Source organism: Vibrio sp. 2304 (assembly GCF_033339475.1).
Classification (GTDB): Bacteria; Pseudomonadota; Gammaproteobacteria; order Enterobacterales; family Vibrionaceae; genus Vibrio; species Vibrio alginolyticus.
Map to the genome: position 1 here is coordinate 1 of NZ_JAWOUQ010000020.1, position 51,774 is coordinate 51,774.

General features: G+C 45.0%; 47 protein-coding genes and 1 pseudogene. 12 read left to right on the forward strand and 36 right to left on the reverse strand.

Going from position 1 to position 51,774, the window contains the following annotated elements:
* Nucleotides 1–665: 665 nt before the first annotated feature.
* The 7 genes from R7P64_RS22630 to dusA all read right to left on the reverse strand — a co-directional run bounded on the left by R7P64_RS22630 (nt 666) and on the right by dusA (nt 7,669).
* Entirely contained in the window at nt 666–1,445 is a 780-nt protein-coding gene (locus tag R7P64_RS22630) for a phosphoadenylyl-sulfate reductase (protein WP_005382748.1), read from the reverse strand.
* Complete coding sequence (gene cysI / locus R7P64_RS22635) at nt 1,438–3,174, reverse strand: assimilatory sulfite reductase (NADPH) hemoprotein subunit (protein WP_017821724.1); 1,737 nt, start codon at nt 3,172–3,174, stop codon at nt 1,438–1,440. Before cysI ends, R7P64_RS22630 begins: the two co-directional genes overlap by 8 nt.
* Nucleotides 3,174–5,045 carry an assimilatory sulfite reductase (NADPH) flavoprotein subunit gene (locus R7P64_RS22640; RefSeq protein WP_005381262.1) on the reverse strand — a complete coding sequence of 624 codons (1,872 nt, stop codon included), beginning with the start codon at nt 5,043–5,045 and terminating at the stop codon, nt 3,174–3,176. Before R7P64_RS22640 ends, cysI begins: the two co-directional genes overlap by 1 nt.
* A 117-nt stretch (nt 5,046–5,162) precedes the next feature.
* Nucleotides 5,163–5,393, reverse strand: a complete 231-nt coding sequence (locus R7P64_RS22645) for a hypothetical protein (RefSeq protein WP_005381264.1) — start codon at nt 5,391–5,393, stop codon at nt 5,163–5,165.
* A 157-nt stretch (nt 5,394–5,550) separates the two neighbouring features.
* Nucleotides 5,551–6,210 (reverse strand): TIGR04219 family outer membrane beta-barrel protein, encoded by a 660-nt coding sequence (locus R7P64_RS22650; RefSeq protein WP_005381265.1) that lies wholly within the window; start codon nt 6,208–6,210, stop codon nt 5,551–5,553.
* 98 nt (nt 6,211–6,308) lie between these two features.
* Nucleotides 6,309–6,524: an envelope stress response protein PspG gene (gene pspG / locus R7P64_RS22655; protein ID WP_005381266.1), complete on the reverse strand. Its 216-nt coding sequence runs from the start codon at nt 6,522–6,524 to the stop codon at nt 6,309–6,311.
* A 164-nt stretch (nt 6,525–6,688) separates the two neighbouring features.
* Nucleotides 6,689–7,669: a tRNA dihydrouridine(20/20a) synthase DusA gene (gene dusA, locus R7P64_RS22660; RefSeq protein WP_017821727.1), complete on the reverse strand. Its 981-nt coding sequence runs from the start codon at nt 7,667–7,669 to the stop codon at nt 6,689–6,691.
* Nucleotides 7,670–7,990: 321 nt separating this feature from the next.
* On the opposite strand from dusA, the gene zur reads away from it, so the two are divergent.
* Complete coding sequence (zur, locus tag R7P64_RS22665) at nt 7,991–8,455, forward strand: zinc uptake transcriptional repressor Zur (protein ID WP_005381268.1); 465 nt, start codon at nt 7,991–7,993, stop codon at nt 8,453–8,455.
* A gap of 9 nt (nt 8,456–8,464) precedes the next feature.
* On the forward strand, nt 8,465–8,926 hold the full coding sequence (locus R7P64_RS22670; RefSeq protein WP_005381269.1) for a chemotaxis protein CheX: 462 nt from the start codon (nt 8,465–8,467) through the stop codon (nt 8,924–8,926).
* 99 nt (nt 8,927–9,025) lie between these two features.
* On the opposite strand, the gene pgi is transcribed toward R7P64_RS22670, so the two are convergent.
* Nucleotides 9,026–10,678: a glucose-6-phosphate isomerase gene (gene pgi / locus R7P64_RS22675; protein ID WP_138939163.1), complete on the reverse strand. Its 1,653-nt coding sequence runs from the start codon at nt 10,676–10,678 to the stop codon at nt 9,026–9,028.
* Nucleotides 10,679–10,983: 305 nt separating this feature from the next.
* Here pgi and R7P64_RS22680 point away from each other — a divergent pair, with 305 nt between their 5' ends.
* A complete protein-coding gene (locus R7P64_RS22680; protein ID WP_005381271.1) occupies nt 10,984–11,403 on the forward strand; it encodes a secondary thiamine-phosphate synthase enzyme YjbQ in 420 nt (139 codons plus the stop codon).
* A 38-nt stretch (nt 11,404–11,441) separates the two neighbouring features.
* Here R7P64_RS22680 and alr read toward each other — a convergent pair whose 3' ends face one another.
* Nucleotides 11,442–12,518 (reverse strand): alanine racemase, encoded by a 1,077-nt coding sequence (gene alr, locus R7P64_RS22685; RefSeq protein ID WP_031777284.1) that lies wholly within the window; start codon nt 12,516–12,518, stop codon nt 11,442–11,444.
* Nucleotides 12,519–12,531: 13 nt separating this feature from the next.
* Nucleotides 12,532–13,932 carry a replicative DNA helicase gene (locus R7P64_RS22690; RefSeq protein WP_005382759.1) on the reverse strand — a complete coding sequence of 467 codons (1,401 nt, stop codon included), beginning with the start codon at nt 13,930–13,932 and terminating at the stop codon, nt 12,532–12,534.
* Nucleotides 13,933–14,153: 221 nt separating this feature from the next.
* On the opposite strand from R7P64_RS22690, the gene R7P64_RS22695 reads away from it, so the two are divergent.
* Entirely contained in the window at nt 14,154–14,918 is a 765-nt protein-coding gene (locus R7P64_RS22695; protein WP_005381276.1) for a DUF481 domain-containing protein, read from the forward strand.
* A 77-nt stretch (nt 14,919–14,995) separates the two neighbouring features.
* Here the strand turns inward: R7P64_RS22695 and rplI are convergent, their stop codons facing one another.
* The 14 genes from rplI to pilM form a co-directional block, all read right to left on the reverse strand.
* Nucleotides 14,996–15,448, reverse strand: coding sequence for a 50S ribosomal protein L9 (gene rplI, locus R7P64_RS22700; RefSeq protein WP_005382760.1), 453 nt, complete (start codon nt 15,446–15,448; stop codon nt 14,996–14,998).
* A gap of 33 nt (nt 15,449–15,481) precedes the next feature.
* Nucleotides 15,482–15,709 carry a 30S ribosomal protein S18 gene (gene rpsR / locus R7P64_RS22705; RefSeq protein WP_000090472.1) on the reverse strand — a complete coding sequence of 76 codons (228 nt, stop codon included), beginning with the start codon at nt 15,707–15,709 and terminating at the stop codon, nt 15,482–15,484.
* A 16-nt stretch (nt 15,710–15,725) separates the two neighbouring features.
* Complete coding sequence (gene priB / locus R7P64_RS22710) at nt 15,726–16,028, reverse strand: primosomal replication protein N (RefSeq protein ID WP_005381298.1); 303 nt, start codon at nt 16,026–16,028, stop codon at nt 15,726–15,728.
* An 8-nt stretch (nt 16,029–16,036) separates the two neighbouring features.
* Nucleotides 16,037–16,426 carry a 30S ribosomal protein S6 gene (gene rpsF, locus R7P64_RS22715; RefSeq protein ID WP_005381299.1) on the reverse strand — a complete coding sequence of 130 codons (390 nt, stop codon included), beginning with the start codon at nt 16,424–16,426 and terminating at the stop codon, nt 16,037–16,039.
* 244 nt (nt 16,427–16,670) lie between these two features.
* The gene (gene rpe / locus R7P64_RS22720) at nt 16,671–17,342 is read right to left on the reverse strand and encodes a ribulose-phosphate 3-epimerase (RefSeq protein WP_005381300.1); all 672 of its coding nucleotides are present in this window, start codon (nt 17,340–17,342) and stop codon (nt 16,671–16,673) included.
* A 92-nt stretch (nt 17,343–17,434) separates the two neighbouring features.
* Nucleotides 17,435–18,274, reverse strand: a complete 840-nt coding sequence (locus R7P64_RS22725; RefSeq protein WP_005382762.1) for a Dam family site-specific DNA-(adenine-N6)-methyltransferase — start codon at nt 18,272–18,274, stop codon at nt 17,435–17,437.
* Nucleotides 18,275–18,343: 69 nt separating this feature from the next.
* The gene (locus tag R7P64_RS22730) at nt 18,344–19,855 is read right to left on the reverse strand and encodes an SPOR domain-containing protein (RefSeq protein WP_318119253.1); all 1,512 of its coding nucleotides are present in this window, start codon (nt 19,853–19,855) and stop codon (nt 18,344–18,346) included.
* Nucleotides 19,856–19,907: 52 nt separating this feature from the next.
* Nucleotides 19,908–21,008, reverse strand: a complete 1,101-nt coding sequence (gene aroB / locus R7P64_RS22735) for a 3-dehydroquinate synthase (RefSeq protein ID WP_225474181.1) — start codon at nt 21,006–21,008, stop codon at nt 19,908–19,910.
* A gap of 32 nt (nt 21,009–21,040) precedes the next feature.
* Entirely contained in the window at nt 21,041–21,559 is a 519-nt protein-coding gene (gene aroK, locus R7P64_RS22740) for a shikimate kinase AroK (RefSeq protein ID WP_005381319.1), read from the reverse strand.
* 187 nt (nt 21,560–21,746) lie between these two features.
* The gene (locus tag R7P64_RS22745; protein WP_005382765.1) at nt 21,747–23,492 is read right to left on the reverse strand and encodes a type IV pilus secretin PilQ; all 1,746 of its coding nucleotides are present in this window, start codon (nt 23,490–23,492) and stop codon (nt 21,747–21,749) included.
* Nucleotides 23,493–23,517: 25 nt separating this feature from the next.
* Entirely contained in the window at nt 23,518–24,033 is a 516-nt protein-coding gene (locus R7P64_RS22750) for a pilus assembly protein PilP (RefSeq protein ID WP_005382766.1), read from the reverse strand.
* Entirely contained in the window at nt 24,023–24,616 is a 594-nt protein-coding gene (locus R7P64_RS22755; protein WP_005381322.1) for a type 4a pilus biogenesis protein PilO, read from the reverse strand. Before R7P64_RS22755 ends, R7P64_RS22750 begins: the two co-directional genes overlap by 11 nt.
* Complete coding sequence (locus R7P64_RS22760) at nt 24,609–25,184, reverse strand: PilN domain-containing protein (RefSeq protein WP_318119254.1); 576 nt, start codon at nt 25,182–25,184, stop codon at nt 24,609–24,611. Before R7P64_RS22760 ends, R7P64_RS22755 begins: the two co-directional genes overlap by 8 nt.
* Entirely contained in the window at nt 25,168–26,184 is a 1,017-nt protein-coding gene (gene pilM, locus R7P64_RS22765) for a type IV pilus assembly protein PilM (protein WP_318119255.1), read from the reverse strand. The genes R7P64_RS22760 and pilM overlap by 17 nt, the downstream gene beginning before the upstream one ends.
* Before the next feature lie 144 nt (nt 26,185–26,328).
* On the opposite strand from pilM, the gene R7P64_RS22770 reads away from it, so the two are divergent.
* A complete protein-coding gene (locus tag R7P64_RS22770; protein WP_005381325.1) occupies nt 26,329–28,890 on the forward strand; it encodes a penicillin-binding protein 1A in 2,562 nt (853 codons plus the stop codon).
* Nucleotides 28,891–28,943: 53 nt separating this feature from the next.
* Here R7P64_RS22770 and oxyR read toward each other — a convergent pair whose 3' ends face one another.
* Nucleotides 28,944–29,855 (reverse strand): DNA-binding transcriptional regulator OxyR, encoded by a 912-nt coding sequence (gene oxyR, locus R7P64_RS22775; RefSeq protein WP_005381326.1) that lies wholly within the window; start codon nt 29,853–29,855, stop codon nt 28,944–28,946.
* Between the two features lie 169 nt (nt 29,856–30,024).
* On the opposite strand from oxyR, the gene R7P64_RS22780 reads away from it, so the two are divergent.
* The 3 genes from R7P64_RS22780 to R7P64_RS22790 all read left to right on the forward strand — a co-directional run bounded on the left by R7P64_RS22780 (nt 30,025) and on the right by R7P64_RS22790 (nt 33,071).
* Entirely contained in the window at nt 30,025–30,753 is a 729-nt protein-coding gene (locus R7P64_RS22780) for a redoxin family protein (protein ID WP_053350732.1), read from the forward strand.
* 191 nt (nt 30,754–30,944) lie between these two features.
* Nucleotides 30,945–32,417 carry a dihydrolipoyl dehydrogenase gene (locus R7P64_RS22785; RefSeq protein WP_154204991.1) on the forward strand — a complete coding sequence of 491 codons (1,473 nt, stop codon included), beginning with the start codon at nt 30,945–30,947 and terminating at the stop codon, nt 32,415–32,417.
* Nucleotides 32,418–32,789: 372 nt separating this feature from the next.
* Nucleotides 32,790–33,071 carry a DUF3624 domain-containing protein gene (locus tag R7P64_RS22790; protein ID WP_137282406.1) on the forward strand — a complete coding sequence of 94 codons (282 nt, stop codon included), beginning with the start codon at nt 32,790–32,792 and terminating at the stop codon, nt 33,069–33,071.
* Between the two features lie 194 nt (nt 33,072–33,265).
* Here R7P64_RS22790 and argH read toward each other — a convergent pair whose 3' ends face one another.
* The 4 genes from argH to argC form a co-directional block, all read right to left on the reverse strand.
* A complete protein-coding gene (argH, locus tag R7P64_RS22795) occupies nt 33,266–35,140 on the reverse strand; it encodes an argininosuccinate lyase (protein WP_005381331.1) in 1,875 nt (624 codons plus the stop codon).
* Between the two features lie 242 nt (nt 35,141–35,382).
* Nucleotides 35,383–36,597: an argininosuccinate synthase gene (locus R7P64_RS22800; protein WP_318124003.1), complete on the reverse strand. Its 1,215-nt coding sequence runs from the start codon at nt 36,595–36,597 to the stop codon at nt 35,383–35,385.
* Between the two features lie 84 nt (nt 36,598–36,681).
* The gene (gene argB / locus R7P64_RS22805; RefSeq protein ID WP_137282407.1) at nt 36,682–37,473 is read right to left on the reverse strand and encodes an acetylglutamate kinase; all 792 of its coding nucleotides are present in this window, start codon (nt 37,471–37,473) and stop codon (nt 36,682–36,684) included.
* A gap of 21 nt (nt 37,474–37,494) precedes the next feature.
* Nucleotides 37,495–38,499: an N-acetyl-gamma-glutamyl-phosphate reductase gene (gene argC, locus R7P64_RS22810; RefSeq protein ID WP_213894360.1), complete on the reverse strand. Its 1,005-nt coding sequence runs from the start codon at nt 38,497–38,499 to the stop codon at nt 37,495–37,497.
* Nucleotides 38,500–38,643: 144 nt separating this feature from the next.
* On the opposite strand from argC, the gene argE reads away from it, so the two are divergent.
* The 3 genes from argE to R7P64_RS22825 all read left to right on the forward strand — a co-directional run bounded on the left by argE (nt 38,644) and on the right by R7P64_RS22825 (nt 43,651).
* Entirely contained in the window at nt 38,644–39,780 is a 1,137-nt protein-coding gene (gene argE / locus R7P64_RS22815) for an acetylornithine deacetylase (protein ID WP_005381335.1), read from the forward strand.
* A gap of 272 nt (nt 39,781–40,052) precedes the next feature.
* Nucleotides 40,053–42,686, forward strand: coding sequence for a phosphoenolpyruvate carboxylase (gene ppc / locus R7P64_RS22820; RefSeq protein WP_005381336.1), 2,634 nt, complete (start codon nt 40,053–40,055; stop codon nt 42,684–42,686).
* Between the two features lie 425 nt (nt 42,687–43,111).
* Entirely contained in the window at nt 43,112–43,651 is a 540-nt protein-coding gene (locus R7P64_RS22825) for a PadR family transcriptional regulator (protein ID WP_005382791.1), read from the forward strand.
* Between the two features lie 70 nt (nt 43,652–43,721).
* Here R7P64_RS22825 and metF read toward each other — a convergent pair whose 3' ends face one another.
* The 3 genes from metF to R7P64_RS22840 form a co-directional block, all read right to left on the reverse strand.
* On the reverse strand, nt 43,722–44,624 hold the full coding sequence (gene metF, locus R7P64_RS22830) for a methylenetetrahydrofolate reductase (RefSeq protein ID WP_005381345.1): 903 nt from the start codon (nt 44,622–44,624) through the stop codon (nt 43,722–43,724).
* Nucleotides 44,625–44,886: 262 nt separating this feature from the next.
* Complete coding sequence (locus tag R7P64_RS22835; RefSeq protein WP_318124005.1) at nt 44,887–47,295, reverse strand: bifunctional aspartate kinase/homoserine dehydrogenase II; 2,409 nt, start codon at nt 47,293–47,295, stop codon at nt 44,887–44,889.
* 15 nt (nt 47,296–47,310) lie between these two features.
* Nucleotides 47,311–48,471 (reverse strand): O-succinylhomoserine (thiol)-lyase, encoded by a 1,161-nt coding sequence (locus R7P64_RS22840; protein WP_005381350.1) that lies wholly within the window; start codon nt 48,469–48,471, stop codon nt 47,311–47,313.
* Nucleotides 48,472–48,696: 225 nt separating this feature from the next.
* Between R7P64_RS22840 and metJ the strand changes: the two genes are divergently transcribed.
* The gene (metJ, locus tag R7P64_RS22845) at nt 48,697–49,017 is read left to right on the forward strand and encodes a met regulon transcriptional regulator MetJ (RefSeq protein WP_005381353.1); all 321 of its coding nucleotides are present in this window, start codon (nt 48,697–48,699) and stop codon (nt 49,015–49,017) included.
* 112 nt (nt 49,018–49,129) lie between these two features.
* Here metJ and R7P64_RS22850 read toward each other — a convergent pair whose 3' ends face one another.
* The 4 genes and pseudogenes from R7P64_RS22850 to R7P64_RS22865 form a co-directional block, all read right to left on the reverse strand.
* Nucleotides 49,130–50,407 carry a malic enzyme-like NAD(P)-binding protein gene (locus R7P64_RS22850; protein ID WP_005381358.1) on the reverse strand — a complete coding sequence of 426 codons (1,278 nt, stop codon included), beginning with the start codon at nt 50,405–50,407 and terminating at the stop codon, nt 49,130–49,132.
* Between the two features lie 206 nt (nt 50,408–50,613).
* Nucleotides 50,614–51,090: a bacterioferritin gene (gene bfr, locus R7P64_RS22855; RefSeq protein ID WP_005381359.1), complete on the reverse strand. Its 477-nt coding sequence runs from the start codon at nt 51,088–51,090 to the stop codon at nt 50,614–50,616.
* A 93-nt stretch (nt 51,091–51,183) separates the two neighbouring features.
* On the reverse strand, nt 51,184–51,372 hold the full coding sequence (locus R7P64_RS22860) for a (2Fe-2S)-binding protein (RefSeq protein ID WP_005381360.1): 189 nt from the start codon (nt 51,370–51,372) through the stop codon (nt 51,184–51,186).
* A gap of 331 nt (nt 51,373–51,703) precedes the next feature.
* A pseudogene (locus R7P64_RS22865) lies at nt 51,704–51,774 on the reverse strand (elongation factor Tu); the annotation flags it as partial.

The window sequence follows — 51,774 nt, forward strand, 5'->3', positions numbered from 1 at the left end:
AGCGTTCAATCTGAGCCATGATCAAACTCTTCAATTTAAGATTTTGTTCGGCTCAATGAATACTGAACATTACATAAGTAATGTTTGAATTGACTGTGCTCTTATTGGTTTTTACTTTTGAAAAAGTAAAACAAAACAGCTCAAGGCTGCTTCCCAATTCGAATGGTCACTTCGTTTCATTGAAACCTAATTTGATACCGAGGTATCGAATTGGATTATCATCAACGAGTGCCCACACAGATTGATAGGTCTATATTGTTAAAGAGCAACTCTTCTTTGTGATTGACATCACTTCGGAAGAGGCGGCCATTCTAGCGAGATAATTTATTGTGTCAAACACTTTCTTCAAATTATTTCGTTTTTCTTTTCAGCCTTATCAACTTCGCTTAACCCCTTGTGAGGCCTTGCCCTGTCGACGAGGAGGCATTATAGAGATCGCGCTCACATTGGCAAGTGTTATTTTTCAAAAATTGCAAAAATAATGGTTAAACGATGAGTTTTCGATCAAACCTTTATTTATTCAACTTTACCCCAAACTCTCACACAACTTATCCACAGAATTGTTCTTTGAGGCGTGTTTTTCAAGTACCATAAATAAAGAAAGCTGCTTTATTGCAGCTATCTTTATTAAACTTAACCTAAACTCTATTTAAAGAGCATTATGGCTATATGCCAGACCCATCTTGTTCAGAGCCATCATCTTCGTGTAGGCCACATTCTCGCTTTAAGCCAAAGAATCGAGTTTCTTCCTCTGACATTCCCGGCTCCCATTTACGAGTAGTATGTGTATCACCAACTGAAAGGTAACCTTCATCCCACAATGGGTGGTATTTAAGGCCGTGTTGTTCTAAGTAGTAATGAACGTCTTTATTAGTCCAATCAATTACTGGTAGAAATTTAAACACACCGTTCTGAATTGATAGAATCGGTAAACCTGCACGAGATTTACTTTGCTCTCGACGCAATCCAGAGAACCACGTTCCAACATTAAGCTCTTTTAACGCTCGACGCATCGGCTCAACTTTATTGAGCTTGTTGTATTTTTCAATTCCCTCTACGCCCTGCTCCCATAATTTTCCATATCGAGCTTCTTGCCAATTCGCACTTTCTTTGGCTCGATAAACTTTTAAATTTAGGTTGAGAGCATCTGTCAGCTCATCGATAAATCGGTACGTCTCAGCAAACAGGTAACCAGTATCGGTTAGAATGACGGGGATGTCCGCTTTGGCGCGAGTAACTAAATGAAGCATAACCGCGGCTTGAATACCAAAACTAGAAGAAACCGCGAACTCGCCTTCTAGATTATCTAAAGCCCACGCTACTCTCTCTTGTGCTGAAAGCTTTTCGAGCTCGACATTAATTTGAGCAAGACGGAGGATTTGCTCCGTCTTTGTTAATGTCAGTAACTCTGTGAGCTCCAGCTTGGATGCTACAGAATCAAGCATGAAAGTCCCTCTTTGATACGAGCACTTCTTGGATAATGCCAGCACGAATAGTGAAATCGCCAAAGGCTTCGCCTTCTTCACGCTCTTTCGACCATCGAGCCACCAGCAGATCAATCTCTTCTAAGATTTGCTTATCCGTGATGTTCTCTTTATACATTTTAGGTACTCGAGTACCAGCACGGTTACCACCTAGGTGCAAGTTGTAACGACCCGGCGCTTTGCCAACTAGACCAATTTCAGCCAACATTGCGCGACCACAACCATTTGGACACCCAGTTACACGCAAAATGATGTTGTCATTTTCTGGTAGGTTGTGCTTCTCCAGAATCCCCTCCACATCAGTAACAAACTGAGGAAGGAAACGTTCAGCTTCTGCCATCGCTAGCGGACAAGTTGGAAAAGCAACACACGCCATTGAGTTCTTACGCTGTTCACTTACGCCGTCGTCCATTAAGCCATGTTCACGAGCGATCTTTTCAATTTTCGCTTTTTCGTTTTTAGGTACACCCGCAACAATTAGGTTTTGGTTCGCTGTCATGCGGAAATCGCCTTTGTGGATTTTGGCAATTTCAGCAACACCCGTCTTAAGTGGTTTACCTGGAAAGTCTAATAAGCGACCGTTTTCGATGAAAAGCGCTAAATGATATTTACCATCAATTCCTTCTACCCAGCCAATACGGTCACCACGTTCTGTGAATTCATATGGACGGCTTTGCTCAAACTTAACACCAGCACGTTTCTCGACTTCCGCTTTAAAGACATCGCTACCTACACGATCCAATGTGTATTTGGTTTTTGCGTTCTTACGGTTTGAACGGTTACCCCAGTCGCGCTGAGTTGTTACTACAGCTGCGGCAACATCAAGTGTCTTGTCCAGCGGAATAAAGCCAAAGTCGTCAGCGCGGCGCGGATAAGTTGATGTATCGCCATGCGTCATCGCTAAGCCGCCGCCGACCAGGACGTTAAAACCAACCAGCTTGCCGTTATCTGCAATCGCTACGAAGTTGAGATCGTTAGCGTGTACATCTACGTCATTTTGCGGTGGGATAACCACTGTGGTTTTAAACTTACGTGGTAAGTAGTTCTTGCCTAGAATCGGTTCGTCTTCTTCCGTGCTTTCTACTTTTTCACCGTCTAGCCAAATCTCTGCATAAGCGCGTGTTTTCGGAAGCAGGTGTTCACTGATTCTCTTCGCCCATTCGTAAGCTTCTTGGTGTAACTCTGACTCCACTGGATTAGTGGTACACAACACGTTACGGTTTACATCACCCGCGGTTGCAATCGAATCAATGCCAATACTGTTGAGCGTTTGATGCATCAACTTAATATTCGGTTTTAATACCCCATGAAACTGGAACGTTTGGCGAGTCGTCAGACGAATACTTCCATATAAAGAGTGCTCCGTTGCGAACTTGTCGATCGCTAACCATTGCGTTGGCGTGATGATGCCTCCAGGCATACGAGCACGAAGCATCACATTATGTAATGGTTCCAGTTTTTGCTTTGTGCGTTCATTACGGATATCACGATCGTCTTGTTGATACATACCGTGGAAACGAATTAACTGGAAGTTGTCGGCAGTAAAGCCACCTGTAATACGGTCCTGTAAATCTTGCTCAATAGTGCCACGTAATAAGTTGCTTTCTCGCTTCAGGCGCTCGTTATCAGATAGCGGCCCTAACTCTTCACCTAATACAACCTGCTTATTATTGTCCGTAGAAAAAGTCATTAGTAAACATCCCTCTGATAACGTTTCGCTTTACGTAGGTCATTAATAAATTGTTCTGCATCGTCACGCGGCATCTTGCCTTCTTGTTCAGCAACGATAACCAATGCGTCGTGCACATCTTTTGCCATACGCGTTGCATCACCGCAGACATAGATATAAGCGCCTTCTTGGATCCACTGCCACACTTGAGCTGCGTTTTCTAAGATGCGATGTTGTACGTAAACCTTTTCTACTTGGTCACGACTAAAGGCAACATCCAATCGGCTTAGTACTCCTGACTTGAGATACTTTTGCCATTCCACTTGGTACAAGAAGTCTTGAGTGAACGTGCGATCACCAAAGAACAACCAGTTTTTGCCTTCAGCATCGCGGTTTTCACGTTCCTGAATAAAGCTACGGAATGGTGCGATCCCTGTGCCAGGACCAACCATGATAATTGGAGTACTATCATCTTCCGGCAGTTTAAAGTTGTTGTTATGCTCAACAAATACTTTAACTTCATCTCCCTCTTCGAGACGCTGAGCTAAGAAACTAGACGCACCACCATATCGTTTTTCGTCGTTTTGTTCGTACTCAACCAAAGCAACCGTTAGGTGTACTTCTTCATCGACCTCTTCTTGGCTTGATGCAATAGAGTAAAGGCGTGGAGTAAGACGACGAAGCAAACCAATCAACTCATCTGCGGTTAACTTGGTTTTCTTTTCTGCCAGTACATCAACGATTTGAGTATTTGCAGAGTACTCGCGAAGCTTATCTTTATCTTCAACTAACTTTTGTAGCTTCTTGCTACCGGATAACTCGGCAAACTTTGTGATGAGCTGCGGGTTAGATGTTGTGATTTCATATTTACTCACGAGAGCACTGTGGATTGACAAGCTTTCACCATCAACGTCAACAGTCTCAACCCCAGACAAACCGACCTTACCAAGAATGGCATTTGCAAGTTCCGAGCTATTTTCAAACCACACACCTAGTGCATCACCTGGCTGATACGTTAAGCCCGAGCCTTCTAAGTCGATTTCTATATGACGAACGTCTTTTCCAGAGTCACGGCCCGTGATTTTTTGACTGGTCAGTAACGTCGCAGTGTACGGATTTTGTTTATTGTAAGGAGAGTGCGCAGTCGCAGCTTGACCCACAGGAAGTTGAACCACATCCGCTTCAGAGCCAGAAGAAAGTGTATCTTTTACCTTGTCTAACGCATTCTTACGCCATTCAGTTGCGGGGGCTTCATAATCCACATCGCAATCAAGACGCTCGATAAATGGAGTCGCGCCTAGCTTTGATAGGTAAGTGTCGAAGTCTTTACCGGTCTGACAGAAGAACTCGTAGCTAGAATCTCCCAATGCAATAACACCATATTGCAGGTTTGGCAGCTTAGGAGCCTTCTTCGATTGCAAAAACTCATGTAGCTCAATAGCATTGTCTGGCGCTTCGCCTTCGCCGTTAGTCGATGCCACAATAATGACATGCGTTTCTTTGGCTAAGTTTTTACCTTTGTAATCGCTTGCATCAAAAAGTTCGACTGCAATTCCTTCTGCTTTTGCTTCCTGTTCCAGAGCTTCAGCAACACCTTTAGCATTGCCCGTTTGGGAAGCAAAAATAATACTCAACTTACCTGCTGGCTTCGCTGATACGGCTGCCGTTGCTTGTGCAATTGGCGTTACCGCTGTGTTTGGTTGATTTTGAGCTAATCCCCAAAAATACCCACTGACCCAAGCAAGTTGCTGTGAAGACAACTCAGAGACAGTTTGTTGGAGTGAGCTAATTTGTTGGTCATTCAGAGGGCTTGCGATTGGAGGATTTCCTCCTTGCCCATTATTATCTTCAGACACATTCTTGTGAGAATACTCATTCTTTTGAAAAGACATTATCACGACATCCCTATTCATTGCGTGACGATAGAGTACCCACTCTCCTTAATAACAAGAAAGAATAGAAGTGAATGTTTTATAACTTTTTGGAAGTAAGAACGGCTTACTTTTTGCTCATCGATCTTCAATGCGGACTTGTTGAAAGCCTACTGCCATTGCCGATTTTGACGCAGTATCCAAATCTTCATAAAGACATTCTTCGCCGTGACTGTCCGTTAGAAAAACAAAACCACCGCGCGCATGTCTGAACTCTACAACCCAACCACCCTCTTGGATTGCAGGCTCAATAATCGCTTCGATAAGCTGATTTTCACGGAATAGATGTCTTAGTTCATTTATTGTCATCGCTATCCCTGCTTTAACTTTCACATTGCTCCTAGGTAAGCATGGTCTAAGTCAGCCAAATAGGGAGAAATTTCGATTAGATATAATGAAGTGATATAAAAAAACGCCGCTTATAAAGCGACGTTTTAAGTAAATCGAATATCTAACATGGCTGAATTTAGAACGCGTATTCCGCACTCACAAAGAAGCCGTTAGCAAAAATAAACTCTTTCCCTAGATCCGACATGAATTTATCGGACTCTAAATCAATCACACGGTAACCTCCACGAAAAGCCAGTCGAGCTTTTTCGAGCGGTACATTGTATTGAACACCTGCCATGAAATCGGTGCTTTTGATACCTTTGTTGTCACCAAAGTTTATCTCACCAATCACATCAAAGTTTGTATCCGGAACTTGAATTTCTGCGTAACCATACCAAGCCCAAATCAGCTCATCAAATTCTTCTACACGCCTGCTTGAGCCAGCATCAATGTATTTAGTGTCACTTAAATTACTGAACGTGAGACCCGCATCAAAGTGCAATAAATCATGCTCTAGAACGTGGTAATACAAGGTTAAATCGAGCTTATCGAACCCCATGTAATCCGCATCAACACTTGAGTAACGAAGGCGCGCATTAGGGACATATTTAACATCATGTTCAATCGCCGCGTAAAAAGTGCCTGCGGTACTGCTATCTCGTCTCACTTCATTAACTTTAGTGTCGGCAGCCCATACCTCTGCGCCGACTTTTGTCGATACAGAGTACTCTGCAAAAACAGGAAAAGATACTGCCAACGATAATGCCGTTAAAGCGATGTTCGCTTTATTTGTCATGTAGTATTTACTCCGAGATAGCTGATATTCACGTAGAGGACGTGAGAGGAAATATACCATATTCTCACGCCTCTCCATCAACTAAATGATGTTACTCATTATTTATAGCGGGGCTGAGCGACGTAATTCTTGAAGAACCAAATACCCAATGCAATCACGATTAACCATGGTAATAGTTTAAGTACCGCTCCAACCATTCCCAGTAAAAACATCACAACTAACGCAATACCAGTTGCTGCGAATACGGTCATCATTGTGATACCCGTAACCAACAAGGTCGCCGCAAAGACTAAAATAAAGATTAGCTCCAACATAATCACTTCTCCATTTGTTTTCAATAAACAGAGCAGTTTCCATACCAACTTACAGAAACGAAGTTAAGATTATGATTTTTAATAAAAAAACAAAGCCAGAGGCATTTCTGCACTCTGGCTTTATCATTCTTTAGTTGGTAATTTTAGCCATTCACTGGCGAATTTTACACATTCAATTCTTTTGGAATCTTAGCTAGCGCGTCTTGCAATACTTCTAGACCAGAACCTGGTTTGTGCGCATTTTCACTGATATGACGACGCCATTGACGAGCACCGGGCATGCTTTGGAACAAACCTAACATGTGGCGGGTAATATGACCAAGGTACGCACCTTTCGCTAATTGCGCTTCAATGTATGGATACATCTCTTCAACAATTTCGCTGCGTTTCTTCACTGGAGCATTAGAGCCAAACAACTCTTGATCTACCGATGCCAGTAAATATGGGCTTTGGTATGCTTCACGACCAATCATCACACCGTCAAGATGCTGAAGATGTGCTTTTGCTTCTTCTAATGATTTCACGCCACCGTTAATCGCAATCGTTAGGTGTGAGAAGTCTTGCTTCAATTGGTAAGCGCGTGGGTAATCCAATGGTGGGATCTCACGGTTTTCTTTTGGGCTTAGACCACTTAACCATGCTTTACGTGCGTGGATAGTGAACTGCTCACAGCCACCCTTTTCTGAAACAATAGAAACGAAATCCGTTAAGAACTCGTAAGAATCTTGATCATCAATACCAATGCGAGTCTTGACTGTTACAGGGATATCGACCACGTCTTTCATTGCTGCGACACAATCCGCAACTAACTGCGGTTCAGCCATTAGGCAAGCACCAAATCGACCGTTTTGTACGCGGTCAGATGGACACCCCACATTTAGGTTAATCTCATCGTAGCCACGCTCTTGCGCTAGCTTGGCACACGTAGCCAAATCTGCTGGGTTTGAACCACCAAGTTGAAGGGCTAACGGATGCTCTTCTTCGTTATAAGCCAGGAAATCTCCTTTTCCATGAATGATCGCACCTGTCGTCACCATTTCAGTGTACAGCAGGGTTTCTTTGGTCATTAAGCGATGGAAGTAGCGACAATGACGATCAGTCCAATCTAACATTGGTGCTACGGAGAGCCTGCAAGAATGAGTCATGATATAAACACCCGTTTTTATGTTGCCAAGGTCGAGCGCAGCAGTACGCTCAAAAAATAAGTCGGGTATTGTATACCCAAGCACCTCTAGGTGCTAGTTTCAGCGAGAATGATTTGGTTGGCTGACTAGCCAAGTGCTTAGGAATACGCAGAAGTAATACGAATCTGTCATTCGTTGATTCATTCTGTGATGATTATTCCGCCTTCACACCACCACCGACTTGCTTTAATTCATGATTTTCGTTCTGATAGTGGGTAAAATGAAGCATTTCTAAACGAACTTCGTATAGAAATGATTTATCATAGAGCACGTCCGATAGTTATGGTGAAAGGTTTGAACCCAACAATCATTGAACAAATTGAAAGTATCTGCGCAGAGCGTGGAGTACGACTGACTCCGCAACGCCGACGCGTATTTGAACTCATTTGTTCTAATCGCCGCGCCTCAAGTGCGTATGAGCTATTGGAGCAACTAAAAGAGAGTGAGCCTCAGGCTAAGCCGCCCACTGTTTATCGAGCATTAGATTTTCTCCTAGAACAAGGCTTCATCCACCGAGTGGAATCGACAAATAGCTTTATTACTTGTTGTTCTTTCAATACTCAGCAGCACTTTTTCCAATTACTAATTTGCGATAAATGTGGTGATGTCGTTGAACTCGAAGATGAGACGCTGATATCCTTGTTAGCCGAAAACGCCGAGAAGCATGGATTCAAACTGACCAACCAAGTTATTGAAACTCATGGTGAATGCCAGGCCTGTTCCTCCGAGACGAAAGAAAAAGTATAGAAGAACGTTATGCGCGCTGAATTTGTAAACCCGTTTTTAGCTTCTTTAATGAACGTGCTAAAAACTATGGCTTCTCTTGAGCTGAAGCCACAAAAACCGCGAATCAAAAAAGATGAGATCGCACGAGGTGACGTTTCTGGTCTGATTGGTATGGTAGGCCCACAAACTCGTGGTTCAATGTCGATCACCTTTGATGAAGCACTCGCCCTAGAAATCATGCAGAACATGCTTGGTGAACGTCCAAATGGGCTCAATGAAGAAGTGACCGATATGGTGGGTGAGATCACCAACATGGTTACTGGTGGTGCGAAACGCATTCTGGCGGAAAGTGGTTTTGACTTTGATATGGCAACACCGGTTGTGGTTTCAGGCCGAGGTCATACGATTCGCCACAAGTGTGAAGGCTCAATTATTATCATGCCTTTCTCTTCCCAATGGGGAAATGCCTTTATCGAAATTTGCTTCGAATAAAAGAGAAAGAATAGGTTGGCACTGGCCAACCTATTTTGTTTTTGCCTCAGGCAATAAAAAGGTCAGCATTTGCTGACCTTTTCTTTATCTATTCAAACATTAAGCTTTGAACGCTTTAAATGCGTTGATTAGACCGTTTGTTGAGCTGTCATGCGAGCTGATTTGAGACTCGTCTGCAAGCTCAGGTAGGATTTGGTTAGCCAGTTGTTTACCTAGCTCCACGCCCCACTGGTCAAAGCTAAAGATATTCCAGATAACACCTTGTACGAAAATTTTGTGTTCGTACATTGCGATCAAGTTACCTAGCGTACGAGGCGTGATTTGCTTCACTAGAATAGAGTTTGTTGGACGGTTACCTTCAAACACTTTGAATGGCGCAATCGCTGCCACTTCTTCAGCATTCTTACCTACTTTCACCAACTCTTCTTTCACGGTTTCTTCATTTTTACCAAACGCTAGAGCTTCAGTTTGCGCGAAGAAGTTAGACATCAGTTTTTGGTGATGATCGCTAGCTGGGTTGTGGCTAATTGCAGGTGCAATGAAGTCACATGGGATAAGCTTAGTACCTTGGTGAATTAGCTGGTAGAACGCGTGCTGACCGTTGGTACCTGGTTCACCCCAAATGATTGGGCCAGTTTGGTAAGTTACAGCATTGCCGTCACGGTCAACGTATTTACCGTTTGATTCCATGTTGCCTTGCTGGAAATATGCTGCAAAACGGTGCATGTATTGATCGTAAGGTAGGATAGCTTCTGACTCCGCACCGTGGAAGTTGTTGTACCAAATACCAATCAAAGCAAGAATCACTGGAATATTGCTTTCTAGATCTGTTGATACGAAGTGCTTGTCCATCTCGTGAGCACCATCAAGCAACTCAACAAAGTTGTCGAAACCTACTGCTAGTGCAATTGATAGACCGATCGCAGACCATAGTGAGTAACGGCCACCAACCCAGTCCCAGAATTCAAACATGTTCGCTGTATCGATACCAAATTCAGACACGGCTGTCGCGTTTGTTGAAAGCGCAGCAAAGTGCTTAGCCACATGAGCTTGATCACCCGCAGATTCTAGGAACCAATCACGAGCAGTATGCGCGTTAGTCATGGTTTCTTGTGTTGTAAACGTCTTAGACGCGATCAAGAATAGCGTCGTTTCTGGGTTAACTTTCTTCAACGTTTCAACGATGTGTGTACCATCAACGTTAGATACGAAGTGAAGGTTTAGATGATTTTTGTATGCCGCTAGAGCTTCCGTCACCATGTAAGGGCCAAGGTCAGAACCGCCGATACCGATGTTCACAATATCAGTAATTGCTTTGCCTGTGTAACCTTTCCATTCACCGCCGATAACGCGCTCAGTGAATGATTTCATTTTTTCTAGAACCGCGTTCACTGCTGGCATTACGTCTTCGCCGTCTACCATAACTGGAGTATTCGCGCGGTTACGTAGTGCAGTGTGAAGAACAGCGCGACCTTCTGTTTGGTTGATCGCTTCACCACTGAACATCGCTTCAATTGCAGATTTCAGCTCGGTCTCTTTCGCAAGAGCAAACAGGTGCTTCAGAGTTTCCTCATTGATGAGGTTCTTTGAGTAATCGACTAGGATGTCTGAGCCGAAACGTGCAGAGTATTTGTCGAAACGCGCTGCGTCTTGAGCAAACAGCTCTTTAAGATCCATATCTTGTGCAGATTCGAAATGCGCCGTTAGCGCTTTCCAAGCTTGTGTTTGCGTTGGATTGATATTTTTCAACATGGTCTTTATCCCGATGTTACAGTAGGTTCCATTCCTTACAGTCTAGCGAAAACTGTGGAATCCCCGATTTAGCAAATAGAATATAAATTAGATGTTTGGGCAAATTGCCACAAAACAAGTCTTTGTAATTTTTTTTCAGGCGCCAATTATGACCGAGAGCTTTTACACTCACATTGAGTTAGGTCACGTTCCCTGCCCTGAAATTGAACATTCATTTACGATGACAAGAATCATATCATTTACTAATGACAGGCTCTAATTGGAATAGGATAGACGCCAATTTATAAATTTCCAAAGGAACACGTATGTGGGCACAAAAAACACTGCAATTAAAAGCGAGAAGCCGCGGTTTTCACCTGATAACTGATGAAATTGAACAACAATTACCACAAATAAACGAACTTTCAGTAGGTTTATTACACTTATTTATTCAGCACACCTCCGCCAGTTTGACCTTAAATGAGAATGCTGATCCAACCGTGCGTATGGACATGGAAGCGCACTTCAATAAGTTTGTGCCAGAGCGTGCTCCTTATTATCAGCACACCTATGAAGGTGACGACGACATGCCGGCACATATTAAAGCATCACTGCTTGGCAGTAGTGTGACGGTACCAATCCAAAATGGTCGATTAGCTTTAGGAACATGGCAAGGTATTTACTTGGGTGAGCATCGAGACTTTGGTGGCGGCCGCCGCGTTATTGCTACGATTAACGGTGAGTAGATAAAACAAAGGCTAACCTTGGGTTAGCCTTTCGTTGTTTATTTGGAGTATTCCATCTCGACGCGAGGCGTTAGCTTAGTCACGAGTTCATACGCAATCGTACCAATGTGACCCGCCACTTCTTCTACTGGGAGCTCTTTCCCCCAAAGAATCGCTTCGTCGCTGACTTTATCCGTTGCGTCTGGTCCCAAATCGACCGTCAGCATATCCATGGAAACTCGACCTGCAATAGGTACTTTACGGCCATTAACCCACACCGGCGTACCGTTTGGAGCACTTCTTGGGTAACCGTCGCCATACCCTACAGCGATGACCCCAACTTTTGTATCTCGCTCACTGGTCCAAATACCACCGTAGCCAACACTTTCGCCCTTCTTCACTTCACGTACCGCAATAAGGTGGGATTTAAGTGTCATAACAGGTTGATACCCAAGATCTTGCGCCGTTTTGTCATCGAATGGCGACACACCATACATGATAATACCCGGACGAACCCAATCTAAATGGCTTTGAGGCCATGCCAATAACCCCGCAGATGCCGCCAGTGAACGTTCCCCTTGGCAACCAGAAGTCAACGATTTAAACAGCTCAATCTGTTGTGGGGTAATATCGCTATCCAGCTCATCTGCACAGCCAAAGTGGCTCATGTAACGCAACGGTTTCGCTACATTTGGACACTCCTTCAGCCGCGTTACAAACTCGTCATATTGTTCAGGACGAACCCCAAGGCGGTGCATGCCACTGTCAATCTTCAGCCACACGACAACCGGAGTTTCAAGGTCTGCTTGCTCCAAGGCGATAAGCTGCTCTTCACAGTGCACCACGGTTTGGATGTTGTTCGTCACAAGAACAGGTAAATCACCAGGAGAGTAAAAACCTTCTAGCAATAGAATCGGCTTTACTACTCCACAAGCGCGCAGTTGCAATGCTTCTTCAATGCGAGCCACGCCAAACGCATCCGCATGGTTAGCATGTTTTGCGACATGACGTAATCCGTGACCATAACCATTGGCCTTGACGACAGCCATCACTTTACTTTGTGGCGCTTGAGCTTTTACGCGCTGTAAGTTGTGCTGCAACGCAGACAAATCAATACACGCCTTGGCCGCTTTCATATAGCTCATGGAATTACTCATCATCAATATCGAATGCAGGACCCGCGTAGTTGTCGAAACGCGAATGTTGACCTTGGAAAGTGAGGCGAACAGAGCCGATAGGACCGTTACGCTGTTTACCAATAATGATTTCGGCCGTACCTTTGTACGGACTATCTGGGTGATAAACCTCATCACGGTAGATGAACATGATCAAGTCGGCATCCTGCTCGATGGAACCGGATTCACGCAAGTCCGAGTTTACTGGTCGTTTATCCGCACGTTGCTCTAGGGAACGGTTTAGCTGCGACAGTGCCACAACAGGCACATTTAGCTCTTTTGCCAGCGCCTTAAGAGAGCGAGAGATCTCAGCAATCTCAAGAGTACGGTTATCGGTTAACGAAGGCACGCGCATCAACTGAAGGTAGTCGACCATGATCATCGATAGACCGCCATGTTCACGAGCGATACGGCGAGCGCGCGAACGCACTTCGGTCGGAGTTAGACCAGAGCTATCATCAATGTACATATTTTTCTTCTGCATCAGGATACCCATAGTAGAAGAAATACGCGCCCAATCTTCGTCATCTAGCTGACCCGTACGGATCTTGGTTTGGTCTACACGAGACAAAGAGGCCAACATACGCATCATCAACTGTTCAGCTGGCATCTCTAACGAGAAAATAAGTACGGGCTTTTCTTGTTGCATGGCCGCATTTTCACACAAGTTCATCGCAAAGGTCGTTTTACCCATCGATGGACGCGCTGCGACAATCACCAAATCAGAGCCTTGCAAACCTGCGGTTTTCTTATTGAGGTCTGTGAAACCGGTATCGACCCCGGTAACACCATCTTGTGGCGTTTTATACAACAACTCGATACGTTCTAACGTCTTTTCAAGAATGTTGTCGACGTTTTGTGGTCCTTCGTTTTCACTAGTTCGAGACTCGGCGATAGCAAAAACTTTACTCTCAGCCATGTCTATTAAATCTTCAGAACTGCGACCTTGAGGGTCATAGCCCGCATCCGCAATTTCATTCGCGACACCAATAAGGCCACGAACAATCGCGCGCTCAGCGACAATATCAGCATACGCATTGATGTTAGCTGCACTTGGCGTATTCTTCGCCAAGTCAGCGAGGTAAGCAAAACCGCCTACATCTTCTAACAACTCGTGACGCTCTAGATATTCCGATAAAGTAATAAGATCGAGAGGTTTACCCGCTTCAAGAATGGTTTTTACACCTTCAAAAATCAGGCGGTGTGGACGACTATAGAAATCACTGCTCACAACACGTTCGGCAACGGTGTCCCAACGTTCATTATCCAGTAAAAGACCACCAATTACTGATTGCTCGGCTTCTAGTGAGTGAGGTGGCACTTTGATTGCGTCGACCTGACTGTCTGAAGGTTTGCGATTTCTGTTTTCCGCCATGACTTTGCTCGATAACTACTATTGACCCACGATTATAACCTTAACCTAACTGAGATGCTTCCCCGAAGCGACAATTACTTGTTAAGAAATCATCATGTGAACCACCCGGGTAATAGCCTGGTTCTTCCGTCTAGCTCTAATAAAAATTAACCTACCATTGACCCAACCAAATATCTGTATCAGTATCATGCCCCTCCTTTTTGATTACGTTCGAGGTTGATGTGTCCCGATACTGGTTACTTAGCTTTAGCCTACTGTGCGCTAGTGCATCGTATGCTGACGAATCAGTACAGCCAGAGCAAAATATTGATGTACCCGACCCACTAAAAACCGAGGTGGAGTTCGGCTATCAAGCTCATACAGGTAACACGGACTCTCGTTCCCTGAATGCTCGTTTGAGTGCTGAATATACGTCAGGTCGACACCGTTCTAATGGTGAATGGAAGTACTACAACTTGTACAAAGACGGTGAAGAAGACAAACGCTCATCCACCTATTCCCTACAGAGTGACTACAAGTTAGGCCCTAAGACGTATTTGTATGGCAGCTTTAAAGGAGTGGATTCTCGCTACAGTGCTTATTTTAAAGACTATACGTTGTCAGGTGGTTTGGGTTACCAGTTCTCCTACACTGAGAACTTCATTTTAGAGGTAGAAGTAGGCCCTGGTTTTCGCTATCAAGAGCCAAACTTAGACGAAATAGATGATGACGATATTGTCTTTCCCGATATCGTTAGAGAAGGCATTTTTCGAGGAAATATCAACACAACTTGGCATGCGTTGGATAATTTAAGTTTCGCAGCTGATATTACGTTGGTAACAGGTAGAAGTAACACACGTACTGATAGTGAACTCAGTGTAACCAATGATATTACTGAAGATATTGCACTGAAACTGGCGCACTCTCGTCAGTATCACGATAAAGTGCCTGAAGGCTTAAGCAAAGCGGACAGCGTATTTTCCGTTAATTTACTTTTCGCTTTTTAACCCTTTTTCTCTCAGTTTTAGAAATAAAAAAAGCACCTCCAAGGAGGTGCTTTTTAGTATTTCGTCTTGATACTGAATTACTCAGCAGCAACAACTTGTAGGTTAACTGTCGCGAAAACTTCAGAGTGAAGTTGAACGCTGATCTCGAACTCACCAGTGTTACGTAGAGCACCTTCAGGAAGGCGAACTTCGCTCTTAGCAACTTCAACGCCTGCTGCTGTGATAGCGTCAGCGATGTCACGAGTACCGATAGAACCGAATAGTTTGCCTTCGTCACCAGCTTTAGAAGCGATAACTACCGCTTCTAGAGCGTTAACTTTCTCTGCGCGAGCTTCTGCAGCAGCTAGTTGCTCAGCAACTTTAGCTTCTAGTTCAGCACGACGAGCTTCAAACATTTCAACGTTAGCTTTAGTTGCCATAACTGCTTTACCTTGTGGGATAAGGAAGTTACGAGCGTAGCCAGATTTAACGTTTGCAGTATCGCCAAGACCACCTAGGTTACCAATTTTATCAAGTAGAATAACTTGCATTGCTTAATCCTCTTTCTTAATAAAATGAACCGATTACTGATGCTTGTCAGTGTACGGTAGTAGAGCTAGGTAGCGTGAACGCTTGATAGCACGTGCTAGTTGACGCTGGTACTTAGCGCTTGTACCAGTGATACGGCTAGGTACGATTTTACCAGCTTCAGTGATGTAGTTTTTAAGAGTTGCTACGTCTTTGTAATCAATCTCTTGTACGCCTTCTGCAGTGAAACGGCAGAATTTACGACGACGGAAGAAACGAGCCATGGGCTATCTCCTGATCTTAAATTTGAGTAATGTTGTCGGCGTGTAACACTAATTTTCCCACGCCATTTCGGCCGGTTTGATAAGTGACAAAACCACTTACCTTAATGTTACTGCCTTGAACTAAATTCTGAGTTAGTGCTTGTGACCCAAGCCCGCTGACGACTACCGGCATACGACAATAAACTTGTCGAGGTAAGTCAGCTTCGATAATAGTAGAGCGATGCTCCAGCCAAAACCGACAGTGTTCAATGCCACCAGGGCTTTTACTACGAATGGGCGGTTTGGCAATGGTGCCGCTCAGCTCCATTCGATTGGCCATAAGAAAACTTACTCAGCAGCTTCTGACTTAGCTTCAGGCTTAGCTTCAGAACGCTCTTCACGACGTGGAGCACGCTCTTCTTTTTGCTTAAGCATGATAGATTGCTCAGTGATCGCTGCTTTAGTACGCATGATCATGTTACGTAGAACTGCATCGTTGAAACGGAAAGCAGTTTCTAGCTCATCAATTACAGCTTGGTCAGCTTCAACGTTCATAAGAACGTAGTGAGCTTTGTGAAGCTTGTTGATTGGGTAAGCCAGTTGACGACGGCCCCAGTCTTCTAGACGGTGGATTTTACCGCCAGCTTCAGTGATTGAACCAGTGTAACGCTCGATCATGCCAGCAACTTGCTCGCTTTGATCTGGGTGCACCATGAATACGATTTCGTAATGACGCATTGGTTGCTCCTTACGGATTATTCAGCTTCCACAAATGGCTCAGTCGTCCAGAGGAAGCAAGGAACTAAAGATAATTGACTGAGTTTAAGGAGCACGAATAGTACAGAAAGGGCGTAAAATAGGCAAGTGATTATTTGCTCAGCGCAGTGGATATTTAATTTCTTCTAATACTAGAAAACACAAAGGCTGCCAACAAGCTGGCAGCCTTTAAAATCAGCGTGTTATTGCGCTGGCTTATCGGTGCTTATTTAACTTCAGCCAGTTCAGCGCGCATTTGATCGATCACTTGTTTGTAATCTGGCTCACCGAAAATCGCCGAGCCTGCAACAAACATGTCTGCGCCCGCTTCTGCAATTTCACGAATGTTGTCAACCTTCACACCGCCATCAATTTCTAAGCGGATATCACGACCAGACTCGTCAATCATCTTACGAACGGCACGCAGTTTATCTAGTGTATGAGGAATGAATGATTGACCACCAAAACCAGGGTTTACCGACATCAGTAGAATCATGTCGACTTTATCCATAATAAATTCAAGACTTGCAAGTGGCGTTGCTGGGTTTAGTACCACACCAGCCTGACAGCCGTGCTCTTTAATTAACTGCAGTGTACGGTCTACATGATCAGAAGCTTCTACATGGAACGTAATCATCGACGCACCCGCTTTTGCGAAATCAGGAATAATACGGTCAACGGGTTTCACCATTAGGTGAACATCGATTGGCGCTGTGATGCCATAATCGCGTAGTGCTTTACACACAGGCGCACCAAAAGTCAGGTTTGGTACATAGTGGTTATCCATAACGTCGAAATGCACCACATCCGCACCCGCTGCGAGTACTTTTTCTACATCTTCACCGAGACGAGCAAAATCTGCCGATAAAATGGATGGAGCAATAAGAAAATCTTTCATACCTGACCTCAGTAGTAATGAGCAAACAATCTGCGCGCAATTCTACCGAAGCCAGTGGGGAGATCCACTATTTAGATATAATAGTGTGAGAATTAAGAGCTTGATTTATCCATGTCTGGGGCATGAAAAAGCGCAAGTAGCTCATCAACTTTATTACGACCATTACCATTACGGCTAATGGTACGCTTTACTTTTACCACATTAAGATCCGCACCGTGATACAACCGACGTGTCAAGGTAGTGTCGTGGTTAGAAATCAACACAGGAATGCCACGTTCAGTCGCTGTTCTTTCAGCAATGTCGGCTAATGCAGCTTGGTCGTCCAACGTGAAACCATTACCTGCGTATGAGGTGAAATTTGCCGTATTTGAAAGCGGCGCATAAGGTGGATCGCAATACACGACGCTCCCTTTGCGCGCACGACGAAATGTTTCAGGATAACCTTCACAAACGAACGTAGCTTTTTTGGCTTTTTCTGCAAAAAACTCCAATTCCGCCTCAGGGAAATACGGCTTTTTGTAAGAGCCAAACGGTACATTGAAGCCACCTTTTTTGTTGTAACGGCATAGGCCATTAAAACCAAAGCGGTTCATATACAAAAACGCTAAAGAGCGGTACATCACGTCATCGGTTTTATTAAATTCAGCGCGAATGTGTAGGTAGGCTTCTTTGCGGTTGTTCTCAGCGACAAACCAACGCTTCGCTTCAGAGATATACTCTTCAGGGCGTTCTTTCAGCAGGTTGTACAGATTGATCAAATCTGGATTGATATCTGCAAGTAGATAATGGTCATAATCGGTATTCAGAAACACTGAGCCCGCACCAACAAAAGGTTCAACTAGCTTTCGAGCCGGCGGCAAATGACGTTGGATGTCTTCAACCAGTCCGTATTTTCCTCCTGCCCATTTAAGAAAGGCTCGTTGCTTTTTCATCTACTGCTCTATCTATCGACCAAAAATTAAGGCTGCGGAATGTAACATATTTTTCAGGGAAGCTCAGGTTTATTTCACTCGTTCAATTTCACGGTGAACCTGACGGAGTGATTTTGCCCAAGGACTCACCGACTTAACCGAATCTGGCAAGCTTGCGACGGCATCACGAGCCATTTGAATTGTCGGATAATCTTGATATGTGATGATATACCACTCGGTGTCATTACGAACGGTAGGATAAATTCGCACTTGATTATTCAGTTGATGCTCATTGAGAAAGGATTGTACATCTTCCATTGAGGTCATAGCCGCGAGTTGTAAAGTATACGCTCTTGGCGATAGCGCTTTTAGTTCTTCACCAGCAAATGAAAATTTCACAACAGGTTGGTTTGCCTCACCCTCTTCTGACTGAGCAGGTGCTTGCGTCATATCTTGATTCGGTTTTACGACTTTAATCAAAGGGGAGCTAGTTTCATCGGCGGTTTCTGTCTTCTCAGTACCTACGACATCATCAATCGCTTTTGTGTCTGCTGAATCAGCTTTACCTTCAAGCAATGCATCGACCACATTCGACTCAATCACCACTCTTTGTTGATTGTCATCACTGCCTACGCTCGCTACTTCTTCTGTCACTGCTGGCGGTAATGAATCAGAATCATCAACCGCACCAGACTTATCAAGACTGCTAGAGCCATCGGTTACAGGTTGCAGTGAAGACTGCGCTGCACTGATTCCTGACTCTTCAAAAGTTGGAATAGCCGTTTGCTCTAAACTGCCAGCAATTTGCTGCGCTTTATCATCAGGACTTGGTTGACTAAGCATCCACCAATAGCCACCAGCAGCAAGCAACAGTAATACTAATACCACCAACGCAATATTCAGGGGTGAACCGACAATCGAGCGGATAATGATCCTTTTTTCCACTTTCATCTCTCCTAACGCCATGATGTCACCCGGTACTGGGTCGACTTTTTTAAATGCATCTCGAACCCGTTTCTCAGACTCATCATCGACGTAGCGCGCAACAAGTGACTCAAAGAAACGACGAGCTTCCACTTCGGACAACATATCAATATCAAGCTCAACAGGCTTTATCTCTTGTCCATAACTGAGACGTGCTAGCAAACCTTCTAAACGTCCAGACTGTGTAAACAGTAAGACATTGATGGTCCAATTTGGCTTATGGTGCGCCTCTAAGACCAGCATCCAAAGCTCAGAGATAAGTGTCTCACTCAATAAATGCGCATCATCTACAACAATTGCAATGTCACACGGCTCATCACCTAAAAGCCTTTCAAGGCTATCAAGTAAAGGCTCTTGCTGATTAAACAATGCGTCTGAAACCAGTTGACTCAAAATAAGGACGCGATGCTGCACATCGTCTTGATTAGAATGACAAAGTAACAAACATTGATTCTTGTTACTGGCACCCACTTCAAGGTATCGCTGCGCTAACCAAGATTTCCCATACCCATCATGACCATTAATCGCAATGAGATTGGAACCAAAGTTAGTCAGTAGACCTAATCTATCAAGCAACTCGATTTGAGAATCTAATTCCAGTACGTGAGCAACACTCATCTAATAACCTTAATACACTACAAGAATGACGCCCAAAGGCGCCATTACAAGGTTAAATATCGCGACCGAAGTCTATTGCCTGCTTGAGTACGTCTTGCGTCGTATCAGCAATTACCTCGGCAGTGCCAATGCCTGTAGGCAAAACCAATCGTAATTGACCAGAGAGGACTTTCTTATCTCGCATCATGTGCTTGATGAAGTCATCGAAATTCATACTGTCTGGAGTATGCACAGGCAGTTTTGCACGACGCAAAATCGCAACAATACGCTCAAATTGCTCTTCCGAGATCAGACCGCGTAGATGCGACGTTTTGGCCGCCATAACAGTGCCGGAAGATACCGCTTCACCATGCAGCCAATTGCCATAGCCAAGTTCCGCTTCAATCGCATGACCAAAGGTGTGACCTAAGTTAAGCAAAGCACGGATGCCCGATTCTTTCTCATCCTGAGCCACCACTTCCGCTTTTATTTCACAGCAACGTGCGATCGCATAAGTTAGTGCTTCTTCATCCAACGTATACAAGCGCTCAAGATTGTCTTCTAACCATACAAAAAAATCTGCATCGTAAATAATGCCGTACTTAATGACTTCGGCGATACCCGCAGCGAACTCACGTTCAGGCAACGTCGACAGGCAGTTGGTATCAATGATCACGGCTTTAGGTTGGTAAAACGCACCTATCATGTTCTTACCCAACGGATGGTTAACCGCGGTTTTTCCACCAACCGAAGAGTCCACTTGGGATAGTAATGTGGTCGGTATTTGAATAAAGTCGACCCCACGCTGGTAACAGGCAGACGCAAAACCCACAAGGTCGCCAATAACACCACCACCTAACGCGATGATCACAACATCACGAGCATAACTCCCTTCCAGTAAGAAGTTCATTACTTGATTAAATACATCCAAGTTTTTGTACTGTTCACCGTCAGGCAATTCTAACAAGGATGCACTACAACCGAGCTGCTCGAGTTGCTTTAAAATTTTGTCTGCATACAAAGGCGCCACTGTGACATTACTGATCACAACAACTTTTTGTTTTGCATTTTTGTTTGAGAGAACTTGAGAGAGGTACGCCGGGTCCTCAAATAACCCGGCGCCAATAGAGATTGGGTAGCTACGCTCAGCTAGGTTGACCGTAATCCGTTCCATCGGTTTGCTCCAATTAAAAAAAAGATAAAGACTTATCTCTCTTCTAGCATTTTTACGATCTGGTTGGCTACCACTTTTGCACTTTGATCGTCAGTGCGAACAGTGTAATCCGCTACTTCTTCATATAAAGGATTACGTTCTTCAGCTAATTGCTCCAGTACTTCGCGAGGGTTATCCGTTTGAAGTAAAGGACGCTTCTTGTCGCGGTTTGTACGCGCAAGTTGCTTTTCAATCGTCGTTTCTAAGTAAACAACAACACCACGTGCCGAAAGACGATTGCGGTTTTCTTTGCTCTTAACAGAGCCACCGCCAGTCGCAAGCACGATGCCCTGCTCTTGTGTTAGGTCTTCAAGTACCGCTTCTTCACGCTTGCGGAAGCCTTCTTCACCTTCTACATCAAAAACCCAAGAGATGTCTGCACCAGTGCGTTCTTCGATCACTGTATCGGAGTCAACAAACTCCATATGCAGTTGCTGTGCTAGATGTCTACCAATTGTACTTTTGCCGGCGCCCATTGGGCCAACAAGGAAAATATTACGTTTCTCAGCCATGTTTAGCAGTAATTTACAACATTGATTCAATAAGATCGCCACAAGAAAACACAGCTAAACTGCTGTTCTACAAGGCTTGTGGCACCAGTTCCTCACAGATAATTCGTGATAAGACCCGAAATTATCCAAGCATGGTGCCACTATTGCAACTTTATTTTTGATTTAATCAGTTTTTCCCGAGACAGAACTACTGAATCACCACCTTAGGCGTGACGAAAATTAACAGCTCACTTTTACCAACATTTTCATAACTTCGACGAAAAAGCGCACCTAATAGCGGAAGATCGCCCAACAAAGGCACTTTGTCCACCGAGTTAGTAATGCTGTGCTGAAAAATACCACCAAGAACGACCGTTTCACCGTTATTCACTAACACTTGCGTCCCGATACGTTGAGTATCAATCGCAACAGCTTCACCAGTGCCTGTCTTCACGACTTGTCCTGGTCTATCTTGCGTGACACTTAAATCCAATACTAAGCGGTTATCCGGTGTGATTTGCGGGGTTACCTTCAAACTTAATACCGCCTTTTTGAACGTCACCGTCGTTGCACCACTTGATGATGACTCTAGGTAAGGAATCTCTGTACCTTGTTCGATATAGGCAGGTTTCTTATTGGTAGTGATCAAACGTGGGCTCGAGATAATCTCAGCTTTAGACTCTTGTTGCAGAGCAGAAAGCTCAAGATCCAACAAGGTGTCTGAACCTAACTTTGCGACCTGAAAAGCAATGCTGGTCGCATTCGGACTGGTTGCAGCTAAGTTTACATTTAGGAAATCATCGATCCCTACTCCATCACCGTCACCACCGTCATCACCCCCTTCTCCATTATAGAGACCGATCGTGGCGAGGTTGTTCTCAATAGAACCGCCCACTGTATTACTGCCATTAATAGACGTAAAACCCCAACGAATCCCTAACTCGTCCATGTTACCTTCATTGATGGTCACAATACGCGCCTCAATTTGAACCTGTTTAACTGGAATATCCAAAGACTCAATAATTTCTCGAATCACCTCGATGTTTTCAGGTAACTCTCTAATCAATAACGAGTTAGTTCGCTCATCAATGGTCATACTGCCGCGCTCTGACAGCATGCTGATATTTCCTTCTCCATTGATCATCTCCGCAATGTCTGATGCTTTAGCAAAATTAACTTTGATGATTTCAGATGAAAGCTCTCCCATTTCTTCCGTCAGTTTTTGTTTTTCTAACTGCTGCTTCTCACGCAAGTCCAGCTCATCAGTCGGAGCAACTAAAATCACGTTGCCATCAACACGCTTATCTAACCCCTTAACTTGCAAAATAATATCCAGCACTTGCTGCCAAGGGACACCATCAAGACGAAGCGTGAGGTTGCCTTCCACAGAGTCGGAGACAACCAAATTGAATTGGTTGTAATCAGCAATAAGCTGCAAGACGTTTCGCACAGGAATATCTTGGAAGTTAATCGAAATAAGCTTACCTTCTCTTTCTAAAATGCTTTTATCTGGGGCTTTCTCATTGGGTTTGATCTTCGCTACTTTGATTTCCAAAAAACGCCCCGTTAAACGGTAATCATGCATGTATTCTTCATTGATGTGCGCAACCAAGCGCGTCGTCGAGGTGTCGCGAAACACTTCTACGCTCTCAACCACAGTCGAAAAATCTTTCACGTCTAGGAGATACAATTGCTCGTCTTTTACTGAAGTGTTAAGCAAATCGATACTTAACCCTTCCTGTACACGCTTGATATCTACAATCGCGGCCGGTGACGCCAATTCGACGACAATCACGGCGTCTTTATCTTTATTAGTTCGAAAGTCGATACTTTTTAGGGCATTGGACGAAACTTCTTCAGCTGCCGCTAAAGGGGCTAAAAATACAAACAACCATAAGGAGAAGAGCCCAGTAAGTATCCTTGGTGTACGTGTTAATCCTTGTCTCATTTTCATTACTCAATATCAAAAATAAATGGGGCTATCTCAAAGCCAACTTAACTTTACGTTTTTGCCAACATCCTAAGCCGTCGGGCAACGTTTCATTAATCAACAAATAGGAGTGGCTGACATGGGTCACTTTGCCATTATTGCGTCCGAGGTATTGACCCGGCTTAACTTTATAGACGGTGCCATTGGGAGCCTGAACGAGGCCAGAAACCGTGTTATCCATGCCCATGACACCTTTCAAACGTAATTGGCTTAATGGGAATTTTTCTAATTTGCCAGTTCGCCTTCTTGAGGGCGGTTGCCAACAATCTTTTCTTGCAACTGGCTGAGTCGCGATGGTGGCTTCTTTGGGTAATTCAAAGGGTGCACGCTGTACTTCCGGTGCGTACGTGACTGCAACATACTTGTCTGCGGGCTTAAGCTTCTCGACCTCTCGACGCGCCTGTGTTTCCACTCCTCGAATAAAATCCGTCAATGATTCATCATTCGCCTGGCAGCCCATCAATAGAGAACCCATCAGTACCAGCAACAAAGACTTACTTGTCATTTTTCGTCTCCTCCGGCTTAAACTGATAGGTATTAGCACGCACCCGAAAGTGCAGGGTTTCGCTCTCTTGACTGACACGTTGCCAAGTCACATCTTTAAACGTGATGATTCGAGGTAGCGTCGCTATCGCCTGAGAAAAATGGCCGATGTCATGAAAGTCGCCCGTTAACTCAATGTTTAAAGGGAGACGATAAAGGAAGTGCTCTGATTGTTTTTCGCCCCAGTCGATTCGGGTGAAAGTCAGCTTATTGTCGATGCCAAGCTCATTCACTGAAGCGAGCATTGTAGCCAGCTCTTTTTGCGCAGGCAGTTGTTGCAGTAATAACTCGTAACGAGTGGTAAGTTCATCCAATTGAGATTGAAGCTGAGGCAACGCTGCCACTTTGTTCGCTTTGATCTTCAATGCCACCTTGAGTGTCTGCTCCTGCTGAATCAAGTGATTCAACTGTTCGTCTTTCGGTTTAAGGTAAAACCAATAACCTAAGCCTTGAATCACCATGATCAGAAGCGCGATTACTACAATCTGGGGCAACAATGGCCACTCGGCCATTTCATCGATTTCGAGATCCTGCCAATCAACCACGTTGAGCCTCCAATTTCTTCTCCGTTACTTTGAACATGAAAGACACTTTGAATGTTTGAAACTCTTTCCCAAAACGGGCTTTGCCGTGAACGATGGAATGCATTTCTACGTCGTTCAACTTGGCCGAGCGCTCCATGTTGTCTAGCATCGTGGCAAGTTTTGGAGTGCTATCTGAGATCCCAGAGATCTCAATTTCCAGATCATTCATTTTGATCTTGTCGACATATACACCTTCAGGGATAAGGGCAGGCATTAAGTTCATGAACTCGGTCGTTTTGTTTCGTCCGTTTTGTAAACCTTCAACGACCTTTAGACGTTCGAGGATTTTGCTGTGCTCTTGCTCTGCAATTTTCATTGCTTCAATACGCTGGTCGAGTTCGGCAATGTAGTGAGTGAGGTAATCGAGCCGCTCCTGTTGTTGATCTTGTTGGTACTCAAAAAACTTTCCAATACCCCACTGGATGCCAACAGCGACCAACATGCCTAATGCGACCAAACTGATGAAACGACGTCGGTGCTCTTCTCTTTGACTCTCTCGCCAAGGAAGTAAATTAATGCGATAAAGCACGGGCGCCTCCTAGCCAATGAATGCCACGAACGGCCAGTCCGGCTGCTGTTGAGAAATGCTGCCAATCCACAGCACGACGCTTACGCTTAGACACCTTCATCTCAAATAGCCCTAGCGGATTTAGCAATTCACACTCTAACGACAATTGTTGAGACAACTCCTCTGCGAGCATGGGAGTGGAGGCCCCTTCCCCTGATAACCAGATACCCTTGATGTTTTGTGAGCCATTGATTGAGGTATAGAGCTGCATCTGGCGCTTTACTCGCTCTACGATTTGACGGTTAAACAGCTCTGTTTTCTCCTGAGCATCATCGGACAGAAAATCGACTGGAGAAGCGCTGTTTACTCCGCGTGTGCCGTAAGCAAACTCTTTGTGAAACAGTTCACCTTGTTCGGTAAACATGGTGAAGGAGCTCGATAAGGTGCCAATATCGAGTAAGCAGTATTTGTTTTTGTCAGGAAAGCGATCGGCGGTGAGCTTCCAGATATGACCAAGGCTTTGCGAATGCACGTCCACTAAAACAGGTTTTAGTCCGGACTTTTGTAATGCATCGACTCGGCCTTCTACCACATCTTTTCTTGTCGCAAACACTTGATAGCTATCACTGCCACTCTGCCCGCCCTCCGCGAGAAGACGAACGAAGTCTAAACTCAGCTCTTCGACAGGGAATGGCGATTGATGAGAAAAGGCTTGTATCACTGCAAACTCAACTTCACTCTCTTCAAGGTTTTGTTCTATTTGCAGTTTCTTGCTAATTACCGAGTTATCAGGAACTGAAATCGCAACTTTTTTAGCGCCAAAAGGCAGTTCTTTTTTTATCTGCTTGAGGGTCTTTACAATTTCTTGATGATTTATGGTGTTATTTTCAGCGACAATACCTTCCTTTAGTAATATTTCTTTGTAACCCAACAGAGCGTAATTGTTGCCTGTGGGTTTAAGTACTACGGCTTTGAGGCTGTTATGGCCTATATCGATGCCGGTAACGATTAGCTTATCCATCTCTTACTCTCGCTCCGAAATTTCTTCGTGCAAAGGTTGTTATTAGCATCCAAATAAGAGTTAATATCTCTTATGTGCTAAATTTTTGACCTAAGAGTACAAGGGTTTGCCGTTACACAGCCTCAACCAATCAGGGATTCTCCGGTGAAGTTCATAAAGCGTTTATTATTTTTAACATTGATTTGCATAATTCTTGGAGTCACCACAATATTTGGCTTCTATCAGTACGTGAAGCCTGAATTGCCAGATGTTGCAACTCTAAAAGACGTTGAATTACAAACACCTATGAAGGTGTTTAGTCAAGACGGGAAGCTGATCGCACAGTTCGGTGAAAAGCGTCGTATTCCTGTTACTTATGACGAAATTCCTCAAGACTTAATTCACGCGCTCATCGCAACCGAAGATAGCCGTTTCTACGAGCATCCTGGTATCGACCCTATCGGCATCACTCGTGCAGCTGTTGTTGTTGCGGTTTCAGGCTCGGCTAAACAGGGTGCAAGTACGATTACGCAACAGCTAGCTCGTAACTTCTTCTTATCTAATGAGAAGAAGATCATGCGTAAGATTAAAGAGATTTTTATTGCTATCCATATTGAGCAGCTTTTAAGTAAGCAAGAAATCATGGAGCTTTATGTTAATAAAATCTTCCTTGGTTACCGCTCATATGGCTTTGGTGCTGCCGCTCAAGTGTATTTTGGCAAGAGCCTTGATGAATTGACGTTAAGTGAGATTGCAACACTCGCTGGTATGCCAAAAGCGCCATCAACCATGAACCCAATTTACTCTCTTGAGCGCGCAACAAAACGCCGTAACGTTGTATTAATGCGAATGCTTGATGAGAAATACATTACACAAGAGCAGTATGACGAAGCACGCAATGAACCTATCGTGGCGCGTTATCATAGCGCTGAGATTGAGCTTTCCGCACCTTACGTAGCAGAGTTGGCTCGTGCATGGGCAGTAAAAGAATACGGTGAAGAAGAAGCTTACACCTCTGGCTTGAATATCTACATGACTGTGGATTCTAAACTGCAAGATGCTGCAAATACGTCTGCGGTAAATAACCTCTTGTCATACGATGAACGTCATGGCTACCGTGGTGCAGAAAGTGTGCTTTGGAAAGAAGGGGAAGCGGCCTGGGACAATGAGCAAATAGAAAAGCACCTGAAGAAACAGCCAACTTATGGTGACCTTTACCCTGCGGTTGTGACGAAAGTCGATGATAAGACGGCACAAGTATGGGTTAAGAACCATGAAGAGCAAACCATCCCTTGGACTGGAATGCACTGGGCGCGTAAGTACATTACTGATAACCGCCAAGGCTCAACACCAAAGTCAGCGCATGATGTGCTAGCGACAGGTCAACAAGTTTGGGTTCGCGAAGTAAGTGAAACCGATGAAGATGACAACACAACACTGAGCTGGAAACTGAGCCAAGTGCCGACAGCAAACACCGCGTTTGTTGCGATGAACCCAGAAAATGGCGCGATATTGTCGCTGGTTGGTGGTTTCAACTTTGTTCACAGCAAGTTTAACCGTGCAACCATGTCAGTGCGTCAGGTTGGTTCAAGTATCAAGCCTTTCATCTACTCGGCAGCAATTGACAAAGGACTAACTCTAGCCACTTTGATTAACGATGCGCCGATTAACAAGTGGGATGCAGGTTCTGGTTCAGCTTGGCGACCAAAAAACTCACCACCGACTTATGGTGGTCCAACGCGTCTTCGCCTCGGCTTAGCTCAATCAAAAAACGTCATGGCAGTGCGTACACTCCGTGAAGTTGGCCTCGAGGAGACACGTCAGTACCTTACTCGTTTCGGTTTTGATATTAACCAAGTACCACGCTCTGAGACCATCGCACTCGGAGCTGGCAGCTTAACACCAATGAAAGTGGCACAAGGTTACTCTGTGTTTGCGAACGGTGGTTATTACGTTGAACCATTCTATGTAGAACGCGTGGAAGATGCATTCGGTGAAGTACTGTTTAAAGCCAATCCAAAGAGTGTTTGTCATAAGGATTGTCCGCAAATGAGCGAGCAGCCAGAAAATCGCTACGCTGATGAATTTGGCGAACAAGACGTCGCGATTGATGGCCTTGCAACAGACAATGCCCTTGAAAATGATGAACCTCAATATGCACCGCAAGTTATCTCTGAACAGAATGCATTCTTAATGCGTGAGATGATGTACAGCAACATTTGGGGTGGCGGTAACTGGCGTGAAGGCACAGGTTGGAATGGTACAGGCTGGCGCGCGCAAAAACTTGGTCGTCGTGATATCGGGGGTAAAACGGGTACAACGAATGATTCCAAGGATGCTTGGTACAATGGCTATGGACCTGGTGTCGTTGCCATAGCTTGGGTTGGCTTTGATGATCACTCACGTGCACTTGGCCGCACCACCGTTAACAGCAACCTAGGGCAAGGCCAAATTTCTGGTGCCGAGTCGGGTGCGAAAACCGCAGAGCCAGCTTGGATTGACTTCATGCGTGTTGCGCTAGAAGGGACGCCGGAGCAAGGTAAAAATATTCCAGAGGATATTATTCGAGTTCGTATTGATCGCAACAGCGGTATGCTAACGCACAAGGTAGATAGCACATCAATGTTCGAATACTTTGAAAAAGGCACGGAGCCTACCGAATACGCTGGCGACCGTTTAGAAGATAGTATTTATTCTTCAGGCTCTGGCGCAGAAGAACTGTTCTAAATCACAAAAGCACAAGGGAGAGCATCAAGCTCTCCCTTTTTTATTTCTGCTTTTTATGCTGCAGCATTCAATGATGGATAAGAAGCCAACACCTCTTTAATCTTCGCTGCTAAAGCTTCAAACCTAGCTCGTAATGGTGAGCCCGGACGGTATACGAGCACGATATTACGCGAGGGGGTTGGGTTAACAGCTGGTACGTAGCATACGCCATCTTTTTGCTTCTCATTAGGGATAGAAAGCTGAGGCAATAACGTAATCCCCGCACCGGCAGCAACCATATTGCGTAACGTCTCCAAGCTGGTGGCTTTAAAACGCTCATCGTCTTTTGCACCAGCGGCAAAACAAAAACCTAACGCTTGATCTCGCAGACAGTGGCCGTCTCCCAACGCTAAAACGGTTTTACCATTCAGCTCCAACATATCAACATGGTCGAGAGAGGCCCACTCGTGGTCACATGGCACTGCGACACTTAATGGCTCTTGATACACTTCGATCTCTTTAAATGGCGCAGTTTCATCAACCGAAGCTAAAACTAAGCAATCTAGTTTGCCTTCTTCCAATTGACGCACTAATTGATGTGTTTGAGCTTCGTGCAGAAATAGTTCCAACTCAGGAAATGCTTCTTTTATCTGCGGCAGAATTTTGGGTAATAGATAAGGCCCAACCGTCGGGATGAAACCAATATGCATCGGTCCAGTCATGGCTCCGCTTTGACCGCTTGCCATATCTCTGAAGGTTTTCACTTCACTTAAGATGCGTTTAGCCTGCTCCACCAGCTGTAACCCTGAATCGGTAAACAAAACACGTCGGCTGCTTCGCTCTAAAAGCGTGGTCCCGAGTTCATCCTCTAGTTTACGAATTTGCCCACTCAATGTTGGCTGGCTAACAAAACATGCCTCTGCCGCTTTGCGAAAGTGCTTATGTTCCGCAAGTGCAACTAAGTACTCAAAATCTCGAATATTCATAATTCACGCTTCGCTTCTTTAACAATAGCTAATACCTATCAAAACCATAACACCAAACGATTAGAGCTATCAAAGGATTTTTACAATAATGGGCTCAACAAAACGAAACAGAGCGACGAAAAACGCTAAGCTCTATACGCATAATTTAAAATAGTTAAAGGAAATCATTATGTTTGTATCTAAAGAAGGTCAACAAGTCCCTCAAGTTACTTTTCCAGTTCGTCAAGGTGACGCTTGGGTGAATGTAACGACCGATGAGCTATTTAAAGGTAAGACCGTTATCGTATTTAGCTTACCGGGTGCATTTACTCCAACATGTTCATCAAGCCATCTACCTCGTTACAACGAATTGTTCCCTGTATTTAAAGAGCACGGAGTGGATGAGATTATTTGTGTCTCGGTCAATGATACGTTCGTGATGAATGCATGGAAACAAGACCAAGAAGCAGAAAACATTACCTTCATCCCGGATGGTAATGGTGAATTCACCGATGGCATGGGTATGTTAGTGGATAAAAACGACATCGGCTTTGGCAAACGTTCATGGCGTTACAGCATGCTAGTAAAAGATGGCGTAGTGGAAAAAATGTTCATTGAGCCAAACGAACCAGGCGACCCATTCAAGGTGTCAGACGCAGATACGATGCTGAACTACATAGCGCCTGACTACAAAACGCAAGAATCCATCACGGTGTTCACTAAACCAGGCTGCCCTTTCTGTATGAAAGCGAAACAAAATCTGATTGACCACGGTCTTCAATATGAAGAAGTGATTCTGGGTAAAGACGCAACAACAGTTAGTCTACGAGCTATATCTGGTCGCACGACTGTTCCACAAGTTTTTATCGGTGGCAAGCACATCGGCGGTAGCGAAGAGCTAGAAGCGTATCTAGGCTAAGCTGTCCATAGCCTACACCCTCGGTCTCCGGTGCCTTTTGGCTCGGAGGCCAACCCTAAACCACTTCTTCTACTAGTCTAGATAAGTAGTTATCTGCCAATAAGGTGACTACTTATCCAGATTCAACTATCCAATTCACTCTCCAAGCTCAATGTAGCTAGCTTGGCTTAAAACAAAAGCGAGAGTTCACGATGAAACAAGTTAATGTCGACGTAGCGATTATTGGTGGCGGGACGGCTGGTCTTGGTGCTTATCGAGCAGCAAAAGCTCATACCAACAGCGTGGTAATGATTGAGGGCGGTCCCTACGGAACAACCTGTGCTCGTGTCGGATGCATGCCGTCTAAGCTGTTAATTGCGGCAGCAGAAAGTGTTCATCAAATCGAAAAAGCACCTGGATTTGGGATACACCCGCAAGGTGAAGTACTAATTAACGGACGAGAAGTTATGGATCGTGTAAAGCGCGAACGCGATCGTTTTGTTGGCTTTGTGCTTGAAAGTGTCGATGATATTCCCGCTGAAGACAAACTATCGGGCTACGCGAAGTTTGCCGATGACCACACTCTCATCATAGATGATCATACTCAGGTCACCGCACAGCGCATTGTTATTGCGACAGGATCTCGTCCGACATATCCGGCAGCTTGGAATGAACTGGGTGATCGCCTAGTGATTAACGATGATGTATTTGACTGGGATGACTTACCAGAGTCCGTGGCAGTATTTGGCCCAGGAGTCATCGGCCTTGAATTGGGTCAGGCTTTACACCGCCTAGGAGTGAACGTGAAGCTCTTTGGCCTTGGAGGACAAGTGGGCCCACTGACAGACCCAGAGGTGATGGCGTATGCAGATAAAGCCTTTAAGGAAGAGTTCTACCTTGATGCAGATGTAAAAGTCGAAAGCATGAAACGCATTGCTTCGTCAGACAATGACGGCGAAGACAAGGTCGAAATCCAATTCATCAACCATGATGGCGAATTAGAAACTTTCGTTGTCGATTACGTATTGGCCGCAACGGGTCGTCGTCCAAACGTCGATAAGCTGGCGATCGAGAACACCAATGTGGCGCTCGATGAACGTGGCGTACCAACGGCGGATCACTATACATTGCAAACTTCGGTAGAGAGCATCTTCATCGCAGGTGATGCAAGTAACCAAATTCCACTGCTGCACGAAGCCGCTGACCAAGGCCGTATTGCTGGAGACAACGCAGGCCGTTTCCCAGATATTCGTGCGGGTCTGCGTCGCTCACCAATTTCAGCCGTGTTCTCCGACCCTCAAATTGCTATGGTTGGCGAAACATATAAACAACTAGAAACACGTCTAGGCACATGTGGATGTTTCGCAACCGGTGAAGTCTCGTTTGAAAATCAAGGACGTTCGCGCGTCATGCTTCGTAATAAAGGCATTCTGCATGTCTACGGAGAGCAAGGCACTGGACGTTTTTTAGGTGCAGAAATGATGGGCCCGAATGCAGAGCATCTTGCTCACCTTTTAGCATGGGCGCACCAAAATAGGATGACGATTTCTGAGATGTTAGATATGCCCTTCTATCACCCAGTGATTGAAGAAGGCGTCCGCACCGCTCTACGTGATTTGAATGCAAAACTACACTTAGGGCCAGAAATGGTGAAACATTGTCTTGACTGCGGCCCTGGCTGCTAACGCTTTCAGGCTTCTATCTAAATATAAAGCAAAGCCTCGTCATCAACGAGGCTTTGCTTTACTACTTCGGCGCAATGAAATCTCTCTTACGCTGCCATCATTGCATAGCGGCTGACCATACAAATCGCGACAACACCGATCATAAAGAACCCACCAGCGATACTCAGCGCAAGTTTCAACTCTGTCGACATCATTATATTTCCTGTTAAAGACTGACAGCGCACCATACATCAATTACGTGCCACAAAGCTTTTACAAAGCTAACTTTCCATTTTTGGTTGTGTCATGGCGCTCTAAGCCCGTGTAAGAAACGCTTTCCACCATTTAGTTAGATATATAATCTGAAGCAACACTAATGGTTTGGAAAACACTATGACTTGTCGCCGCTGCGAGGAACATTGGTTTTGGAAAAAACTTGGACGTTGCCAACGATGCTTGGATCAATTGACGGTACTTTCTGTACTGTGTTGGATTGTGTGGTGGTTTACGCTCAAAGATGAACCACAAAGCATCGAGTCGATCGCTTTGATCTTTGCCGGCTTCGCTTTCAACGTTTTGTTGTTTCTACACTTATGGATGCGTTTTGTCATCTTGCCTTGGCAACGTCGAAAGGGACAAAAAAAGGCGAATAAAAAAGAGAAAAGTGACAGATAGAAAAAAGCCCCAAAACCAATGTCAGTTCTGGGGCTCTCTTAGATTCTTCTAAGAAAAAGCAGTGGTACTTTAATAGACCGGGCTTCCTCTCAAAGGTTCCAAATTTTTTCGATTTTTTTAGCGAATACTGATGTAAGTAAACAGGAAAATGACTATGTCATTGAATGCTAATAAAATCACTCCACAACTTCAGTTCATGCCACATGCGTTTTTTGGATCACTTGCTCCATTAAATTGATCTCAAGCGCTACCTCATCACATGCATGTTGACGTGGGCACTGATCGCAATCTTTCAGAACTTTCTCCGGCAGTAATGACTTCGATGTCGGTAAAAAGCTTTGCTTCATAAAGAACTCAGGCGTTCGCGTTAGAACAAAGACTTTCTTGATCGCCATCTGGCGCGCTTTCTCAACCAAATAGTTCACAATCGCACTGCCCTGCCCTTGGCCTTGCCAGCCCGCTTCGATACCAAGAGAGCGTATTTCAGCCAACCCTGAGTCATACACATATAGAGAAGCGCAACCCGTCACTTCACCATGATGCTCAGCCACCGCGAAAGAGCCAATATCTCTCACGAGCTCATTACGAGAGCGCGGAAGATTCTCACCAAGGTTCGCCCAGTAAGCAACCATACCTTCCAACGTTTCAATGTCCGTCAAACGTGCAGGACGCACTTTCACCGCCGAGCTGTCACGCTGGCTCAGGCGCTTATCCGCTTGTTCTACCGCGTAAGCGACCTGGTGAGGCGAAACACCACCCAAAGCACAACGCTTTTCCAAACACGAGTCGATAGTCAGAATGTCATACACATCCGCTTCAATGACTTCTGAGAAGGCTTTTAACTCTTCGATAGACAGCTCTTCTAGCGCACAACCTTTAGCAATAGCACCAACGACCGCGACACCGACGATGTGGTGAGCTTCACGGAATGGGATGCCTTTCGCCACTAGGTAATCAGCTAACTCCGTCGAGTTTGCGTAACCTTGTTTCGCCGCTTCTAGTGTGCGCTCGCCATTCACTTTAATACCGTCAAAACACAGAGCTGCCATTTCCATGCAGTCGTTCCATGTATCTAAAGCGTCAAACAACCCTTCTTTATCTTCCTGCATGTCTTTGTTGTACGCCAATGGCAAGGCTTTAACTGTCATCATCATGCTCGATAATGCGCCATAGACACGCCCTGTCTTACCACGGATCAACTCAAGTGCATCTGGGTTTTTCTTCTGTGGCATTAATGACGAACCAGATGTCACCGTATCCGCTAACTCAATGAAGTTTGACTCGCCTGAATTGTAGAAGATCATATCTTCTGCAAGACGAGAAAGGTGCAGCATAGAAATCGACGCCACCGACATCAGTTCCATCACATGATCACGATCTGAAACCGAATCGAGTGAATTACGCGTAGCACGGTGGAAACCGAGATTATGTGCTAATTGTTCGCGATCAATCGGATAAGCCGTTCCCGCTAAAGCACCCGAGCCAAGTGGACAAGTGTCGAGACGCTGTAAGGCATCATTCAGACGAGAGTAGTCACGCTCGAACATTTCAACATAAGCCAAGCACCAGTGAGCAAAGGTTACAGGTTGAGCACGCTGAAGATGAGTATAGCCTGGCAATACGGTGCCTTGGTGCTGTTTAGCAACATGGACCATTTGTGCTTGTAGGCGATCTAAAGCAATCAATAATTGCTGACCTTGCTGACGACACCAAAGTTTCAAGTCTGTGGCGACTTGGTCATTCCGAGAACGCCCAGTGTGGAGTTTTTTACCTAAATCTCCCACTTTACTGATTAGCTGCTGTTCAACCCAAGAGTGGATATCTTCTGCATCAGAGCGAAGAATTTGGTGAGGGTCTTCCATCACTTCTAACTTCAGCTCATTTAAAGCAAGTTCCAGTTTTTGCTGTTCTTCTGCCGATAGCACATCAACAGAAAGCAGAGCTTTAGACCATGCGATTGAACCTACGATGTCTTGCTCAGCCAATCGGTAGTCAAAACGCAACGAATCATTGAACTCTTTAAATCTGGTGTCTGCCGCTTGGGTAAATCTTCCGCCCCATAATGCCATTGCGTCTCTCCTGATGACTATTGCTTACTCTAACGTTCTCGAATGAGTAGTAACCAATTTGATGGTCATTTGCTCACTTTTTCTTATGGGTCAACGTTACGGCAATTTCGACAAAAAATAAAGTATAAATTCAATATTTTTACATATATATTCAAGCCAAATTTAGGTACCCGCTTTTAGAAACCAAAAGACCCGCCTATAAATGGCGGGTCTTTATTCAATCCAAGATGGATGTTAAGGGATTATTTCTTCTGGCTGTTCAATGCACGAATACGGCTTGATAGCGAGTAAAGACGGATGAACCCACCTGCATGGCTTTGGTCGTAAACTTCATCTTCACCAAAAGTCGCGAACTCTTCTGAATACAAGCTGTTGTCAGAACGTTTTTGCGTGACTGTCGCTTGACCTTTGTAAAGCTTAACAACCACTTCACCGTTAACGTCTTGCGCTAGCTCTTCTGAAGCAGCAAGGATCGATTTACATAGTGGCGTAAACCAACGGCCATCGTATACAAGGTGAGACGCTTTTAGACCTAGCTCCTCACGGAACTCGAATGATGATTTGTCTAGCACAAGCTGCTCTACAGCGCGCAGCGCTTCCATCATGATGGTGCCTCCCGGTGTTTCATAGCAACCACGAGACTTCATTCCAACAAGACGGTTTTCCACGATATCGATACGGCCAACACCGTGCTTAGCGCCCTTCTCGTTTAGGTAAACCAGTGCGTTGTATGGTGTCATCGCTTCACCATCAACTTCGACCACTTCACCTTTTTCTACTTTCAGCGTGACGTATTCCGCTTCATTTGGCGCTTGCTCTGGGTCGACAGTCCACACCCAGCAGTCTTCGTTTGGTGCGTTCCACGTATCTTCTAAAACGCCGCCTTCCGTCGAAATGTGCCATGCGTTTGCATCACGTGAATAGATCTTAGTAAGAGACGCAGAGCAAGGAATGTTACGCTCAGCGAGGTAATCCAAACACTCTTCACGGCTCACTAGGTCCCACTCACGCCAAGGTGCAATCACTTGTAAGTCCGGTGCTAGTGCTGCGAATGCACCTTCGAAACGCACTTGGTCGTTACCTTTACCTGTACAGCCATGACACAGTGCATCCGCGCCCACTCTACGTGCCACTTCAACCTGCGCTTTAGCAATGATTGGACGCGCCATTGATGTACCTAGCAGGTACTTACCTTCGTAGTACGCGCCGGTTTTTAGCGTTGGGTAAATGTAGTCTGCGACCATTTCTTCTTTCAGGTCAGCGATGTAGCATTCAGAAGCACCGGAGGCTTTTGCTTTCGCTTCAATGCCTTCTAGCTCTTCGGCACCTTGACCAACATCGGCAACGAAAGCCACTACTTCACAGTCGTAGTTCTCTTTTAGCCACGGGATAATTACTGAAGTATCTAGACCGCCTGAGTATGCGACTACCACTTTATTTACGTTCACTTTGCTCATGTTTTTTCTCCAAACTTAACTGGCGCTGCGCTCGGCGGTCAGTGCCAACTACGACTTCCTAATATTGAATTCTTTTGCTGATGCTTATTGAGGCAAGAATTGAGTACCAATACTTTCACCAGCGAATAACTGTGCTAATTTTTCTGGGTAACGCCAGGTCGCGACTTCAATTGGACGGCCAAGATCATTGGCGGCCTCCAAAGCGGCTTTAACTTTGACGATCATGCCATCGGTGATCACATGTCCATCGATCAACGAGTTAGCTTGCTGCTCTGACAGGGTTTTGATCAAATGGCCTTTTCCATCTAGTACACCACTCACGTCTGATAACAGGACTAACTCCGCATCTAATGCGCCCGCAACCGCGACTGCTGCTTGATCAGCATTCACATTCATCATCTGGCCATCTTTGGTTAAACCAATTGAACTGATGATCGGCAGTGCACCTGTGTTTAGCACCGCTTGTAATAGTGCTGAGTCACCCGGTGATGCTTTGCCTACCGCGCCGAGTTCTGGGTCAAGTTCTTCAACAAGACACAAACCACCATCCGCAAGGCTAAGGCCCACAGCGTTAAGACCGTCCGCAATCGCTTGACCTTGAAGTAACTTATTCGCAGTGCCTGCAAGCGCGCCTGCAATCACAGGAATTTGCTCGTAAGGCGTTACGCGTAAACCGTTTTTCTTTACGGTTTCAAGCTGAAGCTTTGCCATCAACTCATCAACTAGGTAGCCACCGCCATGAACGATGGCGATTTGTCGCTGTGCCGATTTTTGGTAAGCCGCAATGGCACCAAAAAGTTGGCTTAAGGTTTGAGTGCATGATAGAGCTGCACCACCTAGCTTAATGACTAAAGGAGCTTGATTGGTTTGCGTCATCGCATTTCCCTCTTTCAACGACTACAGCAACGCTGTCAGTTCTGGGTAACCGTAATGAATATTGAGACATTGCATCGCTTGACTCGATGCACCTTTAAGTAGGTTGTCGATAGCTGAAATCACAATGATGTGTTCGCCTTGTACCTTCCAGCCGATATCACAGAAAGGGGTATTTTCGACATCCTGAATACGTGGAATACCGTCGCCTTTAAGACGCACCGCAGGCTTGCTTTGATAAGCTTGTTCAAACGCCTGTGCCACTTGTGCTTCTGTCACACCTTGCGCAAGCTTCATGGTGATAGTGGCAAGAATGCCGCGTTTAAAGTTGCCGAGGTGCGGAGTAAAAATCACATCGCAACCCAAGTGCTGAGCAATCTCTGGCTGGTGACGATGGTTAAATACACCATAAGGTTGCAAGCTCACTTCACAGAAGCTGTTAACCATGGAGGCTTTACGCCCTGCACCTGATACACCACTGGTTGCGTTGATCACTGGCCATTGGTTGGTATCGAGCAACGCATGTTCTAATAAAGGTTTGATTGCAAGCTGTGAAGCGGTTGGGTAGCAACCTGCTACTGCAATCAAAGGAGTGGTTTTTATTGATTCTTGGTTCCACTCAGCTAAGCCGTATGCTGCTTTATCTAGCCAGTTGTTATGTTGATGTGCGAAGCCATAAAAAGTGTCGTAAAAGCCTTCACTTTTCACACGGAATGCACCCGATAAATCGAATACCTGACAGCCTGCCTCCAAGAAAGTTGGGGCTAAATCATGGCTGACTTCGTGAGCCGTTGCCAAAAACACCACGTCCGATTCTTGAGCGATTTGCAGTGGATCCGTTAGTGGTAAAACTGGCATATCAATGATGCCCGCTAGCTTACCGTGTAGCTGCGCGATGCTCTTTCCCGCATCAACACTGTTGGCGGAAACGTATAAACCTGATAGCGTGAGTTGTGGGTGTTTATTAACCATTAACGCTAACTCTGCGCCGGTGTAACCGCTGGCTCCAATAATCGTGGTTTTTAGCATTGTGTGACATCCATATACTTAAAGGCTCAAATGACTATTCATATTTAATTTTTGCTTTATTTTGATTTTTTATTCATTAAATATGATTTAATATGTGTTTTACATTTTTGTAGTCTGTCTGTCAACAGGAGATTTGAAGAATCCATGCAATTACCAACTTTTCTAGAGGTCTATGAAGGACTCATCAGCACCTCTTCTATCAGCTCCACGGATCCGAGCTGGGATCAGGGCAATGCAAAAGTCATCGAAAAACTCGCATCTTGGTTTAAAGATCTGGGTTTTAGCGTTGAAGTGATCGAAGTCGAGCCAGGCAAGCACAATATGATCGCACGTATGGGTGAGGGTGAAGGTGGCCTTTTACTTGCTGGCCATAGTGATACCGTGCCATTCGATCAAGGGCGATGGAATTTTGATCCGCATAAACTGACGGAAAAAGACAACCGCTTCTACGGCTTAGGCACAGCAGACATGAAAGGCTTTTTCGCCTTTATTTATGAAGCAGTGAAGAAAGTCGATTGGAGCAAGCAGAGCAAACCACTTTACGTATTAGCCACTTGTGACGAAGAGACCACCATGTTGGGCGCGCGACATTTCACAGCAAACGCCCCATTTAAGCCGGATTACTGCATCATTGGTGAACCCACCAGCCTTGTACCAATTCGAGGTCATAAAGGGCATGTGGCAAATGCCATTCGCGTAACAGGCAAGTCCGGTCACTCATCGGACCCAGCGCTTGGCGTTAACGCTATTGAGATCATGCATGAAGTCATGTTCGCCATGATGCAACTGCGTGACAAATTGATTAAAGAATATCACCATCCGGGTTTTGCCATTCCAAGCCCAACCCTAAATCTTGGACACATTCACGGTGGTGACAGCGCTAACCGTATTTGTGGTTGCTGCGAACTGCATTACGACGTGCGTCCTCTTCCCGGCATTAGCCTTGATGGTTTAGAGAACATGTTGCGCGGAGCATTAAAAGAAGTCGAAGCGAAATGGCCTGGGAGACTGGAGATTATTCCATTGCATGAGCCTATTCCGGGTTACGAATGCCAACATGACCACCCATTTATCGGTGGTGTTGAAGAGATCTGCCAAACCAGTTCAGAAACCGTGAACTACTGTACTGAAGCACCATTTCTACAGCAGTTGTGTCCAACCTTGGTGCTCGGCCCTGGGTCAATCGACCAAGCCCATCAACCGGATGAGTTTCTATCCTTCGACTTTATCGACCCCACAATTGATGTGCTTTCAAAGGCGATGGTCAAGTACTGCTGTTAATACGCGTTTAAGCTCGAAAGTCTGTGCAGCTCGATTGAGCTGCATCTTTTTATCTTCACAATTTAGCGTTAGTCTTAACACTTATTTAACTTGTTATTTTGTAATTAATTTTCACTTCTTACTCTATGGCTGCCGTAAATTTGCTCTAAATCAGGAGACAGCGGAATAATTGCAAACTTAGTCTGCTTTATTTGACTATAACTGGTGCTTTTCGCTAGATTGGAGTCTTAACAAGGACAATGGATGTAGTTTTTTTACGAGGCAGGACGACAATGAACGAGAAATACGCCGCACTCAAAAGTAATGTGCGCATGTTAGGCCACTTATTGGGTAACACCATTCGCGATGCCCATGGCGAAGAAATCTTCGAGAAAGTGGAAACCATTCGTAAATTATCCAAATCAGCTCAAGCAGGGAATCAAGCAGACAGGGACAGCTTGATCGAAGAAATCAAACATCTACCTGATGAGCAGCTAACGCCCGTTACTCGCGCGTTTAACCAATTTCTAAACCTCACCAATATCGCTGAGCAATACCACACGATTTCACGCCATTGTGAAGAGCACATTTGTGAACCAGACGCGATTAACTCGCTGTTTTCTAAACTGGTACAAAACGATGTGAGCAAACTGGACACTGCCCAAGCGGTTCGTGATCTAAATATTGAATTGGTATTGACGGCTCACCCAACAGAAATTACGCGCCGTACGATGATCAACAAACTGGTCAAGATAAACGAGTGCTTATCAAAGTTGGAGCTAAGCGATCTTTCTTCTAAAGAGCGCAGAAAAACCGAACGCCGCCTAGAGCAACTGATTGCCCAAGGCTGGCATTCAGACGTGATTCGACAACAACGCCCTACTCCGTTGGATGAAGCAAAGTGGGGCTTTGCGGTCGTTGAAAACTCTCTATGGGAAGCAGTACCGGACTTCCTACGTGAGATGAATGACCGTCTAAAATCTTACCTTGGAGAAGGTTTACCCATTGATGCTCGCCCAGTGCACTTCTCCTCTTGGATGGGCGGTGACCGTGACGGTAACCCGTTTGTTACTCACAACGTTACGCGTGAAGTCTTACTTTTGTCTCGTTGGAAAGCCGCCGATCTTTATCTCAATGACATCAACGAGTTGATCAGCGAGCTGTCTATGACAGTTTCAAACGATCAAGTCCGTGAACTTGCTGGCGAAGATCAGCACGAACCATACCGTGCGATCCTGAAGCAATTACGTACTCTGCTCAATGAAACCAAAGATATTCTCGATGCTAAGATCCACGGTCAAAAACTGGCCGTTAAAGCACCACTGCAAAAAGTCGAGCAACTTTGGGAACCGCTGTATGCCTGCTACCAGTCACTAAACGAATGTGGCATGGGTGTAATAGCCAACGGCTCACTACTGGATACACTACGCCGCGTAAAAGCATTTGGTATCCATCTTGTACGTCTTGATATCCGCCAAGAGAGCACGCGTCACTCAGACGTCTTGTCTGAACTAACTCGCTACTTAGGTATTGGTGATTACGAACAATGGAGTGAGCAAGATAAGATTGCTTTTCTAACTAACGAGCTGGCATCTAAACGTCCGCTTCTCCCTCGTGATTGGGAACCGTCTGAACCCGTCAAAGAGGTTTTGGATACCTGTAAGATTGTTGCAGCACAACCGCGTGAAGCGTTTGGCGCTTACGTTATTTCAATGGCACGTACCGCCTCTGACGTACTAGCCGTTCATCTACTGCTACAAGAAGCTGGTTGCCCTTACCGCATGGATGTGTGTCCTCTGTTCGAAACGCTAGACGATTTGAACAACGCAGAATCGGTCATCAAGCAGCTTATGGGGATTGACCTTTACCGTGGTTTTATCCAAAACCACCAGATGGTCATGATTGGTTACTCTGACTCAGCGAAAGATGCAGGTGTTATGTCTGCAGGTTGGGCTCAGTATCATGCGATGGAATCGTTAGTTAAAGTAGCTGAAGAAGAAGGCGTTGAGCTAACTTTATTCCATGGTCGTGGGGGCACAGTCGGTCGCGGTGGCGCACCTGCGCATGCTGCGCTTTTGTCGCAACCACCAAAAAGCTTGAAAGGCGGTTTACGTGTAACAGAGCAAGGCGAGATGATCCGCTTTAAACTGGGACTCCCAGATGTCGCAGTAAACAGCTTTAACCTATACGCAAGTGCGATTCTGGAAGCCAACTTGTTACCGCCACCAGAGCCAAAACAAGAATGGCGCGACTTGATGGAAGTGCTATCAGAAGTAAGCTGTGAGTCTTACCGAAATGTGGTTCGTGGCGAGCCAGATTTCGTGCCTTACTTCCGCCAAGCAACACCAGAACTCGAACTCGGCAAGTTGCCACTTGGTTCTCGTCCTGCAAAACGCAACCCTAAGGGCGGAGTAGAAAGCTTACGTGCAATCCCGTGGATCTTCTCATGGAGTCAAAACCGTTTGGTACTTCCTGCATGGCTAGGCGCAGGTGAAGCGATTCAATACTCGATCGATAAAGGCCACCAAGCATTGCTCGAAGAGATGTGCCGCGAATGGCCGTTTTTCTCTACTCGTCTCGGCATGCTAGAGATGGTGTACTCGAAGTGTAATATTGATATCTCTCGCTACTACGATGAGCGATTGGTGGATGAGTCGCTCCGTCCACTCGGTGAAAAACTTCGTGCTCAGCTTCAAGAAGACATCAAAGCGGTACTGAATGTAGAGAACAATGAAAACTTGATGCAGCATGACCCTTGGGGACTCGAGTCGATTCGCTTACGCAATATCTACGTTGAGCCATTGAATATGCTACAAGCAGAGCTGCTATACCGCACGCGTCAAACCGAAGAAGCCTCTGCAAACTTGGAAGAAGCGTTGATGGTGACGATTGCTGGTATTGCTGCTGGTATGCGCAACACAGGCTAATCGTTTCATTTTTAATAAAAAGCTGGGCAAATGCTCAGCTTTTTTTTATCACAGGATAATCGCACCAAAACAAAGGCAGTTAAATATACCACTAGAGACCCAAAAAATACCAAAATAAAAGAATAAAAAACCACAAGTTAACACTATTGATTATTATGTTAGTTTTTTAGGGTAATTTTGTCCTACTATTCCACTTCATGCTTATTATTTATATACTACTTGCCTGCTGAGAGCTCATAAATCCAATCATACCTGCTCCAGCCTTGATGGGACTCCCCATCTCTCTAGGTGATAAACGGCTTTAAGGTGACAGGACCAACATTGTTGGTGCTACTTATACATTAAAAAACTCAAGTGCCAGTAAGAGCGCAGCTGAAAGTATAAGTAGCTTGTTTACAAGTTTATTGACCATTTGGATTGAAGACATGTCATTACCACACGTAATCTTAACTGTTCTTAGCACTCGCGACGCAACCGGTTACGATATCACTAAAGAATTCTCTGCTAGCATCGGTTACTTCTGGAAAGCAAGCCACCAACAGGTGTACCGTGAACTCAACAAAATGGCTGAGAAAGAACTGGTTACTTGCGTATTAGAACCCCAAGAAGGCAAACCAGACCGCAAGGTTTACTCCATTACAGACGCTGGTCGCAGCGCTTTAGGAGAGTGGTTTGATCAACCAACTGCACACCCAACAGTTCGTGATGAGTTTTCAGCGAAATTGATGGCATGTGCCGTTCAACCTGCAGCTCCATTCCGTGACCAACTCGCCGAGCTAGTTGAAGAGTCTCGCAAACTGGTTTCTCACTACAAAGAAATTGAAGCGGCTTACTACGCAACGCCGTCAACTTTAGATAAACAAGCTCGCCTAGAACGTCTAACGCTTCGCCGTAACCTTCTGTTACGTGAAACTTGGATCACTTGGGCAGAAGAAGTTCTAACTGAACTTGAAGTGATTGGTTAAACTCCTTTTGCTTTGATAAAACGAAAAAGGCTTGCCACTTGGCAAGCCTTTTATCTTTTTGAAACCAGATTTACGCACCGACTACTGCGCGAGGACGAACACCCAACGTATGGCATAACGCGTAAGTCATCTCTGCACGGTTTAGTGTGTAGAAGTGAAAGTCCTTAACCCCTTCACGACTCAGTACACGCACCATATCAATAGCTTGGCTAGCTCCTACAAGCTGGCGAGTCACCGGATCATCATCCAAACCATCGAATTGTTTGCTCATCCATCCTGGTACTTTCACGTTGTTCTGTGCCGCAAAGCGAGAAGCTTGCTTAAAGTTCGATACAGGCAAAATTCCTGGCACAATTTCTACGTCAATTCCTGCTGCGACACAACGGTCACGGAATCGCAGGTAAGACTCAACGTCAAAAAAGAACTGAGTAATAGCACGGTTTGCACCTGCATCTACCTTACGTTTTAGGTTCAATAAGTCAGACTGAGCGCTTTTAGCTTCAGGGTGAACCTCAGGGAATGCAGCAACGGAGATATCGAAATCGTGGCGTGATTTCAGCAGCTCAACCAAATCCGAGGCATACATATCAGGCGCACCGCCACCTGGAGGAATATCACCACGCAGAGCGACGATATTTTCAATACCATTGTTCCAATAATCATCGGCAATATTAATCAACTCTTCACGAGTCGCATCAATACAAGTGAGATGGGGAGCGGCAACCAATCCGGTTGTTGCTTTAATTTCTTTAATGATGGAGTGTGTTCTGTCACGCTCGCCGGAGTTCGCACCGTAAGTCACAGAAACAAATTTAGGTTGAAGCGTTTTAAGACGGTGCACTGAATTCCAAAGTGTTTCTTCCATCTTAGCGCTGCTTGGCGGAAAAAACTCAAACGATACATTGATGTTATCTGATAACTCAGCAATATTCTGGTTCAAGGCGTCGATATGGCCTGCGTGCGTATATCCCATCTTACTCTCCCTGCGGCACTCCGCCACGAAAACAAATCCTTAAAATCGACGTTTAGACGTCTATATGTCTACAGAATGTATTGAATACGATTTAATGTCAACCTTGTAATTATGAATTTTTCTCAAGTTAATAATGAAGATAGTTCAAGTTTCTACTTGAGCATCATCTCGCCATTTTGCACGGGTTATGACTTCAGTATGGCACTGATAGGGGAATAAAAAACCCTGGATTAATTCCAGGGTTTTTAGGTCAATCGCAACTTTAAAATAAACCAGCCAATCGGTTGAGGTCGGATTGAATAGCGCCGGCTGTCACTTCTCTGCCTGCGCCTGGTCCTCGAATGACCAGAGGGTTATCTTTGTACCACTTGCTCTCTATGGCAAAAATGTTATCGCATGGCAATAAGTTGGCGAGCGCGTGCTCACGAGATAACGCTTCGACTCCCACCGTTGCTTTACCATTTTTTTCTAAACGCGCCACATAGCGAAGCACTTGATCGTTTCTCTGTGCTTTTGTCAGACGCTCTTGAAGTATTTCACTCAACAATGCTCCATTATCGAAGAAATCATCTAAGCTCAGTTCTCTTAATTCTTCTGGCACCAAAGACTCAACTTTAACGCTGTCTGGTTCTATATCTAGGCCCGATTCTCGAGCCAAGATGACTAACTTACGCATTACATCGGAGCCATCTAAATCAGAACGAGGGTCAGGTTCGGTTAACCCTTGCTGCCAAGCAAGATCGACTAAATCATTAAATGGCACAGAACCATCAAACTGTTGGAACAGCCATGATAACGTCCCCGAGAAAATCCCCGATAGAGCGACGATTTCATCCCCACTTTCACGAAGATCTCGCACGGTATGGTTTATCGGTAACCCAGCACCAACCGTTGCGTTGTATAGCCAATGACGACCAATTTTAGCGAATGCATCTTGAACCTGATGGTAGTACTGACTATCTGCGGAACCGGCCACTTTGTTGGCGGAAATCAAATGAATGCCTTGCTGTGCGATTTCTACGTAGCGCTGAGCTAACTCTTTACTCGCGGTAACATCAAGCACGACGGCTTCATCATAGCTTTTAAGTGCTCCCAAACGTGCCAGCCAATCCCCATTGTTTGCTATGCTTTCATCATCAAATCGTTCAGCAACACTCGCCGCCTCAATACCTTGCTCATCGAACCAATAGGTTTGGCTATCCACAACCGCGACAAGATCAAAGCTCATACCATGACGTTTTTCGAGCTCACTTTTTTGCGTCGCAAATAAATTTAACCAACTAGAACCAATATTACCCTTGCCACATAAAGCCACTGCCACGCGTTTTTGCGCTTGGAACAACTGGCTATGAATCGTTTGAACCAACGCCTCGGTATCAGTACGGCGCAAAACAGCGACTAGGCTCAGTCCTGAGTCTGTTTCAGAGATAAATTCTACCGGAGAGTGCTTTAGCTTCTGATAAAAGCCAAAGCAATGATTGGCGTTTTTCGTAACGCCTGCACCTACCGCAGCTAAGAGCGAGTAACCTTCTTTTAGCTTAATTTCTGCCTCTACCGCAAGCTCTTGCAAGTGTTTCAATGCACCACCGGCGATTTCTGCGGTGTAAGCCAAGCGTAGCGTGTGCTGATCGGATTGAGCTTCAAATGCCAGTGGCCCTAATTGCGCGCGCTGCAACGCTTGTAATACATCACTCTGTGTTTTTTCGAAGTCGTGCCCATGCATGAAAGACAACTGCACCAATAAAACATCATCCAGTGAAGTAATAATTTTAGCGCCACGACCAGATGCCAATACACGCTCAATACGAGTAGAACCCGACTCTGGCAGATAGCTACACTTGAGATTAAGGTCCATGGTACTTTGCGCCACAGGCTGAAGCGTACGACTGTGTAGCACTGGGGCAGCTAAGCGAGCAAGTTCACTGGCTTCATCCAATCGAAGTAACGGTAATAAACAAGCGTCAGACACCAAACGTGGATCGGCACTATAAACACCAGCAACATCACTCCAAATCGTGACAGTACTGACTTCAGCAAGCGCGCCTATGACCGTTGCAGAATAGTCAGAGCCGTTACGACCAAGTAGGATGGTTTCTCCTGCCTCGTTCTGAGCCATAAAGCCAGTAATTACCACACGTTTATGGTTATGCTGCGCGAGGATCTCTTTAATTAAAGGGTATGAACGAGCGCGATCAACCTCTGGTTGAGTTCCCGCTTCTGCACGTAAAAACGCTCGTGCATCTTGTGCAACCGCAGGGATAGAACGTTGAGATAATAACGCGGCCAATAGGCGAGCAGACCATACTTCTCCGTGCCCCAGTACCGCGGCTTTTTGCGCATTAGTGAGTGGTGCAGTCAGCTCCGAGAGAGTACTGAACTCATCATGTAATAAAGCTAACAGCTCTTCTTTTGCTTCACTCTCCAACAAGCTTTCTATTAGCTCAGTTTGGAACTGTCTCAAGCTTTGAAGCGCTTCATGCGCAATTCGGCCATCTTTACTTAACCCTTCCAAAAACTCAATCAAGCGGTTAGTGGTTTTTCCTGCAGCAGAGACGACCACAAGATCATTTTCTGTCGAATACTCCTTGAGAATACCCACAACGCGTAAGTAGCATTCTGGGTTTGCTAAGCTACTGCCACCAAACTTATGCAGCTGACGTTGTACAGTCATTGTTATCGTCTCCTATTACTGGGTAGCTTTAGCGAACGCTTGTTCTAAATCTGTGATGAGGTCTTGTGCATCTTCCAAACCGACAGACAAACGCAATAGTTGATGAGAGACCCCAGCCTCCGCCAGTGCCTCCTCACCCATTGCACGGTGAGTCATGGATGCCGGGTGGCAAATCAAACTTTCTACACCACCTAATGATTCAGCTAATGAAAACAGTTGGAGCTCTTTCACAAACACCTTTAGCTGCTCAAACGAACCAGCAAACTCAAAACTCAACATAGAGCCAAAGCCCGTTTGCTGCTTTTTAGCAATGTCGTGACCTGGATGTTCCGGCAGGCTTGGATGATAGATAGTTTTAACTAACGCTTGTTTCTGTAGGTAAGCCAGTACCTGCTGTGAGCTCTCTTCATGTACTTTCATACGAGCACCAAGCGTACGAATACCTCGCAGTGTCATGTAACTATCGAAAGGTGTGCCCGTTGCACCAATACAATTGCCCCACCATGCAAGCTCTTCTGCATGCGCTTCTGTGTTGGTGATGATTACCCCACCAATTACGTCCGAATGACCGTTGATGTACTTTGTTGTGGAGTGGATAACAAAATCCGCACCTAGCTCTAAAGGTTTTTGGTACACGGGTGTCAAAAAGGTATTGTCCACCGCAACTAACGCGCCGACTTGTTTCGCTTTTTCACAAGTAGCTGCAATATCCACTACGCGAACCAGAGGGTTTGACGGAGTTTCTAGCAAAATGAGTTTTGGTTTTTGTGCCAATGCAGCATCTAAAGCCTGTTCGTCTGATTGATCGACAAACTGAACCTTAAAATCGCCTTTGTTAGCTCGGGTATTAAAAAGACGATAGGTACCACCATAACAATCGTGAGGAGCAATAATGAGATCATCTGGGCCGAGAAAAGCGGAAACCCATAAATTTAATGCCGACGTACCGCAGTTAGTAACAACCGCTCCTTTTCCAGACTCAAGTTCAGATAGCGCACTTTCCAACAGTCCGCGGTTTGGATTACCAGATCGTGTGTAATCATACTTGGGCACTTCACCAAAAGCAGGAAAACCATAGTTAGTGGAAAGATAAATAGGTGGAACGACAGCATGATATTGGCTGTCTGATTCAATACCAGTGCGTACTGCAATGGTCGCAGGTTTGCGAGTGCTCATGGGTGTATCCTTTCACGGGTAATGACTTCTAAATAGGAATGCGCTATATCTAATGAGTAACATAAAGTGATCAACACGCTTCCTTTGCTGTTATGTTCACTTTACTCGTCAAAAAATGAGACGTCAACACTTCTAGACGTCTATATGTCTTTGCTTATGGCGGTAAATGCAGCTAAAATCAGCACCTAAATTATTTTTAACCGATTACATAAATGAAGGTGTGCAATGGCTGACTGGAATGGCGAATACATTAGCCCATATGCAGAGCACGGCAAAAAAAGCGAACAAGTAAAAAAAATTACCGTCTCTATCCCGCTAAAAGTTTTAAAGGTGCTAACTGATGAGCGTACTCGCCGTCAGATCAATAATTTACGCCATGCAACCAATAGCGAATTGCTATGCGAGGCATTTTTGCACGCGTACACAGGTCAGCCACTTCCGACAGATGAAGACCTTCGTAAAGACCGTCCTGATGATATTCCAACAGAAGTAAAAGCGCTGATGACGGAAATGGGCATCGAATTTGAGTCATTCGACGAAGAATAAAAAAGCCTGATAAGAGGTTTCAGGTAATAACTCTTGCCTCGAGCCAAATGAATGACATAAAAAATGGGACGCAATAGCGTCCCATTTTTGTGTATCACATCTGAAAGATATATTACTCTGCCATGTAGTTTTCAGGCATCTCGATACGAGCTACACCTGAATTAACCGCCGCCTGAGCGACCGCTTTTGCAACACGTGGTAGCAAACGTGAATCCATTGGTTTTGGAATAATATAGTCCGCACCAAACTCTAGCTTATCAACACCTGCAGCCTTCAATACGGCTTCAGGTACAGGCTCTTTTGCTAGCTCACGAATCGCCTCAACGGCTGCAAGTTTCATTTCATCATTGATTTCACTTGCACGCACATCAAGAGCACCGCGGAAAATGAATGGGAAACACAATACGTTGTTAACTTGGTTAGGATAATCACTACGGCCAGTACCCATGATCAAGTCATCACGAACTGCGTGAGCAAGTTCCGGCTTGATTTCAGGATCCGGGTTAGAACATGCGAATACGATTGGCTTATCTGCCATCAACTTCAACGCTTCCGCTGGCAATAGGTTTGGACCAGATACACCTAGGAACAGATCTGCACCTTCAATCACGTCTTCTAGTGTGCGCTTATCTGTATTGTTCGCAAATAGCTGCTTATATTCATTAAGATCATCACGACGAGTGTGAATCACACCTTTGCGATCTAGCATGTAGATTTTTTCGCGCATTGCGCCGCATTTGATCAGAAGCTCCATACACGCTACAGCGGCAGCGCCAGCGCCAAGACAAACAATTGTTGAATCTTCAAGTTTCTTACCTTGAAGTTCGATTGCATTCAGCATACCCGCTGCCGTTACAATAGCAGTACCATGTTGATCATCGTGGAATACTGGTACATCACAACGTTCAATCAGACGCTTTTCAATCTCAAAACAGTCTGGTGCTTTAATATCTTCAAGGTTGATACCGCCAAAAGTGTCTGCAATGCTCGCAACAGTATCAACAAATTCATCGATCGTGCGGTGCTTAACTTCAATATCAATAGAGTCAAGACCTGCAAAACGCTTAAACAGTAACGCTTTACCTTCCATCACTGGCTTAGATGCAAGTGGACCTAGGTTACCTAGACCTAGAATAGCGGTACCGTTAGAAATAACAGCAACCATGTTCCCTTTTGCAGTGTACTTGTACACGTTATCCGGGTTTTGTGCGATTTCACGCACTGGCTCTGCAACACCAGGGCTATATGCAAGGGCAAGATCACCCGCCGTTTCCGCAGGCTTTGTCAGTTCGACAGCAATCTTTCCTGGAGTTGGATAAGCATGGTAATCCAATGCTTTTTGGCGATGTTCTTCTTCTGGAGTGGCTGCTTGGTGGTTGTCTTCAGACATGGACGTTTCTCTTTTTTATTTTTAGGTAAGGGGGCATAAATTCTATCGGATAGAAATCAAACTTCATAGGCAAGATTGCGAGCAATATCCTTAAAAAGCCGATAATAAAAGAGATTAGACCAGATAACGGGGTTAAGCACCCGATTTTCGAGTCAGGTGCTCTTTCTTCTTACTATTATTGGAGTATGCAAACTTAGAAAGTATCGTTACTCTTCGTCCACGTATTGCGCTTGGAGATAATTCTCAATACCAGACATTTCAATCAAGCCAAGTTGCGTCTCTAGCCAATCAACATGTTCTTCTTCATCTTCAAGAATATCTTGGAAGAGATCTCGAGACACATAATCTCGAATGTCTTCAGCGTAGGCAATCGCATCTTTTAAATCTGGAATAGCCGCCATTTCAAGCTTTAAATCACACTCGAGCATTTCCTTGGTATCTTCACCAATCATCAACTTACCTAAATCTTGTAGGTTCGGTAGGCCTTCAAGGAACAAAATACGCTCAATTAGATGATCGGCATGCTTCATCTCATCGATAGATTCGTGATATTCCTTGTCTGCTAGGTGCTTTAAGCCCCAGTCTTTATACATTCGGGCGTGAAGAAAATACTGATTAATAGCGACGAGCTCGTTACCGAGCACTTTATTGAGATGTTGAATGATGATTGGATCGCCTTTCATGACAAAACCCTCCTCTTTGGCTTCATTTAAATGTAGAAGCAAATGAGAAGGTGTCAAAATGTAAGGCAAATAATTACTGCATACTTACAGCAATTAGCTGGCTTGTTTAAATTCCGTGTAACTAGTTTCCGCTAAAATTTCCTTGGCCTGTCTGATGCACTTACCACATTGGCTGCCCAATGCCGTGCACTTTTTGATTCCTTTAATATCTGTTACGCCTTCATCTATCGCCAACTTCCTAATTTTTTTGTCGGAGACACCATGGCAAAGACAAACGTACATACTCAAAAAACCTATAAAACTAATCTGTGACAAACAATATAAACAAGAATAGTTCTTGTTACCAGTCGCATTATGGTGTCCGCTCAGAATATTTGGTTATAACGATTTTACCGCTGCAGGAAAAGATCAAAGGGTTAAGAGGGGTGAGTAAAAGCGTTAAGAAACAAAGCCGGTAAAACTCTGTTTTTAAATCGAAAAAGTGACGTCTTTTATTTCAACACTTATAACTAAATGTAATCTAGAAATGAAAAAGGGAAGCCTAAGCTTCCCTTTTCGATGCGCTTTCTTCAAAAAGAAGAACAGTGCAAGATTTCGTTTAATTCGTTATGAATTAGTCGAAGATCTTAGCAACAACACCAGCACCTACTGTACGGCCACCTTCACGGATCGCGAAACGTAGAC

Bases quoted from the DNA above. Each gene is read 5' to 3' on its own strand.
- pilM (WP_318119255.1), bottom strand. From the start codon at position 26,184: ATGGATAAGCTAATCGTTACCGGCATCGATATAGGCCATAACAGCCTC.
- zur (WP_005381268.1), top strand. From the start codon at position 7,991: ATGGTGAAAGGTTTGAACCCAACAATCATTGAACAAATTGAAAGTATC.
- R7P64_RS22825 (WP_005382791.1), top strand. From the start codon at position 43,112: ATGTCATTACCACACGTAATCTTAACTGTTCTTAGCACTCGCGACGCA.
- R7P64_RS22650 (WP_005381265.1), bottom strand. From the start codon at position 6,210: ATGACAAATAAAGCGAACATCGCTTTAACGGCATTATCGTTGGCAGTA.
- metF (WP_005381345.1), bottom strand. From the start codon at position 44,624: ATGGGATATACGCACGCAGGCCATATCGACGCCTTGAACCAGAATATT.
- argC (WP_213894360.1), bottom strand. From the start codon at position 38,499: ATGCTAAAAACCACGATTATTGGAGCCAGCGGTTACACCGGCGCAGAG.
- R7P64_RS22680 (WP_005381271.1), top strand. From the start codon at position 10,984: ATGTGGGCACAAAAAACACTGCAATTAAAAGCGAGAAGCCGCGGTTTT.
- ppc (WP_005381336.1), top strand. From the start codon at position 40,053: ATGAACGAGAAATACGCCGCACTCAAAAGTAATGTGCGCATGTTAGGC.
- cysI (WP_017821724.1), bottom strand. From the start codon at position 3,174: ATGACTTTTTCTACGGACAATAATAAGCAGGTTGTATTAGGTGAAGAG.
- R7P64_RS22725 (WP_005382762.1), bottom strand. From the start codon at position 18,274: ATGAAAAAGCAACGAGCCTTTCTTAAATGGGCAGGAGGAAAATACGGA.
- dusA (WP_017821727.1), bottom strand. From the start codon at position 7,669: ATGACTCATTCTTGCAGGCTCTCCGTAGCACCAATGTTAGATTGGACT.
- bfr (WP_005381359.1), bottom strand. From the start codon at position 51,090: ATGAAAGGCGATCCAATCATCATTCAACATCTCAATAAAGTGCTCGGT.
- R7P64_RS22670 (WP_005381269.1), top strand. From the start codon at position 8,465: ATGCGCGCTGAATTTGTAAACCCGTTTTTAGCTTCTTTAATGAACGTG.
- R7P64_RS22800 (WP_318124003.1), bottom strand. From the start codon at position 36,597: ATGAGCAAAGTGAACGTAAATAAAGTGGTAGTCGCATACTCAGGCGGT.
- rpsF (WP_005381299.1), bottom strand. From the start codon at position 16,426: ATGCGTCATTACGAAATCGTATTCATGGTGCACCCAGATCAAAGCGAG.
- R7P64_RS22790 (WP_137282406.1), top strand. From the start codon at position 32,790: ATGACTTGTCGCCGCTGCGAGGAACATTGGTTTTGGAAAAAACTTGGA.
- argB (WP_137282407.1), bottom strand. From the start codon at position 37,473: ATGACGCAAACCAATCAAGCTCCTTTAGTCATTAAGCTAGGTGGTGCA.
- R7P64_RS22690 (WP_005382759.1), bottom strand. From the start codon at position 13,932: ATGGCGGAAAACAGAAATCGCAAACCTTCAGACAGTCAGGTCGACGCA.
- R7P64_RS22750 (WP_005382766.1), bottom strand. From the start codon at position 24,033: ATGACAAGTAAGTCTTTGTTGCTGGTACTGATGGGTTCTCTATTGATG.
- R7P64_RS22860 (WP_005381360.1), bottom strand. From the start codon at position 51,372: ATGTACGTTTGTCTTTGCCATGGTGTCTCCGACAAAAAAATTAGGAAG.
- rplI (WP_005382760.1), bottom strand. From the start codon at position 15,448: ATGCAAGTTATTCTACTTGATAAAATTGGTAACCTAGGTGGTCTTGGC.
- aroK (WP_005381319.1), bottom strand. From the start codon at position 21,559: ATGGCTGAGAAACGTAATATTTTCCTTGTTGGCCCAATGGGCGCCGGC.
- R7P64_RS22835 (WP_318124005.1), bottom strand. From the start codon at position 47,295: ATGACTGTACAACGTCAGCTGCATAAGTTTGGTGGCAGTAGCTTAGCA.
- R7P64_RS22745 (WP_005382765.1), bottom strand. From the start codon at position 23,492: ATGAAAATGAGACAAGGATTAACACGTACACCAAGGATACTTACTGGG.
- priB (WP_005381298.1), bottom strand. From the start codon at position 16,028: ATGGCCAATCGAATGGAGCTGAGCGGCACCATTGCCAAACCGCCCATT.
- metJ (WP_005381353.1), top strand. From the start codon at position 48,697: ATGGCTGACTGGAATGGCGAATACATTAGCCCATATGCAGAGCACGGC.
- R7P64_RS22645 (WP_005381264.1), bottom strand. From the start codon at position 5,393: ATGACAATAAATGAACTAAGACATCTATTCCGTGAAAATCAGCTTATC.
- pspG (WP_005381266.1), bottom strand. From the start codon at position 6,524: ATGTTGGAGCTAATCTTTATTTTAGTCTTTGCGGCGACCTTGTTGGTT.
- argH (WP_005381331.1), bottom strand. From the start codon at position 35,140: ATGGCATTATGGGGCGGAAGATTTACCCAAGCGGCAGACACCAGATTT.
- rpe (WP_005381300.1), bottom strand. From the start codon at position 17,342: ATGAAAGATTTTCTTATTGCTCCATCCATTTTATCGGCAGATTTTGCT.
- alr (WP_031777284.1), bottom strand. From the start codon at position 12,518: ATGAAAGCGGCCAAGGCGTGTATTGATTTGTCTGCGTTGCAGCACAAC.
- R7P64_RS22730 (WP_318119253.1), bottom strand. From the start codon at position 19,855: ATGAGTGTTGCTCACGTACTGGAATTAGATTCTCAAATCGAGTTGCTT.
- pgi (WP_138939163.1), bottom strand. From the start codon at position 10,678: ATGTTGAAAAATATCAATCCAACGCAAACACAAGCTTGGAAAGCGCTA.
- R7P64_RS22640 (WP_005381262.1), bottom strand. From the start codon at position 5,045: ATGTCTTTTCAAAAGAATGAGTATTCTCACAAGAATGTGTCTGAAGAT.
- oxyR (WP_005381326.1), bottom strand. From the start codon at position 29,855: ATGAATATTCGAGATTTTGAGTACTTAGTTGCACTTGCGGAACATAAG.
- rpsR (WP_000090472.1), bottom strand. From the start codon at position 15,709: ATGGCTCGTTTCTTCCGTCGTCGTAAATTCTGCCGTTTCACTGCAGAA.
- R7P64_RS22850 (WP_005381358.1), bottom strand. From the start codon at position 50,407: ATGTCTGAAGACAACCACCAAGCAGCCACTCCAGAAGAAGAACATCGC.
- R7P64_RS22780 (WP_053350732.1), top strand. From the start codon at position 30,025: ATGTTTGTATCTAAAGAAGGTCAACAAGTCCCTCAAGTTACTTTTCCA.
- R7P64_RS22840 (WP_005381350.1), bottom strand. From the start codon at position 48,471: ATGAGCACTCGCAAACCTGCGACCATTGCAGTACGCACTGGTATTGAA.
- argE (WP_005381335.1), top strand. From the start codon at position 38,644: ATGCAATTACCAACTTTTCTAGAGGTCTATGAAGGACTCATCAGCACC.
- R7P64_RS22630 (WP_005382748.1), bottom strand. From the start codon at position 1,445: ATGCTTGATTCTGTAGCATCCAAGCTGGAGCTCACAGAGTTACTGACA.
- R7P64_RS22785 (WP_154204991.1), top strand. From the start codon at position 30,945: ATGAAACAAGTTAATGTCGACGTAGCGATTATTGGTGGCGGGACGGCT.
- aroB (WP_225474181.1), bottom strand. From the start codon at position 21,008: ATGGAACGGATTACGGTCAACCTAGCTGAGCGTAGCTACCCAATCTCT.